Below are 57671 nucleotides of genomic sequence, written 5' to 3' on the forward strand. Positions count from 1 at the left end.
ACAAATACCTGCAGAAGATCCAGAAATTAATTTTTTTATTTGATTTTGATTTTTTCTACAAAATGAACAAAAAAACAAATTATCAAAATTATTTTTTTTTTTCTCTGTCATTCAGAGAACCTCTCTTACATTTGTTTAATCACTTAAATTACGAGAAAAATATATTTTATCTATTAAACCATAATTAATTGCTTCTTCAGAAGAAAGAAAATAATCTCTTTCAGTATCTTTAGCAATTTTCTTAATACTTTTTCCGGTGTTTTTTGCCATTAATTTATGAATAAGTTTTTTTATTTTTAAAATTTCCTTAGAATGAATGATAAAATCTGTTGCTTGTCCTTGAAATCCTCCTAATGGCTGATGTATCATAATTCTAGAATTTGGTAAAGAAAATCTTTTTCCTTTTTTTCCTGAACTTAAAATTAAAGCTGCCATAGAACAAGCTTGTCCAATACATATTGTACTAACATCAGGATTAATAAATTGCATAGTATCATAAATAGACATACCTGAAGTAATTAATCCTCCTGGAGAATTAATATAAAGATATATTTCTTTATCAGGATTAGTTGATTCTAAAAAAAGCATTTGTGCTATTATTGAATTTGCCATATGATCTTCAATTTTTCCTACTAAAAAAATAATTCTTTCTTTTAGTAATCTAGAATAAATATCATAAGAACGTTCTCCAAGCGATGTTTTTTCTATAACTAATGGAATCAATGTCATTTTTATATTCTCTTTACTTATATTATAAAATTCAAATATAAATTTGATATAAAATAAATTTTTTATATTTTTTTAATTTTTTATCAAAAATATTTCTCTTTATTTAATCAAATAAATTTTATTTTTTTTAGTACCTATTTAAATAACGATAAATCTGTATAGATTTTATTATTAGATTTTTAATTTCACAATAACATTATACTGATTAAACATCAAAAAATGTAGTTTATATTTTTTTGTAAAATATTGAATCATCAATACATTTATGAAATTTTAAAATAATTTAAAATAAAAATAATTAATTAAAAAATTAAGTCATTTATTTTTTATTTTTGCTTTATTCCATTCATCAGGAGAATATGTATACAATTCTAAAGAATGTAATCCTAAAGACCATTCACTATCTAATAAATTATAAATTTTTTTATGTCTTAATAAAATTTTTTTATTATTAAATTTTTTTGTTACTACAATGATCTTAAAATGCGTTTCCTCTCCATGAAAAGAATAATGAGCATCACTCGTGTCAATAATTTTCATATAAATTGGTTTCAAAACTTCATTTAATTTTTTTTTAATTAAAAAAAATCTGCTTATTTTTTTTTTATTCATAAAATGACATAATAAGTAAATTAAAAATTAACTCACATAATTTTAGTAAAAAAATTCTTCAATCTATTAATTTTAAAATTTTTATTAAAAAACTAACCTTAAAGAAGAAAAATCTATTTTTATATAAAATATATTATTTTTATTTTTTATGTTATTATTAACGATAACTCAATATAAATATATAAATTTACAATTATTAATAATAATTTATTATTATAATAAAACAAATGCGTACAAAAAAATACTTTCTTTTTACTTTAAGAAAAAGTCTTTATAATAATTCTATTACTAGTCATCAATTAATGATTCGTTCTGGAATGATAAGACAAGTATCTTCAGGTATTTATAATTGGTTACCTAATGGAATTAGAGTATTAAAAAAAATTAAAAAAATTATCAGAAAAAATATGAGTTCAATAGGAGCTATAGAATTATTTATGCCTATAGTACAACCTAAAAGATTATGGAAAGAAAGTAACAGATGGTCAGAATATGGATCTGAATTATTACGTTTTGTTTCGCGTGATAAAAAAGATTTTGTTTTAGGACCAACACATGAAGAAATTATTACCAACTTAATTCGAAATGAAATTATTTCCTATAAATCATTTCCTATTAATTTTTATCAAATACAAACAAAATTTAGAGATGAAATTCGTACTCGTTTTGGAGTAATTCGTTCTAAAGAATTTATTATGAAAGATGCTTATTCTTTTCATACAAATAAAAAATCATTAAAAAAAACATACGAAATAATGCACGATACATATTGTCGTATTTTTTCTCAAATAGGATTAAAATATAAAATAATAAAAGCAGAAAATGGTACTATAGGAGGTAAAATTTCACATGAATTTCAAGCATTATCTAAAAATGGAGAAACAAAAATAGTTTTTTCAAATAATCATTACTGTAATAATATTGAAAATACAGAATGCTTTATTTTTAAAAAAAGAAAAGAACCGAAAAAAAATCTTTCTTTAATTGAAATTACTCAAAAATTTAGAAATATAAATGAAATAATCAAATATTATAATTGGCCTATAAATAAAGTAGTTAAAATTATTTTAGTTCACGCTTCAAAAAAGAGTAAATATCAGTATATTGCATTAGCAATTAGAGCAGATCATAAATTAAATAAAAACAAAGCAGAAAAAAATGATCTAGTTTTAAAACCACTTCAAATTGCTTCATATAAAGAAATTAAAAACTTTATGAAAATATCTCCAATATTTATTGGATTAATCAATCTAAAAATACCTATTATTATAGATAGAAGTGTTTCTATAATGAATGATTTTATATCTGGTTCTAATTTAAATAATAAATATTATACTGGAATTAATTGGAAAAGAGATTTGATTATTCCTGAAATTCAAGATTTAAGAAACGCTAATTCAGGAGATTTATTGTTTGATGGAAAAACGTCTTTAACAGTACAAAAAAGTATTGAAGTAGGACATATTTTTCAATTAGGAACAAAATATTCAAAAAGTATGAATGCTAAAATTCAATGTAATGATGGAATTTTTAAATATATAAATATGGGATGTTATGGTATTGGAATTACACGTTTAATTGCTGCATTTATTGAACAAAATCATGATAAAAAAGGTATTATTTGGAATGAAAACATATCACCATTTCACATTGCTATCTTGCCTATTAATTTATATAACTCAAATTTAGTACAAAAAAAGTCAGAAAAAATATATAAAGAACTGAAAAAAAAAAAAATAGAAGTTCTTCTAGATGACAGAAAAGAACATATTGGTATAATGTTTTCTGATATAGAATTAATTGGAATTCCTCACATTATTATTATATCTGAAAAAAATTTGAAAAATAATAAAATTGAGTATCAAAATAGAAAAAATCAAACTAAAAATATAGTAAATATAAATAAATTTATTGATTTTTTTGTAAAAAAAATCAATAACTAAATAACTTTAAATATTTTTTAAATAAAAAATTATATTTTACTACTAATTTATTATCAACTTTAATAATCATAAAAATAGGTATTTTCAAAAAATTAGCTAACTTCATAGCTTTATCTTCACCAATAACTAAAAAAGCAGTTGCAAACCCATCAGCTGTAGTACAATCGTCTTGAATTACAGTAACTGAAATTAAATTATGTGATATAGGAAATCCAGTTTTAGGATCAATAATATGTGAATATATATCTTTTTTTGTTTTAAAAAAATTTAAATATGTTCCAGATGTCGCTATAGCAATATTTTTTGTACTTTCTATCACAAAATATCTTTCCTTTTTTTTATCAGGCCAAAAAATTTGAACATTCCATGGGATATTTTTTTTTATAAAACCACTAATATATATTTCACCCCCAATATTAATAATATAATTTTTTATTTTCTGTGAAATAAAAAATTTTGATATTAAATCAACAGCATATCCTTTAGCAATTGCAGAAAAATCAAGACATAATTGAGATTTTTTTTTAATCAAACAATTTTTATATACAAAAAAATTATTCATATTAGACCAATTTTTATGTATTTTAATCATTTCTTTTGAAGGAATAAAATTATTACCTCTTTCATTTGAACTAAAACCCCATAAATTTACTATAGAACCAATTGATATATCTAATGCTCCATTGGTTAAATTATAAATTTTTTTAGATTTTTTAATAATTTCAATAACTGAATCTGAAACTAAAAAAGGAACATTTATTTTTTTAAATTGATTAAATTGACTTATTTCTGATTTCTGTAAATATGTGGACATTTGATCATTGATTTTTATTAATAATAAATCAATTTCATTATGTAACTGTTTTATATTTTTAATATGATATTCATCAATATATTGAATTACATAATATGTTCCCATTGTTTTTCCACGAATAATTTTCATTTTTTTTGAAAAAAATAAAAAAAATAAAAAAAATAAAAATATAAAACTGAGTATAATTTTTTTAACCATATATAAAATTTTGATAAATAAATTATTTTTTCTATAATTAAAAGAAAATATATAAATAACATAATTTGAAAATTAACTAACAAAAATAAAATTGTATTTATTTACTTGATAAAAATATTATAGTATAATAAATATTAATTTTAATTTATAAGGAAAGTATAATGTCTCAAATTTGTCAAATTACAAAAAAAAAAACAATATATGGACAGAGTCGATCCCATGCAATGAATGCTAAAAAAAGACGTTTTTTACTCAATCTACATATCCATAAATTTTGGAGTCCATTAAAAAAGAAATTTGTTAATATTCGTGTTTCTGCAAAGGGAATACGATTTATAGATAAAAAAGGAATTGATTATTTTATAATCAAAAAAATCATTAAATAAATCAAAAAAATAAAATGGCAAAAAAAAATAGAAAAATAATAAAAATGATATCAACTTCTGGATCGTCGCATTTTTATACAACTACAAAAAATAAAAGATCTAGTAGTATTAAATTAGAACTAAAAAAATATGACCCAATAATTAAAAAACATGTCTTATATAAAGAAAAAAAAATAAATTAATTATTTATTAATTAATGAATAAAATTTTAATAAAGAATAATTACCAATATCTTTCTACAGTAATATTACCAGGTTTTCGACGTAAATGTTTATCCATATCATATTTGTTTTTTAATATATTTAAAGTATCTTTTACCATTCCTGGATTGCCGCACAACATAATATGAGATGTTTTTTTATTTAATTTAAATCCAACACATTCTTCTAATTTTCTATTCTCTATTAACTGAGGTATTCTTCCATGTAAGGAATTATCTTTGTTTTCACGACTAATAACACTTTGAATTATTAGTTTCCCTTTATATTCTTTCCTTAATTTTTTCATTAAAAACCAATAACTTAAATCATGCTTATATCGTACAGCATGAACTAAAATAATTTTATCAAATTTTTCTAAATTCTTTTTAAATTGTAAAATAGATAAAAACGGTCCAATAGCGGTTCCAGTTGATAACATCCATAAATCTTTACAATTTGGAATTTCATCTATAGTAAAAAATCCTAAAGCATATTCTTTAATTAAAATAGAATCATGCAATTTTAATTTTTTTAGTTCTGATGTAAATAAACCATCGGGTATAGATACAATATAAAATTCTAACTCAGGATCATCTGGTGCATTAACATAAGAATAAGCACGTTGAATATATCTATCATTAATACGTAACGCTAATTTAGTGAATTGTCCAGCTTTAAACGGTTTAATAGGAGCTCTAATTATTAAACTAAATAAATTTTCTGTAAAATTATAAACTTTAACAATTTTTCCAACAATCCAATTCATTATTGATGATATCCTTTTGATCAAAAAAATATTTATTTTTTTTAGATATATTTATAGATATAAATATATCTATATCTATACTTTGTCAATATTTTTCAAAAAGTATTGATTTTATATGGATATAAATTATATATTGTTAATCACAATCTATTCTTTTTAAGAATTATTTAAATAATTATTTTTTAAAAAATAATAATGATTTTATTTATTTCAGATTTACATTTAAGTGAAAGCCGTCCAAAAATTGTTTTAAATTTTATATATTTTTTAAAAGAATATGCCTTAAAATCCAAAGCATTATATATATTAGGAGATTTTTTTGATTATTGGATAGGAGATGATGAATTTAATTCATTACAACAAAAAATAGCAAAGGAATTATTAAAATTAAAATTAAAAAAAATACCATGTTATTTAATACATGGTAATAGAGATTTTTTAATTAAAAAAAAATTTGCAAAAAAAAGTGGATTAATTCTATTACCTGAAGAAAAAATATTAAAAATATATCAATATAAAATCTTTTTACTACATGGCGATACTCTATGTACAGAAGATTTTAAATATCAAAAATATAGAAAATATACTCATAAATTTTGGGTACAAAATTTTTTTTTACTATTACCATTATATATAAGAAAAAAAATATTAAAAATAATAAAAAAAATAAATCAAAAAAAACAAAAAAAAACAAAAAAAAATATTGATCAAAAAAAAATATTAAAAATAATAAAAAAATATAACATTGATTATATTATACATGGACATACACATCAAAATGAAATTCATTTAATGAAAATTGATGAAAAATTTTCATATCGTATTGTACTCGGAAAATGGGAAAAAAATGCATTCATCATTAAACTTAATAATAAAAAAATTGAATTATCATATCTTAAATTTATTTAAATTTCTATAAAAAAACTATGCTAAAAATTTATAATACAAAAACAAAAAAAAAAGAAATATTTAAACCCATAATTCCAGGAAAAATCAATATGTATGTTTGTGGAATGACAATATATGATTTATGCCATTTAGGTCACGCCAGAACCTTTATAGTATTTGACATGATTGCAAGATATTTTCGTTATTTAGGATATCAGTTAAAATACATAAGAAATATTACTGATATAGACGACAAAATAATAAAAAAAGCAAATAAAAACAAAGAAACTTGTTATGCATTAAGTAAACGTATGCTCAAAGAAATGAATAAAGATTTTTCAAAACTTAACATCATTAAACCAAATTTAGAACCAAAAGTAACAGATCATATTAATGATATAATATCATTTATAAAAATATTAATTCAAAATAAAAATGCTTATATTTCAAAAAATGGAGACGTAATGTTTTCAATAAAAACTTATAAAAGATATGGAGAATTGTCAAAACAAAACATTAATAAATTAATATTTAATCAAAAAAAACTCAATATAAATGAAAAAGAAAATAAATTAGATTTTGTATTATGGAAAAAAACAAAAAATTATGAACCACATTGGCTATCTCCATGGGGAATAGGACGACCTGGTTGGCATATTGAATGCTCAGCAATAAATATTAAATATTTTGGTAATCACTTTGATATTCATGGAGGAGGAATTGATTTAAAATTTCCTCATCATGAAAATGAAATAGCTCAATCAGTATGTGCATATCATGGAAAATATGTCAATTATTGGATTCATACTGGAATGATATTAGTTAATAAAAAAAAAATGTCAAAATCAAAGAATAATTTTTTTACACTTCAATATTTATTTAAAAAATATGATCCAGAAACTATAAGATATTTTTTATTATCAGCAAATTATTCAAGTCAATTAAATTTTGAAGAAAATGATTTAAAAAAATCCTACAATTCATTAAAATATATATATAAAGTTTTAGAAGAAATAAAAATTAATCAGAAAAAGGATGATAAATCTAACTGTAATGAAATTGAAAATATCAAAATGATGTTTCTTGAAGCTATGAATGATAATTTTAATACTCCAAAAATATACTCCTTATTTTTTTATCTAATTAAAGAAATTAAAAAATTTAAAAACAGTAATATTTCAATTGCAAACGATTTAACTATACAATTTTATAAATTTGGAAATATTTTAGGATTGTTTCAAAAAACTATAAAATGTTCTTTGAACAATGATGTTTATAATGATAAAAATAAAATTAGAAAAATTGAAGAAATAATAGAAGAACGTAATTATGCAAGAAAAAAAAAATCATGGAATAAAGCTGATCTCTTAAGAAATAAATTGTCTAAAATGGGTATTATTTTAGAAGATAATAAAGATAAAACAAAATGGTACTTTAAGGATAAAAAATAATAAATTTAATTTCTTACTCAATTAATATTTATACTTAATAAAATTTATAAATAAATTGTGTCCATATTCACTTAAAATACTTTCTGGATGAAATTGAACGCCTTCAACGAAATAATTTCTATGACGAATACCCATGACTTCATATTTTTTTAGATTATTTTTTTTTAAAATTGTCCATGCAGTTAATTCAAAACAATCTGGTATAGTATTTTTATCAATAATAAGAGAATGATAACGCATCATTCTTAATGGAGATTTTAGTTTTTTAAAAATACCTTTTTGTTTATGATAAACTAAGGAAGTTTTACCATGCATAATATGATTTGCCTTAATAATAGTACTTCCAAAAACTTGTCCTATAGCTTGATGTCCTAAACATATACCTAAAATAGGAATTTTTTTAAAAAAATAAAGAATAACTTTTAAAGTTTTCTGAAACTCATTTGGATTTCCAGGACCAGGAGAAATTACTAAATGAGTAGGTTTAATACTTTTTATTAATTGAATAGATATATGATTATGTTTTTTTACTATAACATCCATTCCTATTTCCATAAAATATTGATAAATATTAAATGTAAAAGAATCTTGATTATCAATTAATAATATCATACATATATTCCAAATTTTAGTTTTTAAAATTAAAACCTATTAATTTAAATAATAAGTTTTAATTTTTTAATTTATTTTTCTTTTTTATTAGATAATTTGTACTAGTTGTGCCAATAGATGCTAAAATAATTAGTAATAAGGCAAAAAATTGTAAAAAAGTTAATTTTTCGTTAAGAAAAATAATACCTATAATAGTTGCAATTGCTGGTTCTATACTCATTAAAATACTAAAAACATTTGTTGATATTCTTGTTAAAGCAAACATTTCAAGTGTATATGGAAATGCAGTAGAAAGAATAGATACAATGAAAGAGATAGGAATAATTTTTGAATTAAATAAGATATCGATATCTGTAATATATACACCTATAGGAAAAAAAAATAGTGTAGATATAAATGATCCAATAGCTACTGTAGAAGATCCGTATTTTATACCTGAAACTTGACCAAATATAATATAAATTCCCCAAAAAACACCAGCTAATAATGCATATAGAATACCTACATTATCCAATATAGGTATCTTTTCGTTTATAGGAATTAATAGAAATATACCTACAATAGCCATAATAATCCAAATCAAATCTGTATTTCTTCGAGAATAAAATATTGATATTGTCAAAGGTCCCATAAATTCTAAAGCTACAGTAATACCTAATGGAATTTTCTCTAATGCAAGATAAAAAAAGGAATTCATTGAACCTAATGATATACCATATAAAATTAAATATTTAATTGAATCTATATATATCTTTGTTTTCCAAGGTTTAAAAAAAATAAATAAAACAATAGTAGACCAAAACAATCTTAATGCTGTCATACCAAAACTACCAATAATAGGGAATAAACTTTTTGCCAATGCAGCTCCACTTTGTATAGATATCATGGCTAACACTAATAAAAAAATTGGAAATAATATAGTTCTCTTTTTCATAAGTAGTAAAAGTACAAGCAAATTTTTATTATTTTTTAAAAATAAACAGAATATAATTGTTTTTAATAAAAATTATACAAAATTAATATTTTTTTTAAATTTAAATTCAATTATTTTGACATTTCTAATTCAATTAATCGAATTAATATATGAATAATTTTAATATGTATTTCTTGAATTCTATCTGAATAACCTGAATATGGTACTATAATTTCTATATTTGATTTATTTTTTATTTTACCACCATCTTTACCAACTAAAGAAATTATATACATACCAATAGAATGTGCTGATTCTATAGCTTTAAGAATATTTAAAGAGTTACCAGAAGTTGATATAGCAAATAACACATCTCCTTTTTTACCCACAGCTTCAATATATCTAGAAAATATTAAATTATATCCAAAATCATTACCAACACATGTAATATGACTAGTATCAGATATGACAATAGCAGGATATGCAAAACGTGATTCACGATAACGACCAGTTAATTCTTGTGCGAAATGCATAGCATCACAGTGTGAACCTCCATTACCGCATGATAATACCTTATTTCCATTTTTAAACGCTTTAGATAAAATTATTGCTGCTTTTTCAATAGATTTTATATTTTCTTGATTTTTTGTAAATAATTTTAATATAATATTTGCTTGTTCAAATTCATTTAGAATGATTTTTTTATACATATTTATTTCCCTTTAAAAATTAATATATATGAACTATATATTAATTAATATTACTATTTTTTATTTATATTTAAAAAATAAAATTAAGAATATATAAAAATTTTTATTAATTAATGATATCAGAAAAACTTGAAAAAATTATTTTAACCTTAAAAAGAGGAGGTATTATATCTTATCCTACAGAATCAGTATTTGCATTAGGATGTGATCCAGATAATATTCAAACATTATATAAATTATTATTATTAAAAAATAGATCTTGGAAAAAAGGTTTTATATTAATCGGAGGACATTATAAACAATTTAATAAATATATCGACAAAAAAAAAATAAATAAAAACAAAAAAAAAATTCTACTATCTCAATATACTCATCCTATTACATGGGTTGTTCCTGCTAAAAAAAATATATCAAAATTATTAATAGGAAAATTTAATTCTTTAGCAATTCGTATGATTAATTTTAATTTGATTAAAAAACTATGCTTATTATATGGAAAGCCTTTAATTTCTACTAGTGCAAATATTAATGGATTATCTCCTTGTAAAACAAAAGAAGATGTTAAAAAACAATTTAATAATCAAGTTCATATATTAAATGGTTCAATTATTGGAAATAAAAAACCATCTGAAATTAGAGATTTATTAACTGGAAAAATATATCGAAAAGGATAATTGAATGAAAAAATTTATACTATTTGGAAATCCAATTAAACAAAGTAAATCACCTATAATTCATGAAATATTTTCTAAACAAGAAGGTTTATCATATACTTATAAAAAAAAATTAGTTTTTTTAAATGAATTTAATTTACAATTTAATCTATTTTTTAATAATGGAGGAAATGGTGCCAATATAACGTCTCCATATAAAGAGTTAGCTTATAAAAAAGTAAATTTACTCAGTATGAATGCTTTAATTTCAAAATCTATTAATACTATCAAAAAAACGTCTAATAAAAAACTATTAGGATATAATACAGATGGCATAGGACTAGTTTTAGATTTAAAAAGACTAAATTTTATAAAAAAAGGAATGAATATATTAATTATAGGTGCTGGAGGGGCAGCATCTAATATAATATATTCATTATTACAAGAAAAATGTAAAATTTCAATCACAAATAGAACTTTTAATAAAGCAAAAAAAATAAAAGAAAAATTTTTTTTTGATACTAATATTAAACCTATAAAAATGGAAAAATTAAGAAATAAAAAATATGATTTAATTATTAATGCAACTTCTTGCAGCCTTTTTGAAAAAGTACCAAAAATCACTAGAAATATTTTTAAAGAAAATGTATTTTTTTATGATATGTGCTACAATAAAAAACAAACTTGTTTTATCGAATGGGCTAAACTGCAAGGAATTAAAAAATATTCTAATGGATTAGGTATGTTAATATATCAAGCAGCATTTTCTTTTAAATTATGGAATAACTTTTTTCCAAATGTAAAAGAAGTTATTAAAAAAATGGATTTTATACAAAAAGTTAATTTCATATAAATCTGTGTATAATTTTATCAAAATGTATTCTCTGTAAATTGACAATAGTTTTTCTTACTTTTTTAGGATAAGATTTAACATTTTCTAATTCTTTGTAACTTTTAATAATAAAAGTATGTTTTCTAATATGGAATAATTCTTGATTTTTTTGTTTTTTTAATTTTTGATTTGGATCATAAATTAATAAGGCATTTTCTAAATCTAATTTCCATCCTCTTAAATTTAAATTACTTCCTGTTATTAATTGCCAATAATTATCTATCCATATACCTTTTAAATGGTAACTATTATTACCATGTTTCCAAATTCTAACTATTAAATGTTTATTTTCAATAAATTTTTGTAATTTATAAATAAATTTTCTTAAATTAATCTCATATAAATATGGTAAAATACTAATAAATGAAAATGGTTCTTTTGGAGAAGTATAAAAATCATTTGCAGTTTTATCTCCAATAATAATTTCTACATATTTATTGCAAGATAATAAATGATTAATTATAAAAATTAAAGATTTAGGAAAATTAAAATATGGAGTACAAATAATAATTTTTTTTTTAGTAGTATACATTAAATTGGTAATAAGATAATTTAATTTATTTTTTTTACCAAAACCAATAATAGGAGTTATTTTTAATTCTGATTTTTTTGTATCACTTTTAAATTGATAATTAGCATATTTTAAATTATTTCTAAATTTTTTAATTAATTTTTTCATTTTTGATAAATTTGTTCTATTTTTTTTATTTAATCTTTGATGATATGGAGAAAATATTAATATTTTATCTATAAAATTCTTCATACTAATTGATAAAGAATTATTTTGAATTACATGATAACGATCATATCTATAATATTTATGTTGATTTAAATATGAATTATTAATGCTTGCTCCGCTATAGATTACAACATTATCAAAAAGAAATCCTTTAAGATGTAAAACTCCAAATACTTCTATTTTACTTACTGGAATACCAAAAATAGGTATATCTATAAATGGGTAAATTAATGAAATTTTATAATACCAATCAGCATTATTATCTTTTTTAAGACTTCCTATACGATTTCTTTGTGCTCTATGCCAATCGAGAACAATTTTAATATCTAAATTTGGTCGTTTTTTTTTTGCAGCATACAAAGCATGTAATATTTTCTTTCCAGCATCATCATTTTCTAAATATAGAGTAGTAATATAAATATATTTTTTAGCACTCATAATTTTTTTTAATAAAAACTGTTTAAATTTAATTGGTTGATAAATTGTTTTAATCTTTACTAAAGATTGAGATAATTTATCAATTTTTTCAAAATATTTTTGACATTTTATCTTTTTAAGATTAAATGAAAACATATTATTTCTCTTTTAAAAAAAATTGATTTTTTTATAAAATATTTTTTTAAAAAATATTTTAATGATGAATTATATCTATTTAATAAATCAAAAAAAATTTTAAAAACGTTATTTAAAAAAAAGATAAATGAGAAATATCCCCAATAAATTTAATGGACCAAAAATGTTTAGAATAATATTTTTTTATGCAATCTAATTTTGAAATAGAACAATTTTCTAATTGAAAACCATTTATTTTTTTATATTTTCTTCCTAATAAATAATTAAAAAGTGCATTTAACGCAATTCCATGAGTAATTAATAATAATTTACTTCCTTTTGGAAAGGAATAACATTTTTCTAAAATAAAAAACATTCTTTTTGTTATTTCTTCTATGGATTCTCCTTGAGGTATTCTATAATTTGGAATACCATTTATTAAATTGTTTCTCCAACTTTTTTCAATATTATTTAAAGAATTAATCATTCTACCTTCTAATATTCCCATATTTAATTCTCTTAAATATTTTTCAAAAATAATTTTACAACTACAATTTTTTTTTATTATTTTAGCTGTTTTTTTTGTTCTTCCTAAATCACTTGACAAAATATAATTAATTCCTATCATTTTAATCTTTTTAGCTGTTAATTGAGATTGTTTAATACCGTTTATTGTTAATAAACTATCACTTTGTCCTTGTATTCTTCTTTCTACATTTGATTTGGTTTCACCATGACGAATTAAATAGATTTCTAACATAAATATTTATTTTTTATTAATTTTTTTTTTAAAACATTTTCAGTATTAATCAATCATGATTAATTTTTTTACTAATTTAACACAATTTAAAAAACGTTCTTCGTAAGAAGGAGAATTAATAATTACAAATTTAATTCTATTTTTAATTAATAATTCAATTAATAAATTTTGAAAATTTTTTCTATCTTTATTGTTACCTAATTTTCGTATACCATCATTAATCCATGGAGTATTGTTTTTTAATAAAATTACTAAATCAAATTTATATTTATCAATCAGTACTTGAACAAAAGGATGAAATTTACCTTCATAATATTTACAAAAAGCTTGGGTAGTAATAAAATCAGTATCTATAAATGTCACTTTATTAGCATATTTTACTGCAAAATCAATGTATTTAGCATGTCCAAGTGCTATTTTATCATAATCAGAGTATTGCAATGCCATTTCGCTACCTCCTAGATGAGAGAAAATATACTTTCTTCCATATTCCCACGCACTAGTTGTATTAAAAATATTTGCTAATTTATTAACTAATATAGATTTACCGCTGGATTCCCCACCTAATATAGTTACTTTTCGAACAAAAAAAGGCTTAACTTCCATTGGAATATATTCCCAATATCGGAAAGGATGTTGTCTAATTTTTTCTCCACTAATATTCATAAATGTTCTATTTGAATCTATAATTTTTACTTCAGAAGAAAAATATTTTTTATATTTTTTTTCATCACATTTATTACCTGAATAGATAATATCTGGATTAATTTTATTCTTAATTAAGAATATTTTAATTCTTGTACTCCATTTTTTCCAAGTGTAAAAAAATTTTTTATTTGTTTCATTAAAAGAAAAAATATGAATATTTTTTTGATATTTAAAGGTTTGTAACAACCAACGTAATCTATCACTCACAGTTGGTTGCTGTGACATAGAACTATTAGTAAATAATTTTTTATCTCTTTTTTTATCATAACAAAGTATAATATATAAATTTTTAACTTGACTATAAGCACGTTGTATAAGATAAATATGGCCTGTATGTAAAGGATAAAACTTGCCAAAAATAATACCAACTTTTTTTATTTTTTTATTGTATTGAACATCTGAAAAATTGTGTATTTTTCGAAATTTATCTTGATAAATAATATGTTTTTTTTTCATCATTAAAAGAATTAAATTCTATATTAGAATTTTAAAAAATAATTAAATCTTTAAATTAATAAAATTGACTCTAATCCTATTTTGATCATAGTATTAAAACTATTTTCTCTATCTAATGCATTAATACATTCACCAGTTTTTATATGATCTGATACAGTACAAATTGATAATGATTGAACATTTTTATATTGTGCTGAAATACTATATATTCCAGAAGTTTCCATTTCTATTGCTAATATTCCAAATTTTTCTATTTTTTCATAAAATTTTATATTTTCTCTATAAAATATGTCTGTTGTAAAAACATTACCTACATGAAAATTAATTTTATTTTTTTTAGCAACAATAATTGCATTCTTCATTAACTCATAATCAGCAATTGCAGAAAAATCATTATCTAAAAAATTTTGTCTATTAATTTTAGAATCTGTACATGCACCCATTGCAATAATAATATCTCTTAATTTAATTTTTTTATTAATTGCTCCACAAGATCCTAATCTCAAAATTATTTTGATCCCAAAAAAATCAATTAATTCTTTAATATAAATCAAACAAGAAGGGATACCTATTCCATGGCCCATAACAGAAACTTTACGATTTTTATATATTCCTGTAAAACCTAACATCCCTCTAATATTATTAACTTGATAACTATTTTTTAAAAAATTTTTTGCAATATAAAGTGCTCTTAATGGATCTCCAGACATAATCATAATATCTGAAAAATCATTTTTTTTAGCATTAATATGTGGGGTAAACATAAAAAAAATTCCTTGTATTATAATATTTATGTCAAATATTTTAAAACATTGTTGTTCCATATTTCATCGGAGATAAACCAAAATATTTTGCAATCGTTTGTCCGATATCTGCAAAAGTTTTACGATGTCCTAGATAACATGGAGTAATTTTAGGACTATAAATCAATATTGGAATATTTTCTCTTGTATGATCAGTTCCGTACCATGTTGGATCACATCCATGATCTGCTGTAATAATCAATAAATCATTTTTTTTAATTAAGTGGAGTATTTCTGGAATTCTTTTATCAAATAATTCTAATTCTAATGCATATCCAGCTACATCTCTTCTATGTCCATATGAAGAATCAAAATCAACAAAATTAGTTAATATAATAGTATTATTTTTTGCATTTTTTATTTCTTGAATAGTTGCATTAAATAATTTTTCTCTGCCAATAGCATGTACTTTTTTTGTAATTCCAACATTTGCATAAATATTTGCAATTTTTCCAATAGATATTACATTTCCAGACTTTTCTTCAACTAACTTTTTTAACACTGTTGGTTCTGGTGGTTCTACTGAATAATCATAACGATTTCCAGTCCTAATAAAAAAACCAGATTTCTCTCCTATAAATGGTCTTGCAATCACTCTAGCAATATTATAACGTTCATCATTTAAAATTTTTCTAGTAATCTTACAAAGATTGTAAAGTTTTTCTAATCCAAATTTTTCTTCATGACATGCGATCTGAAATACAGAATCTCCTGAAGTATAGAAAATAGGTTTTCCAGTTTCTATATGTTTTTCTCCTAATTTGTCAATAATTGATGTTCCCGAAGCATGACAGTTACCTAAATATCCAGAAATTTTTCCCTCTTTAATTACTTGACTTAATAAATTTTCTGGAAAACTAAAGATCTTGTTTTTAAAATATCCCCATTCAAATAATACTGGAACGCCTGCTATTTCCCAATGTCCAGAAGCAGTATCTTTTCCAGAAGATAATTCACTTGCATAACCATAAGCACCAATAATATCAATTTCTTTTTCTAATCCAAACGGAAAAATTCCAGAAGATTCTTTTGCTGCTTCACCTAAACCTAATTTTGACAAATTTGGTAATTTTAAATTACCATAACGTCCATTTTTATTTGCTTTTCCATAAAAACATGATTTTGCAATATTTCCTAATGTATTAGCACCAGTATCTCCAAATTTATTTGCATCTTTAGTAGCACCAATTCCAAAAGAATCTAAAATTATTAAAAATACACGTTTCAAAATTAACTCCTAATTAATTGATTTATATCTTGATTACTTATCAGAAAATCAAATAATAATATATATATATAAATTATATAATATATATATAAAAAAAAAATAAAGATCCAATTTATTGAAATTAAAATTCATCTCTAAATAAATTAAATCTTTATTTTAAATAATAAAATGATTCCTGAATTGATAAAAAAAATCCAGCAATATTAGCACTCATCAAATTAGATAATGATCCCGCTAATATAGCTTTCCAAGATAATTTTGCAACATCTTGACGTCTATTCGGAGCGATTCCACCCAAACTACCTATTAGTATTGCTACGGATGCAAAATTTGCAAATCCACATAAAGAAAAAGAAATAATAGCTTTAGAATGAGATGATAGTATTTCTTTTCCAGTGATAATAAATTCAGAATTAGATTTTAAAAATTCTGAAAATTTCATATATGCTACAAATTCATTAATAACTAATTTTTGACCGATGAATGAACCTGCAATTGTTGCTTCATTCCAAGGTATTCCAATTAAAAAAGCAATTGGTGAAAATAAACATCCTAAAATCCATTCTAGTGATAAATTTGGAATAAATAATAAATTTCCAATAGTTCTTAATAAATCATTTGCTAGTGCAATCAAAGCTATAAAAGCCAATAGTGTCGCACCAACATTTAAAGACAATTTAATCCCAGAAATTGCACCTGATGCTGCAGCATCAATAATATTGATATATTTTTTTTTTTTATCATCAACTTCAGATTTATATATCTGATTATTTATTTTTTTATCTTCTGGAATTAATAATTTAGCAAATAATAACCCTCCTGGAGCAGACATAAAAGAAGCAGTAATTAAATATTCTACAGGAATACCCATTTGAACATATCCAAGTAATACAGATCCTGATACTGAAGATAATCCACCACACATAACAGCAAATAATTCCGAACGAGTCATTGTCGATATATAAGGCTTAACAACCAATGGGGATTCAGTATGACCTAAAAAAATATTAGCAGTTGCTGATAAAGATTCTGTTCGGGAAGTACATAATAATTTATGAATTAATCCTCCAAATATTTTGATAAATATTTGCATGATTCCAAGATAATATAAAACAGAAATTAAAGCAGAAAAAAAAACAATTACAGGAAGAACACGAAATGCAAAAATAAATCCACTTCCTCCAAAAACTTCAATCATTTTATTAGATACCAGTCCTCCAAATATGAAATCCATTCCAACTTTTCCATAACTAATAATATTTGTAATTAAATTTGAAAAAGACTCTAATAATATACGACCAGAAGGCAGGTAAAGTGCAAACGCTCCTATACTTAATTGCATTAAAAAAGCGCCGAATACAGTTCTAAAATTTATTAACTTTCTATTATTTGAAAAAATAACAGCAATAGTAATTAACCCTAACATACCAAATAAACTAAAAATTTGTTTCATTTAAAATTCCTGTTAACGTTAATTTTATTAAATTTTTAAAATTTATTTAATGCATTAATTGTATAATTAATATTATTATTTACTAACATTATATTATATGTACATGTTATTCATATTCTTGAAGCCATTTTAAGAATATTGATTCTAATATTCTTTCATTTGAACTATTAGGATTATCTTTAAAATTTTTTAATTTACATATCCAATTATGTAAATCAGTAAAACGTATATATTTAGGATTTAAATGAGGATATTTTTCATGTAGTGCTTCGGCTATCTCCTGAGTATCGTTCCAGGTAATTTCTTTTTTATTTTTCATATTTTATTGCTCACGAATATGATTAATAGTATATTTTGGAATCTCTATTATTAAATCTTCATCTTGAATAATCGCTTGGCAACTAAGACGACTGTGTTCTTCTACACCCCAAGCTTTATCTAACATATCTTCTTCCATTTCCGAACTTTTTTCTAAAGAAGAAAATCCTTTTCTAATAATACAATGACAAGTAGTACAAACACAAGACTTTTCGCAAACATGTTCAATACGAACATTATTTCTTAATCCAGCATTAAGAATTGATTCTCCTTTTTTTGCTTCAAATGTAACTCCATTTGGACATAATTCTTTATGTGGTAAAAAAATAATTTTAGGCATTTTTTTCTCTATTTATATTTTTAAAAAATAAAAAGTTTAATTAATTTTATCTATTTCTTTTTTAATTTTTATTAAAAATTTAAGTTTATAAAAAAAATTAGAAGCCTTTGAAAAATTTTTTTTTGATAATGATTCTTCTATTTTTTTAAAGTAATATTCAATTTTATATTTTATAAATTGAATAAATATGTTAATTTCTTCTTTTGATGTTTTGTTTTTTTTAAAATATTCTAACTTTTCATAATATGAAAATTGTTTTTTTAAAAATCTCTTGTCCTGAATAATATTTATTTCTTTATTATAAGAATGATTTATATCCAATATGTGTTCAATACGTTCTACAGGATTTTTCAATGTTCGATAAGCGATATTAATCATTGAAGATATATCAGATGTCTCTTTTTTTTCTAAATTTGTTTTATTAAAATGACGATCTGGATGATATTTTTTTTGTAACTCTTTATATCGATTTTTTAAAATTTTTTCATCAATTTTATAATTTACTATAAAACCAAACAACTTAAAATAATTCATATTTTGTGAAAAATGGAAAAAAATTTTAATAAAAATATTAAAAATATATTATATATTAAAACTTAAACCGCATCCACATTTTTCCTTAATATTAGGATTATTAAACTTTAATGATTTATTAAGTCCATTTTTTACAAAATCTAACTCTAAACCATTAAGATATTTTATATTTTTAGAATCAACAATAATTTTTATTCCTTTGTCTTCAAAAACTAAATCAGTATCTTTAATTTTATCAAGATATTTAACAACATAACTCATTCCAGAACAACCTGATTTTTTCACATCTAATCTTAACTCTGCACTTTTTCCAGATTTTTTTAAGAAACTAATAAGATATGCAGCAGCTTTTTGAGTTAAAAATATGGACATAAATTTATTACCCGTAATCAAGATAGATTTATTTTTAATAAAAAGATGATGTACATTTAAAATATATAAAAAATATTATTTTTTTATACTTTGTTTTGTTTTATAGTCCTTAATTGCTGCCTTTATAGCATCCTCTGCTAAAATAGAACAGTGAATTTTTACTGGAGGCAATGCTAACTCTTTTGCAATCGTTTTATTTTTAATTTTTTCTACTTCTTTTAATGATTTTCCTTTTATTAATTCAGTAACTAAAGAGCTAGAAGCAATTGCAGAACCACATCCATATGTTTTAAATTTTACATCTTCAATTATTTCGTTATTATTTACTTTAATTTGTAATTTCATAACATCACCGCAAGATGGAGCACCAACCATACCAGATCCAATATTTTTATCATCATCTTCAAATGATCCTACATTTCTTGGATTTTCATAATGATCTATTACTTTTTTACTATAAGCCATTTTTATCACCTATAATTTTATTGTTTTTGTTTTCTTTCACATTACTCTTAATGTGAATTCCAATTAACTTCTTTAATGTTTATACCTTTTTTATACATCTCCCATAATGGAGATAAATCACGCAATCTTTTTATAGATGTATATATTAAATTAATAGCATAATCAATATCATTTTTTTTGGTATATTTACCAAATGAAAATCGAATAGAACTATGAGCTAATTCATCATCAACACCTAATGCTTTTAGAACATAAGAAGGTTCTAAGCTAGCTGAAGTACAAGCTGAACCAGAAGAAACCGCTAAATCCTTTAAAGACATAATCAATGATTCTCCTTCAATATAATTGAAACTTACATTTAATATATAAGGAGTACTAAATTTTATATCACCATTTAAATAAATTTCTTCAATATTTTTAATTGAATCCCAAAAATAATTTTTTATTTTTGATATTTTAGAATATTCTTCTTCCATTTCCATTTGAGCAATACGACACGCTTCTCCCATACCAACAATTTGATGTAAAGGTAATGTTCCAGAACGCATTCCTCTTTCATGTCCTCCACCGTGTTGTTGAGGTTCTAACCTAATTCTTGGAGATCTTTTAATATATAAAGCTCCTATACCCATAGGTCCATAAAACTTATGTGCAGAAAAAGACATTAAATTAATATTTAATTCTTTTAAATTTATAGGAATTTTTCCAACTGATTGAGTAGCATCAACATGGAATAATATATTTTTTTCTTTACATATTTTACCTATATTGTGGATATTTTGAATAATTCCAATTTCATTGTTAACATGCATTATAGAAACTAAAATTGTCGAATTAGAAATAGAATTACTAATTTCTTCTATATCAATTAAACCATTTTTTTTTGGTGTAAGGTATGTTACTAAAAAACCTTCTCTTTCTAACTGACGACAACTATCTAAAACTGATTTATGTTCTGTTTTACTAGTAATAATATGAGTACCTTTTTTTTTATAAAAATGAGCAACACCTTTTATAGCTAAGTTATTTGACTCTGTAGCACCAGAAGTAAATATAATTTCTCGAGAATCAGCATTAATAAGAGAAGCAATTTGATTTCTTGAATTTTCAACAGCTTCTTCAGCTAACCATCCAAAACGATGAGAACGAGATGATGGATTTCCAAAAATGCCATTAATAGTCATATAATTTGACATCTTATGATGTACACGAGGATCAACTGGTGTAGTTGAAGAATAATCCAAATAAATGGGCAATTTCATTATTTTAATCCTTCTTTTTAGGAGAATTAGTAGATAAAAGTAAAGAAAAGCAAAAGAAAAATCTAAACTAATCAAAGCGCTTACAAATCAAACTAAATAGAAATTAACTAATTTTAAGCTAGATTTTTATTTTTTATGCTTAGTTGTTTAATAATAAACCCAACGAACCAGTTTTCATTTTATCACAAATTTTTTGTTAATGCTACTATTTTTTGTTTTTTCTTTTTTTTTAGAAAATTATAGTAATATAGATATGTGAAATGTTAATATATAATAACATTTATTTTTATTTTTATTTGAATTTATCGTATAATTTGTTGTTGTTTTTATTTTTTTATTTTAAAAAAAAAAATTGAATAGTTATAAAAAAATGAAATCTTGTTTTTGTTTAAATTCGAAATCTAAAAATAGAAAAATAGAAAAAAAAGATTATAAAGGTACTACTATTTTAAATTTTGGTAGTATTTTACCTATTTTTTTTAACGAAATTTTTTTGAGTTTTTTGATTTATTTTTTTCCTTTATTTTTTTTATTTTACATATCTAAAGTTATTAATGATTATTTTCCTAATCAAGAAATACTTTTTTTTATTTCCATTTTTTTCTGTTATTTTTTATTTTTTCTCATAGTATTTTTTTTATATTTTTATTTTAAAACAATTTTAGTTAAAAAAAATATTAATAATAAATAACATTTAATGTTTTAACATATTTTTTTAGAGATTATTGATATATCGTGAAGATAAAGGATATAAGAAATTTTTCTGTTATTGCTCATATTGATCATGGAAAATCTACTTTTTCTGATCGTATAATAGAAACATGTAACGGTAATTTTGAAGCTAATCAAGATTATCAATCTCAGATATTAGATTCTATGGTATTAGAAAGAGAAAGAGGGATTACAATTAAAGCACAAAATGTTACTCTTCAATATAAATCTAAAACTGGAAAACGGTATTACTTTAATTTAATTGATACACCTGGACATGTTGATTTTTCTTATGAAGTTTCTCGATCTTTATCAGCATGTGAGGGCGTTTTATTGCTTGTTGATTCTAGTCAAGGTGTAGAAGCACAAACTATTGCTCATTGTAATATGGCTTTAGATATGAAACTGCCTATAATCCCTATTTTAAATAAAGTAGATTTACCTTTATCAGATCCTAATCGTGTTATTAAAGAAATTAATGAATTAATACCAGAAAAATATTTAAATAAAATTATGTTATGTTCTTCAAAAACTGGTTTTGGAATAATAAATATTATTGAATATTTAATTAAAAAAATTCCATCTCCTCATGATTTTTCTTTTCATCCATTAAAAGCATTAATTATTGATTCTTGGTTTGATCAGTATTTTGGTATAGTTTCTTTAATTAGAATTAAAGAAGGAATCATTAAAATAGGAGATCAAATTAAGATAATGAGTTCTAATCGGTCTTACAAAGTAGAACAATTAGGTATTTTTACTCCTAAAAAAATTATAAAAACTAAATTAACATGTGGTGAAATAGGATGGTTAATATGTTCAATGAAGGATATCAAATGTGCATTAGTAGGAGATACTATTACTACAGTAAATAATCCTGCAATACAATCTTTACCTGGATTTAAAAGAATAATACCTAAAGTATATGCTGGATTTTTTTCTTCTAAAACTGAAAATTATACTTTTTTTCGTGATGCATTAATGAAATTAAGTTTAAATGATTCTTCTTTTTTTTATGAACCAGAACAGTCAAATATATTAGGATTTGGTTTTCGTTGTGGTTTTCTAGGATTATTGCATATGGAAATTGTTCAAGAACGTTTAAAAAGAGAATATAATTTAGAGTTAATTATTACTACTCCTACTGTCATGTATCAAGTAAGATTGAAGAATAATTCTATTTTATACTTAGATAATCCTTCTAAATTACCTGAAATGAACAAAATTAAAGAATTTAGAGAACCTATTGCTAAATGTATGATAGTAATTCCAAATGAAAAGTATTTAGGAAAAATTATCACTTTATGTTCTAATAAGAGAGGTAAACAAAGTAATATTTTATATTATGGTTCACAAATCGAATTAATTTATGAAATTCCGATGATAGAAATCATGATAGATTTTTTTAATTGTTTGAAATCTGTTTCAAAAGGATATGCGTCATTAGATTATAATTTGATTGGATATAAGAAATCAGATATTATATGTCTAGATATTTTAATAAATTCTAAAAAAATTGATCCTCTATCTTTAATAATTCATCGTTCTAATTCGTTGTATCATGCAAAAAGTTTAGTCAGTAAAATAAAATCTTTAATTCCATCTCATCAATTTGAAATTGTAATTCAAGCAGCTATTGGAAAAAAAATTATAGCACGTTCTACAATTAAGCAATTTCGAAAAAATGTAATTGCTAAATGTTATGGTGGTGATGTAAGTAGAAAAAAAAAATTATTAGAAAAACAAAGATATGGAAAAAAAAAGATGAAAAAAATTGGAAATGTATCCTTACCTATAGAAATTTTTCGTTCTATTTTTTTTATCGACAAAAAGTAATATAATATTTAGAAAAGGATATTGTATATGTTAAATGTTTTTCATTTTTTTTTATTTTGTACAGTTTTGATTACAGGCATGTTTTGGTTTTATTATAAAATAAGTAATCGAAAAAAAAGGTTTAAAAAAAAAAATTATATAAATAAAATATCAAAGGTATTAAGTGATTTTTCATCTTTATTTCCTATATTGGTAATTATTTTAATTGTACGTTCATTTTTTTTTGAACCGTTTTATATACCATCAAATTCTATGATGCCTACTTTACTTTCTGGAGATTTTATATTGGCAAATAAGTATGTTTATGGATTAAAAAATCCAATTACAAATAATACAATTTTAAAAATTGGAAAGCCTAAAAGAGGTGATATTGCTATATTTAAGTATCCAATGAATCCAGAATTAAATTTTATTAAGCGTATTATTGGGTTACCTGGAGATAAAATTATTTATGATTTTAAAAAAAAAGAAATCATTATTTTTCAAAATTATCTTAAGAATTATCATTCAAAAAAAGTGCAAGATATTTACTCTGAATCAGATAATATAAATTCTAACAAGGTTCAAATTCAAGAAAAGGATTCTAATGGTGATATATATTTTTTAGAAGAAAAAACAGAAAGGTTAAATCATTTAAAATATAAAGTTTTAGTTTCTCCTGATGTTAAATCAAAATTAGATTATTTTAATTCTGAATTAGTAAAAGATTATTGGATTGTTCCTGAAGATAATTATTTCGTAATGGGTGACAATCGTGATTATAGTTTTGATAGTCGTTTATGGGGATTTGTACCAGAAAAAAATTTTATTGGAAAAGCTGTAATTATTTGGTTTAGCATAGATAAAAAAGAAGATAAATGGCCTACTGGAATTAATTTTAACCGAATTGGTTCTATTTATCAATAATATCTTTATTAAGTGTAATCAATAAAGAATTATTATTTATTTAATATTTATAAAATTATTTGAGGTTTCATGCATTCTTATTTAATTGATTGGAAAAAAAAAAAAGAAATACAACAGTTACAAGTAAATCTTGGTTATAAATTTAAAAAAATATTATTATTAAATCAAGCATTAACACACAGAAGTGCTAGTAATTTTCATAATGAAAGATTAGAATTTTTAGGAGATTCTATTTTAAGTTTTGTAATCACTAATAACCTTTATAAAAGATTTCCTCGGGCTAATGAGGGAGAGATGAGTCGAATGCGTGCAACGTTAGTCAATGGCAATAGATTGGCAGAACTTGCAAGAGAATTTAATTTAGGAGAGTGTTTAAGGCTTGGTGCAGGAGAATTAAAAAATGGTGGTTTTCGTAGAGATTCAATATTAGCTGATACGATGGAAGCATTGATAGGGAGTATTTTTTTAGATAGTAATCTTCAAGAAACTGAAAATATTATTATTAAATGGTATAATTTAAGTTTAATTAATATTCATCCAAATTATAATCAAAAGGATCCAAAAACAAGATTACAGGAATATTTACAAGGACATCATCTTCCATTACCAAACTATTTAATAGCTAATATTAGTAATGAGGGTCAAAATCAAGCATTTACTATTCATTGTAAAGTAACAGGAATTAAAAATCCTATTAAAGGTGTTGGATCTAGTCGTAGAAAGGCAGAGCAAGTAGCTGCTGAGAAGGTATTGAAAATTTTAGAGCAATTATGAAAGAAAAAGAAACTTATTGTGGTTTTGTTAGTATTATAGGGAAAACAAATGTAGGAAAATCTACATTATTAAATAGATTAATTGGGAAAAAAATTTCTATTACTTCATCAAAATCGCAAACTACATTGTGTAATATAGTTGGAATTTTAACTAAAAAAAATAAACAAATTATATATATAGATACGCCAGGAATGAAAAATAAAAATTTTATTTTTAAAAAATATCATTTTTTTGAAAACAAATATTTTTATAAAAATTCTTTAATTATTTTTGTTATAGAAGAGATGATATGGGATCATAATGATGAACGTTTGCTAAAATCGTTAAGATTTTCTTCTTGTCCAATTTTATTAGTAGTTAACAAAATTGACAAAGTTTCAGATAAAAAATATTTTTTACCTTATTTATCTTTTCTTAGAAAAAAAATGAATTTTTTAAATATTATTTTGGTAAGTGCAAAAAAAAATCAATTTATTGGTGAGATTAATAAATTAATATTTAACTTAATTCCTAGAGAAAAGCTTTTTTTTTCAAAAGAAAAAATTACAAATTCTTCAAAAAAATTTATAATTTCTGAAATTATTAGAGAAAAAACTATACGTTATCTAGGAGATGAATTACCTTATTTAATTAATATCAAAATAAAAAATTCTATCTTTAATAAAGAACATTTTAGAATAAGTGCGTTTATTTATGTTAATAAAAAAAGTCAAAAAAAAATAATTATAGGAAATCAAGGAAAAAAAATAAAAAAAATTAGTATGTGTTCTCGTATAGATATACAAAAATATTTTTTAATAAAATCGTCTCTTTATCTTTGGGTGAAGATTAATAAAAAAATTAAATTTAAGAAATTCTAGAATTTCTTAAATTTAATTTTATATCTTAAAATTAATTATACATATTGTGAAATAATTTTTTTATTTATATTTAATAAATATTTAAAGGAAAGTATAATGAATAAAGCACTATTAAGTGTTAATATTGATCATATTGCAACAATAAGAAATTTTAGAAATACTTTTTATCCAGATCCTGTACATGCTGCTTTTTTAGCTCAACAAGGTGGTGCCGATGGTATTACGATTCATTTACGTGAAGACTATAGACATATAAGAAAAAGAGATGTAAAAATTTTAAAAGAAACTTTACAAATACCGATGAACTTAGAAATAGCTGCAAATAATAAAATGATTAATTTTGCATGTAAAATAAAACCAGATTCTTGTTGTTTAGTTCCAGAAAAAAGAATGGAATTAACAACTGAAAGTGGATTGGATATAAAAAAAAATAAAGAGAAATTAACAAACGTTATTAAACAATTACAAGATAATAATATTAATGTTTTTTTATTTATTGAACCTAATATAGATGATATAGAAGAAGCATATTTTATGTGTGTTGAGGGTATTGAAATTCATACTGGTTTATATTCTAATTTATTTAGAACAGATCAAGAAAAGACAGAATTAGATAATATAAAAAAAGCAATATATTATTGCAACAAGAAAAAATTAATAGTTAATGCAGGTCATGGTTTAAATTATGAAAATATAAAAAAAATAATTGAAATATCTGGTATACATACTTTTAATATAGGACATTCTATAATTTCAGATGCATTTTTTTTTGGATTAAAAAAATCAGTAAAAAAAATGAAAAATATTATCAATAATAATTAAATTTAAATTGCAGTATTATGTCTATAATTGGAATAGGATTAGATCTTGTAAAAATTTCAAGAATTAAAGAAATTTATACATCTTCAAGAAAAATAGCAAAAAAGATACTTTCATTTAATGAATATCAAAGATATCAAATGAATAATTTTCCTATTGAATTTATTGCTAAGCATTTTTCAGTAAAAGAAGCTGCTTCTAAAGCATTAGGTACTGGAATAAAAGAAGGAATATATTTTAATCAATTTGAACTTTTTCATGATTTTTTTGGTAAACCAAAATTAAATTTATTAGGAAAAGCTAGATCAATTTCTAAACAATTAAAAATTAAAAAAATACATGTTTCTATTTCAGATGAAAAAAAATATGTTTGTTCAATTGTAATTTTTGAAAATTAAAATACTTAATAAAAGTATCAATATTTTTTCTTATATTTGGAAGATATTTTTTTTTGTTTTTTTAATAAACTCTTGACATTTTCTATATTACTTAAATCTTTCACAATAGTATTTTTAATAGGACATACAGATTGACAATTTGGTTTTTTATAATATCCAACACATTCAGTACAAAGATTTTTGTTAATCTTATAAGTAAATTGTCCTTTATATATTGCCTTATTTGGACATTCTTTAGTGCAAAGATCACAATTTATACAACGTTTTGTAATGAATAATGACATTTTTTATAAGAATTTAGAATAAAATATAATATTAATTATATTAAATATATGTAATATATAGAAGTATAAAAATATTATTTTTTTAAAATTTGTTTAAAACAGTAATTTTATTAGGAAAAAATATGTTAAGTATTTACGCAGATATTCGGAAAGAACATGGAAAAAGTGCAAGCAGAAAATTAAGAAAAAATAATCAGATTCCAGCAATAATTTATGGAAAATTGAATGTTCCAGTTTTAATAAAATTAAATTATCATGATGTTTTAAATAAAAAAATAGATAAAAATTTTTTTAATACATTAAATATCATTGTTGATAATAATAATATTTTAGTAAAAATTAAAAGAATACAAAAACATCCATATAAATTTAAAATTATTCATATTGATTTTTTATATGTTAATTAAAAACATTGGATATTAATATTTTTTTATTGTAAAAAATAAATTTACATTTTAAATTTCAAAATAAAATTAAAAAGATAAAAAACAAAAATTATTCATATAATTTTTATTTATTTTGCAATAAAAAATTTGCATTTATTATGTTTTTAAAATTAAAATATAATTTTAATTATATAAATAATTGAAATAAATTATGATAGACAAAAAAAACATATTTTTAATAGGTCCCATGGGTGCTGGTAAAAGTACGATTGGAAAATATTTGTCTCAAAAATTAAATATGGATTTTTTTGATTCAGATGAAGAAATTGAAAAAAGAAGTGGAGCAGATTTAAGTTGGATATTTGATTTGGAAGGAGAAGAAGGTTTTAGAAAAAGAGAAAATAAAATTATTAAAGAATTAACAGAAAAAGAAAAAATTATTTTAGCTACTGGTGGGGGTTCAATTCAATCTAAAGAAATTCGTAATAGACTTTCTTCAAGAGGAATTGTGGTATATTTACATACTAGTATTAAAAAACAAATATTACGTACTAAACATAATAAAAAAAGACCTCTATTAAATCAAAATATTCATGCTGATGAAATTATTAAAAAATTAGCTGTTGAAAGAAATCCTCTTTATCAAGAAATAGCAGATATCACTTTGTATACTGATAATCAAAGTGTCAAAATAATTACCAATCAAATTATAAAATTATTATCAGATATTTAATTTTTTTAAAATTCTATGCATATAGTTAATGTTAATTTATTGAATAGAACGTATCCAATTATTATTGGAAAAGATTTATTAAATTCAGAAAAAATTTTTTCTATAATTTCTCAATTAGAATCTGTTATGATTATTACTAATTCTGTCATAGGATCCATATATTTAGATTCTGTTTATTCTTCTATTTTTAAAGTTGGAATTAGAAGAATCGATAATATTGTTATATCAGATGGAGAAAAATATAAAAATTTAAATACTTTTAGTGAAATTATTTCTATTCTTTTAAAAAAAAAGTATTCTCGAAATACTGTTTTAATTGCTTTAGGTGGAGGTGTTATAGGAGATATCACTGGTTTTGTTGCTTCTTGTTATAAAAGAGGTGTTCCATATATACAAATCCCTACAACTTTATTATCGCAAATAGATTCTTCTATTGGTGGAAAAACTGGAGTTAATCATCTTTTTCAAAAAAATATGGTTGGAAGTATTTATCAACCTATATTAGTGATTAATGATTTTAATACTCTTAATACATTGCCAAAAAAACAATATTTATCTGGTTTAGCAGAAGTTATAAAATATGCAATTAGTTTAGATTATAATTTTTTTTGTTGGTTAGAAAAAAATATTAAAAAAATTTTAATTTTAAAAAAAAAAGAATTAACTAATTGTATTAAGAAATGTTGCATTTTAAAAAGTAATATCATTACTTTAGATGAAAATGAAATGAAAAATCAACGTATATTGTTAAATTTAGGACATACTTTTGGTCATGTAATTGAATCAGCATTAAAAAATGAAGATATACTTCATGGAGAAGCAGTTTCTATAGGTATAGTAATAGCTTCAAGAATTTCATTATTGTTAAAAAAAATAAATTTAATTGAATTTCAAAGAATAGTAAAATTATTAAATTCTTCAAAATTACCAACTAAGATCCCGAAAATATTATCTAATATTAATTTTATTTCGTATCTTAAACAGGATAAAAAAATGTATTATAATCAGTACAATATGGTACTACTAAAATCTATTGGTTCTGCAGAATTATATTTAAATCTCGATAAAAAAATAATTCTTAAAGCAATTCATTTATCTTTTTAATTTTTTATTATTGATTATTTATATTAGAAGTTATATAACTATTTTAGTTATTATTTTTTATTAGAAAGAGATAATTTAATGAATCGATATTTAATTTCAGCGTCAATTTTATCAGCTAATTTTGCTTTACTAGGTGAAGATGTTGATAGAGTTATTAATGCAGGTTCTGATATGATACATTTTGATTGTATGGATGGTCAATATGTTCCTAATTTAACTTTTGGACCAATAATTTGTAAATCGTTAAGAAATTATGGAATTAAACATCCTATTGAAATTCATTTAATGACTCGATCTATTAATAAATTAATACCTAAGTTTGTAGAATCTGGAGCTACTCATATTACTATTCATCCTGAATTAGTAAAAAATCTTGATTATACGTTAAAACTAATTAAAAGTTATGGTTGTAAAAGAGGTGTTGCATTGAATCCTGCAACTTCTTTACATTATTTGGATTACGTCTTAGATGAATTAGATCACATTTTAATTATGTCTGTTAATCCTGGTTTTGCTGGACAATCTTTTATAAAAAAGACATTGTTGAAAATTAAACAAATAAAAAAAATTATTGTTGATAGTGGTTTTTCTATTAATCTAGAAGTTGATGGAGGAATTAATATAAATAATGTTAAAAATATTGCAAAATCAGGTGCTAATATTTTTATTATAGGCTCTGCAATATTTAAACAATCTGATTATCATTTTGTAATATCTTCTATTCGTCAAAATCTATTTAATATAGATGAATAATTTTATATTATTTATATAATTGTTGTATATAACAGATATAAAAAAGATTTATTAAAATTTTTTATTAAGAAAAATGAAAAAAGATAAAAAAATTGAATTTAATAAAAGAAAAAAAATTTTATTTAGTGGTACTCAGCCATCTGGATTATTAACAATTGGAAATTATATTGGAGCAATAAAACAATGGGTTTTAATGCAAAATAAAAATAATTATAATTGTATCTTTTGTATAGTAGATCATCATACTGTCACTAAAAAACAAGATCCTGATAATATGAAGAAAAATATAATAGATACTTTAGCATTGTATTTAGCTTGTGGCATTAACCCTAAAAAATCTATTGTATTTATACAATCACATGTTCAAGAACATGTAGAATTGAATTGGATATTAAGTTGTTATACATATTTTGGCGAATTAAAACGAATGACTCAATTTAAAAAAAATTTAAATAACAGAAAAATATCTCAAAACGTTGGATTATTTAATTATCCAATTTTAATGGCTTCAGATATTTTATTATATCAATCTAATGTTGTTCCAGTTGGATTAGATCAAAAACAACATATAGAATTGACAATAAATATAGCTAAAAGATTTAATAAAATATATGGCGATATATTTGTAATACCTCAACCTTGCTTTTCTAAGAAAGGCAAAAAAATATTATCTTTACAACAGTTAGATAAAAAAATGTCAAAATCTGATAGAAATAAAAACAATATAATTACATTATTAGAAGATCCAAAACAAGTAGTTAAAAAAATCACACGTGCTACTACTGATTCTGAAAATCCTCCAAAAGTTTTTTTTGATTTAAAAAATAAAATTGGTATATCTAATTTAATGAATATTTTTTCAGGAATTACAGGAAATTCTTATGAATTAATAGAAAAAGAATTTAAAGGAAAATTGTATCAAGAATTTAAATTGTCTCTTTCTGAAGTTGTTTCGTCTTTTTTAAAAGACATACAAAACAAATTTTTAGAATTTAAAAGTAATAAAAAATTTTTAATGGACATTGTTTTAGATGGAGCAGATCAAGCAAAAAAAATAGCAAAACATAATATTAGAAAAATTAAAGAATCGATAGGATATATTTAATCTCATATTTGATTTAAAAATCATCTTTCATGATGAAAGATGATTTTTAAATCTTATTTCTGCTTTTTCCCAGTTTAAAATATTCCAAAAAGCATTAACGTATTCAATACGACGATTTTGATATTTTAAATAATAAGCATGTTCCCAAAGATCTAGTCCAAAAATTGGGTATCCAGAAATTCCAGATATTTTTTTACCCATTAAAGGATTATCTTGATTAGATGTACAAGAAATAATTAATTTTTTATTATCATCTAATATAAGCCATATCCATCCAGAACCAAATAAACTTGTTGCTTTTTTTTCAAAAGTTTGTTTAAAATTATTGATATCTTTAAAAAAATAATGAATTTTTTTAACTAATTTAAAATTAGAATTATAGTTGGTTTTTTTTTTCAAACTTCTCCAAAAAAACGAGTGATTAAAATGTCCTCCAGCATTATTTTTTAATGAAACTTGATATTTTTCCGGAATGTTTTCTAAATTTTTTATTAAATCTTTTATGCTTAAATGAGAGAATTGAGGTATTTTTTTTAAAATTTCATTAGTATTATTAATATACGTTTGATGATGTTTTTGATGATGTATTTTCATTGTATTGGTATCTATGTATGGTTCTAACTCATCATAATCATATGGTAATTCAGGTAATATATATTTCATTTTTAAATCCTTAATTTTAATTTTTTCATTTTTTCAAATTTAGTTAACCTATAAGCCGGGTTCTGTATTAAGTAATCATTTATCTAGATTAATATTCACATATTAATTCAAGCAGTCTACCCAAACCCAATTAATGTGAAGATGCATATTATGAGTTTCTATTTGACCTTGCTCCAAGTGGAGTTTACAATGCCAATACTGTTACCAGTATTGCGGTGAGCTCTTAACAACACCATTTCACCCTTACCTTTTTTATATGTTTTAAAAGGCGGTTTTTTTTCTGTTGCACTATTCGTAGATTTTCATCTCCCAGATGTTATCTGGCACTTTTCTTCATGGAGTCCGGACTTTCCTCTAATTTTAATTGAAAATTAGCGATTACTCAGTTAACTAAATTTTTTATTATAATATGTATTATAAATTTTATCAATAGAAATAATATTTGGAAACGAAAGTATATTTTAAAATATTAATGTAATTGTTTATTTAAAAAATAATATTAATGTTGAAAACAATAAGAAATTTTTATTGGTTTCATATTTTTAAAAAAGTAATAAATAATAGGTTTTGCATTTGGTATATAGAAATGAAAAAAATCTGTTTCATTCATATTATCAATATATTTAATTAAAGTTCTTAAAGAATTCCCATGAGCAACAATAATGATATTTTTTCCTTGTTTTAGTTGAGGTTTTATTGTTTTTTCCCAGTATATAATTACACGTTTCATAGTTTCATATAAACTCTCACCTAGAGGTAAAATGGATTTTTTTAAATGAGCATATTTTTGGTTATTTCCGGGATATTTTGGATCATTCTCATTTATTTTTGGTGGAATTGTATGAAAATCTTTTCTCCATAAATTTACTTGTTTTTTTCCATATTGTTTTATTAATTCTGTTTTTTTTAATCCTTCTAATGCTCCGTAATGTCGTTCATTTAAAAACCAACTTTTTTCAATTGGTATATGATTATGATTTATTTCGTTTAGTATTTTTATTAATGTATCTGATGCTCTATTTAAAGTTGAAGTATATGCTAAATCAAAGTGAAATTTATTTTTTTTAAAAAATTTCCCTACTTTTTTTGCTTCTACATATCCTTTTTCTGATAATCCAATATCAGTCCATCCTGTAAAACGATTTTGTTCATTCCATTGACTTTTACCATGTCTCAAAAGAACTAATTTAGCTATTATCATATAAAAAAATTACCATAAAAAATTATGTATTTAAGTAAAATTTAAAATAAAAAATAAAATATTTTTTTTAAAAAAAAGAGAATTTAATTCTCATACATTTAATTATGTCTTTTAAATATTTATTTTTTTATGTAAATCTAACATTATACAAACTAATTTATCAATATTTAAATATATATCATAGATATTATTAGATAACATATAGGCTGGAGTGGTTATAATGTTATTTTTTAAATCAATTACAATATCGTTGGATTGACATTTTACAACTTTACAACCTAATTTTACCAAATCATTACTTATTTTTTTATCATTACCAATAGTCAATTTAATTTTCTTTTTATAAATCATTGGTAATAAAACTGGAGCTATACAAATATATCCTACAGGTTTCCCTATAAATTTTCGACAAATTTTTAATACATTTTTTTCTATAAAAAAATTAGATTTATCAAAATAATAATTAGATAAATTTTTTACAACACCATAACCACCAGGAACAATTAATCCATCAAATTCATTTGAATTGCATTGATCTAGTGGTAATATTTTACTTCGTACAATTCTAGCAGATTCTATTAGTACATTTCTTATTTCTTCATTTTTTTTTTGATTAATATGATTTATTACATCTTTTTGTTGGATATTTGGTGCAAAACATTGATAATCTATTTTTCTTTTTTCTAAAGATAAAATAGTTAAAACTACTTCGTTAACTTCAGATCCATCTAAAAAACCACATCCTGAAAGGATTATTGCTATTTTCATTTTTTTATTTCCTTTTTTGTTTAATAATATTAATTATTAATTTTTAATTTGAGAAAGATGAATTATTTTTCTATTTTTTTCCCCATTCCGTCAATATATGCCATACCAAATGCTGATAATACAAAAGATAAATGAATAATAACACATAACATAATTTTATTATCTGGTACTATTTCAGCTTCCATAAATATTCTTAATAAATGTACTGAAGAAATCGCAACAATAGATAATGCAACTTTATTTTTAATAGAATTGACATCCATTTTCCCCATCCAGGTTAATTTTTGGTCTTGATCATTAACAGTCATTTTTAAAATGAAATTTTCATAACCAGAAAACATTACCATTACTAACAATCCACCAATTAAAGCAATATCTATTAATGATAAAACTGTTAAAATTAAACCGGATTCAGACATTGCAAACAATTTTGGTATTATATGAATAATTTGTTGAAAAAATTTTAGGGTTAATAAGACAAAACCGAATGATAAACCAATATATACTGGAAATAATAACCATCTTGATGCATAAATCATTTTTTCAATGTATTTTTCCATATTTAAACCTCATTAATTTATATTTAATTTGTAGTATCTATTTAAGATTATTTAAGTAGGATTTTTTTATAAAAATATATTTTTAAATATCATTAAGTGTAATTTTAATATTATTTAAAAATATATTTTTTGATATTGAAATTTGATTTCAATATCAAAAAACTTAATTATATTAATAGTATGAAAATGAAGATAGAATAATGATTAACATTATTAGATGATTTTAAATATATTTAAAATAATTTGATTTTTTTGTTATCAATTAAACGTATTTTTCCAATTCGAACGCTTAGCAATATTATTGCATATTTAGTTTTTTCATTTAATTCATTTAAATTTTGTGCATTTCTTATAAAAATAGTATCTAACTTGATTTTATTTTTTATAAGTTCTTTTTTTGTACTTTCTATAATTTTTTGAATTGTATTTATTTTATTTTCAATTTTTTTTGCACAATTATTTAATATTTTATTAATTTTGTTTGCTATCTTTTTTTCTTTTTCATCTAATAATTTGTTTCTAGAACTTAATGCAAGTCCATTAATATCACGCACTATTGGAACAGAAATAATTTTTATAGGATAGTTAAGATCTAATGTCATTTTACGAATTAGTAGCAATTGTTGATAATCTTTTTCCCCAAAACATGCTAAATTAGGTTGAATGATATTAAAAAGTTTTGCTATAATTGTAGCAACACCATAAAAATGGTTAGGTCTACTTTTTCCTTCTAAAATATTTGATAATGATTGAACATTAATGAATGTATGTTCATTAATTCCATTGGGATAAATATCTTTAAAATGAGGTACATAAACAATATTAACATTATTTTTTTTTAGTATTTCGTAATCTTGATTCAATGTTCTAGGATAGGTAATAAAATCTTTTTCTTCATTAAATTGCATTGGATTTACAAATATACTTACTATAATGATATTTGCATGATTCATTCCTGCTTTAATTAAAGATAAATGTCCATCATGGATATTACCCATTGTTGGTATTAATGCAATTTTTTTATTTTTTTTTGCTACTATTTCTTGGATAGTTTCTTTTAAAATATTTTTATCTTCAATAATTAACATAACTTATTTTTTCCTTATTTAATCAAATATATGTTCTTTTGAAGGAAAAAGTTCATTTTCTACACTTTTTACGTATTTATTAATTGCATTTTTTATATCATAAGATTCATTCATAAATTTTTTAGAAAAAGAAGGAATATTATTTACAGTAATGCCTAAAATATCGTGCATAACTAATATTTGACCATCTGTCATTTTACCTGATCCAATTCCTATAACTGGTATTGATAAAGTTTGAGTGATTTTTTGAGCTAATTTCCACGGAATACATTCTAAAACAATCAGTTGTATTCCAGACTTTTCTAATGAAATAGAATTAGAAATTATTTTTTCTGAATCTTTTTGATTACGACCAGCTATTTTATAACCACCGATCATATTAATAGATTGTGGTGTTAATCCTAAATGACCACATACAGGAATTGAACGTTTTACCAGATTATTTACAATATTACAAATCCATTTTTCACCACCTTCAATTTTAACCATGTTTGCACCAGATTGGATTAATAAAGCAGCATTTTTATATGCATCATTAAGAGAACTATAAGACATAAATGGCATATCAGACATTATAAAAGAATCCGGAGCACCCTTTCTTACACATTGTGTATGATATATCATATCTTGAATGGTGACTTGTAATGTTGTGGAATAACCTTGTATAGTCATTCCAAGTGAATCTCCAACTAAGATAACATTAATTCCACTTTTTGAAAATAAGTTTGCGAATGTAAAGTCATATGCAGTAATACAAGCAAATTTTTTTTTATTTTTTTTCCATTCTAATAATGTGTTAATAGTAGTTTTGTTCACTAAACCTCCATGATTAAAAAATTACCAATGAATATAAGACATTGTTTTAAAAAATAAATAGATTATTTCATCTATCTTTTAATCTATTATTATACAATAAACGTTCAAATAATGTTAGATTTTTATTATTTTATCATTTTTTTTAAGGAAAATTGAATCATAGGAAAATTTATATACTATGACTTTATAGTTTAATTGATAATGTTATTAAACTGTATTAATTCCATTTATAAACAAAAAATTTTTAATTTATTTATAGGATATCTATCCTACTAACGGATTAAAATTTTGTTTTTCTAAAAAATTATTGGTTTTTTTTTTTTTTTTATGTATTATAGAAAAATATATAAACAAAAACAGAAATATTACAATGTTGATATTTATAACGACTTTGTTATTTAGTGCTTTAATGTTAGCAGTTTCATCTATTAAAATTGTTCCTCAAGGATATCAATGGACAGTAGAAAAATTTGGACGTTATACAAAAACGTTAATGCCTGGATTAAATATTTTATTTCCTTTTGTAGAACGTATTGGAAAAAAAATAAATATGATGGAACAAGTTTTAGATATTCCATCTCAGGAAGTAATTTCAAAAGATAATGCTAATGTTTCAATTGATGCAATATGTTTTATTCAAGTTATAGATGCTGTAAAAGCAGCATATGAAGTAAGTAACTTGCAACTTGCAATTATCAATTTGACAATGACAAATTTTAGGACTGTTTTAGGTTCAATGGAATTAGATGAAATGTTATCACAAAGGGACTATATTAATACTAAATTATTATCTATAGTAGATGAAGCTACAAATCCATGGGGAGTTAAAATTACTCGAATTGAAATTAGAGATGTTCGACCACCAAGTGAATTAATTGAGGCTATGAATGCACAAATGAAAGCAGAAAGAACAAAAAGAGCTGATATATTAGAAGCAGAGGGCATTCGACAAGCGGCTATATTACGTGCTGAAGGAAAGAAACAGTCTCAGATATTAAAAGCAGAAGGTGATAGACAGTCATCTTTTTTAGAAGCTGAAGCTAGAGAAAGATCAGCAAAAGCTGAAGCAAAAGCAACTGAATTAGTTTCAAATGCAATTAAAACTGGAAATATACAAGCTGTGAATTATTTTATAGCTCAAAAGTATACAGATGCATTGACGAGCATTGGAACATCTAGTAATACTAAAATTGTTATGTTTCCGTTAGAGACTGCAAATTTGGTAGGATCAATTGCAGGAATTGTAGAAATGATAAATACTAATTTGAATCAAAATGATGTAAATAAAAAAAATAAAGTTAAAAAAGTATAGATTTATAAAATAAAAATGTTTCAATATTTTTGCTTTCATATATATTATTGGCTAGTATTATCTTTTATATTATTAATTTTAGAATCAATTTTTTTTTGTGGATTTTTTTTATGGATTAGTATTTCATGTATTTTTATTAGCTTGATATCATATTTGTTTTCATTAAATTTATTAATACAAGTTATTTGTTTTTTTATATCAATACTATTTATGATAGTAGTTGGATTTTATATAAAAAAAAATAATAACTTAAATAAATTTCATTACAATGGTATCAATGAAATACAAAAAAAATTAATTGGGAAAAAAGTTATTTTAATAAATGATACATATAATGGATATGGTCAAGTAAAAATATTTGATTCTGTTTGGAGAATTTATTCAAAAACAGAATTAAAAGCTAAAACTAAGGTTATTATTTTAAGCATTAACGGAAATACACTACATGTATTTCCGTTACAAAAAAGTTAATTTTATTTTTATATACATTAATTTTAAATTTGCTTTAAATTAGTTCTATTTAGTTTTTATATCCATTTTTTTAGATATCGATTGATATGATAAATATTAGTATATTAGGTTGTGGTGCATTAGGAAGTGTTTTTTTGAAATTACTTATTGATAATGGAAAAAATATTAGTGTACATGGTATCACAAAAAATTCTAATAATAAAAGATTAGAAGTTAATATAGTTGATATAAATCAAATAGAAAAAAAATATTTTATAACTACTAATTTAATCAGTAGTATTAGAAATACGCATATTTTGATTATTACTTTAAAAGCATGGAAAATATATCCAGAGTTATTAAAAATTTCTAAAATAGTGAATCAAAATTGTATTATTATTATGATTTTCAATGGAATGGTTAATGAAAAATGTTTTTTAAAAATTAAACAACCGTTAATCAGGGGTGTAACTAATCATGCCGCTTATAAAGAAAATAATATTATATATCATGTACATAATGGAGAAATTATAATTGGTGGAATTAATAACTTAGGAAAAAAATCTTATTTTGTTTTAGATATGTTATCTAATTTTTTAGGAAAAGTTAGATGGCATTCCAATATAATCATCCCTACTTTAGAAAAACTTTGTATTAATTCTGTAATTAATCCTTTATCAGTTAAATATCAATGTAAAAATAAAGAATTAAACAAATATAAGAAAGAAATTTTTTATTTATGTTTAGAATTAGATTTAGTTATAAAAAAAACTTTTTTTCATAATTTTGGTGTTGAATATTTATATAAAAAAATTTTAAATATTATAAAACTTACTGGGAATAATAAATCTTCCATGCTACAAGATATAGAATGTAATAAAAAAACAGAAATTCAAGAAATTACTGGATATTTATTAAATATATCAAAAAAAAATAATATTCATATTCCAAGGCACGAAGAATTATATGTATTAGTATCAAAAGAATTATCTTTTTAGTAAATAGTAAATAAAAAAATACTTTTTTTTATGTTTTTAAGTATTTTTATTTATATTTTTAATATATTTTAAAAACATAAAGGCATGTAATGAGAGTTTTATTTTTGACAACATGGTTATTTTTAATAGGTATTATTTTAAATGGATGCACTGGTACAACTATGATTGGTTCTGCTTTTGTTGTAACGAAAAGTGCTGTAGATTCAAGAAGTTTAGGAACACAAATAGACGACTTAATCTTATCTAGTAAGATAAACACGATTATTTATAGAAGTAAATTTGTAAAATTCAATCAAAAAATTCGTATTATTCCAATCGTTTATTCTGGTAAAGTTTTGTTAATAGGACAAGTAAATAATTCAAAATTATTAAAAAAAATTGAGTATACTATTTTATCTAAAATTAAAGAAATTAGTACTATTTATAATGAGGTAAGAATTCTTGATGTTATTAAATTGCAAGATATTTTAGTGGATACATGGATTACGACACAGTTAAAGTTAAAAATTTTAAGAAATATCAATTCAGTTAAAGTTATTACTGAAAATAAAGAAGTTTTTTTATTTGGTTTTTTAAAAAAAAAAGAAGCAAATAAAATAGCATCTATAGCAAGTAAAATTAAAAATGTAAAAAAAGTAATTACAGTTTTTACTTATCAAGATTGATCTATTAGAGATAATAGATTATTAATTTTGTTTTAACAAAAAACAAATTACTTATTTAAAAATAAAAAAATATTATTCCTACCCTTGAACTCATTTAAATTTACCCCATATATTTTGATAGAGTCCTAGTATTGAATAAATTATTATATAGTATATAATACTAGTACTATCCTTAATTTAATTTGTTATGGATTTATTTATTAGGAGAACATTAATGAAAGATGAAATCTGCCTTCGTCCGTTACATGATCGAGTTATTGTTAAACGTGAAGAAGTTGAAGCTAAATCTACTGGTGGAATAGTTTTAACTGGATCGGCTGCAGGAAAATCAACTCGAGGGAAAGTAGTTGCTATAGGTAATGGTCGAACATTAGAAAATGGTGAAATAAAATCATTAGATGTTAAAGTTGGAGATATAGTTATTTTTAATGATGGATATAGTGTCAAGACAGAAAGAATTAATAATGAAGAATTATTAATTATGTCGGAAAGTGATATTTTAGCAGTTGTTACAAAATAATTTCTTAATTAAATGTTCTGAATAATAAAAGAATTGATAAGGAAAGAAAAATGGCAGCTAAAGATGTAAAATTTGGTAGTGATGCACGTGCGAAAATGCTTCGTGGTGTTAATATCCTTGCAGATGCAGTAAAAGTAACATTAGGACCAAAAGGTAGAAATGTAGTAATTGATAAATCTTTTGGTGCTCCTTCTATTACTAAAGATGGTGTTTCTGTAGCTAGAGAAATTGAATTAGAAGATAAATTTGAAAATATGGGTGCGCAAATGGTAAAAGAAGTCGCATCTAAAGCAAATGATGCAGCTGGAGATGGTACTACAACTGCAACTGTTCTTGCTCAGTCTATTGTTAGTGAAGGACTAAAAGCTGTTGCAGCAGGAATGAATCCTATGGATTTAAAACGAGGTATTGATAAAGCTGTGTCAGCTGCAGTAGGAGAGTTAAAAAAGTTATCTAAACCATGTACTGATAACAAAGCTATTGAACAGGTAGGTACAATTTCTGCTAATTCTGATGAAACTGTTGGTAAGTTGATTGCTGAAGCAATGCAGAAAGTAGGGAAAGAAGGAGTAATTACTGTTGAAGAAGGATCTGGATTAGAAGATGAATTAGATGTAGTTGAGGGAATGCAATTTGATAGAGGTTATTTATCTCCTTATTTTATAAATAAGCCAGATTCTGGAATAATAGAATTGGAAAATCCATATATATTATTAGTAGATAAAAAAGTATCTAATATTCGTGAATTATTGCCAATATTGGAAAATGTTGCTAAAGCTGGAAAACAGTTATTAATTATTGCTGAGGATGTTGAAGGTGAAGCATTGGCAACATTAGTAGTAAATAATTTAAGAGGAATTGTTAAAGTAGCAGCTGTAAAAGCTCCTGGATTTGGAGATAGAAGAAAAGCAATGTTACAAGATATTGCTATTTTAACTAACGCTACAGTTATTTCTGAAGAAATAGGTATGGAGTTAGAAAAAGCTACTTTAGATAATTTAGGTCAAGCAAAAAGAATTGTTATTAATAAAGATGTTACAACGATTATTGATGGTGTTGGTAAAAAAGATGCAATTTCTAATCGTGTTGAACAAATTAAAAAACAAATTAAAGAAGCAACTTCAGATTACGATCGTGAAAAATTACAAGAACGTGTAGCGAAATTATCTGGAGGTGTTGCAGTTATTAAAGTTGGTGCTGCTACTGAAGTAGCAATGAAAGAAAAACGTGCTAGAGTTGATGATGCGTTACATGCTACAAGAGCTGCAGTAGAAGAAGGTGTAGTGGCTGGTGGTGGAACAGCATTAGTGAGAGTAGCAACAGCATTAACAAATTTAAAAGGTGAAAATGAAGATCAAACTGTAGGTATTCGTATTGCATTACGTGCAATGGAAGCACCGATGAGACAAATTGTTGAAAATGCTGGTGAAGAGCCTGCTATAATTGTTTATAATGTTAAAGAGGGAAGAAACAATTATGGTTATAATGCTTCTAATGAAGTTTATGGCGATATGATTGTTATGGGTATTTTAGATCCAACTAAAGTAACTCGTTCAGCATTACAATTTGCAGCATCAATTGCAGGTTTAATGATTACGACTGAAGCAATGGTGACAGATTTACCAAAAGAAGAAAAAAATGATTTATCATCACCAGGTGGTGGCATGGCTCCTGGTATGGGTGGAATGATGTAATAATTTTTAGTAATAAAACGTATATATATTTTACAAAAAAAATCCTGATTTGTTTTAAAATCAGGATTTTTTTTGTATAATCATATATATTTTTTTAAAACTTTTTTGGATTCTAAAATGATAGAATATACTTTGTCTATTATTAAACCTAATATTATAAAAAAAAATATGTTAGGATCAATATGCTTACGTTTAGAAACTGCTAGATTTAAAATTATTGCTGCTAAAATGATCAAATTAGATTATCAGGATGCTTCTGTGTTTTATTATGAACATAAAAATAAAGATTATTTTAAAAAATTAATTAATTTTATGATTTCTGGTCCAATTATGTTGCAAGTATTAAAATCTAAAAATGCTATTAAAAAATTTCGAGATTTAATAGGCAATACAAATCCAAAAAATGCATTAACTGGTACAATTAGATCAGATTATGGAGATAGTTTAACAGAAAATGCTATTCATGGATCTGATTCATTAACTTCTGCTAAAAGAGAAATTTCATTTTTTTTTAAAAAAAATGAATTATTTGATCAATAATTTTTTTAATTGTTATTTCAAAAATATATGAAAGTATTAAAAAAAAACAAAGATTTTTTAAATAAAATTAATCTTCTTGACATGAGTAGAGAAAAAATGGAATTTTTTTTTAATTCTATAGGAGAATCAAAATTTAGAGCTATTCAAGTTATGGAATGGATCTATCATCATTATTGTGATCAATTTGAGTTGATGAGTAATCTTAGTGTAAAATTAAGAAAAAAATTAAGTAAAATTGCTATCATTTATTCACCAAAAATTTTTTACAAAAAAATTTCTAATGATGGAACTATTAAATTTGTTTTAAGAATGGAAGATAACAATACAGTAGAAACTGTATATATTCCAGAAAAAAAAAGAGCTACTTTATGTATATCTACTCAAATAGGTTGCAATGTAGGATGTAAATTTTGTGCGACAGCACAACAGGGATTTAATAGAAATTTAAAAGTTTCTGAAATAATAGGGCAGATATGGATAATTAATAGAATTATTCATTTTATGAAGATAAAAAAAATAAGATATGTTACTAATATTGTATTTATGGGGATGGGTGAACCTTTATTAAATATAAAAAATGTAGTTGAATCTATAAAAATTATGATTGATGATTTTGGATTTAATTTTTCTAAAAAAAAAATAACTTTATCTACTTCTGGAATTGTTCCAATCATAGAAAAATTATATGAAATGATTGATATACCATTAGCGTTATCGTTGCATGCATCAAATGATCTTCTTAGAAATAAGATTATGCCAATTAATAAAATATATAATATTCAAAATATATTAAATAGTGTTAATGTATTTTTAAAGAAAAGTCATATCAATAAAAAAATTACTATTGAGTATGTTATGTTAAAAGATATTAATGATACTTCTGAAAATGCAAAAGAGTTAGCAAATTGTCTTAAACGAGTACCTAGTAAAATTAATTTGATTCCTTGGAATTTTTTTCCAGGATCAATGTATAAAAGTAGTTCGAAAGAGAATATTATTAATTTTTCAAATATTTTAAAAAAATATGGTTTTATTACATTGATAAGAAAAAATAGAGGTAATGATATTAATGCGGCTTGTGGACAATTAGTATGGAATATAAAAAAAATTTTTTAAAATTTTAAAATAGTAAGGAATTTTATTTTAGTTTAGAAAAAAATACGATATAATATATCTTATATGATTTTATTTTAATAATTTAATATGGATAAAAAAAAATTAAAAATAGAAGTTTTAAAAGATTTAACTGTAGGAAAGCGTTTAGAACAAGCAAGAAAATCTCTTTCTATGTCACAAGAAGATGTCTCTAAAAAATTATACTTAAACATTGATATTATACGCCAAATTGAAGAAGATTTGATAATAAAGAATATTGATACCATTTTTTTAAATGGTTATATTAGATCTTATGCAAAGTTAGTTAATATTCCAAAAAAAGAAATTAATTTTTTGATAAAAAGAAAAATAAACAATAACAATTTAGAAAAAAAACATGTTTTAAAAACAGACAATAATTCTAAAGAAAAAAATTGTAAAATTAAAATTCTTATTTTCATTTTAATTTCAGTCTTAGCATTTATCACTTATTATTATTATAATTAAAATTATATGTCTATAAAAAATAAAATTTGTTTTTTTTAATATGTATATATTTTTATCTAAAATAGATATATTAAAACAATAAAACAATAAATTATTTTGTTACAGAAAATATTAAAAAATCATTTATTTTTTTATGGATTTATATCTTAAAACAATCAACAATAATTTTAATTTTTTTAAAATAAATTTAATGTTTTTTAGGAAGTTTAATGCATAATCAAATTTTTAAAAAAAGAAGAAGATCTACTAGAATTTATGTAGGAAATGTTCCAATAGGAAATGGTGCTCCTATTGCAGTACAGTCTATGACTAAAACTCAAACTGAAAATATTGAAGAAACAATAAAACAAATTCAAATTTTAGAAAAAGAAGGAGTAGATATTATACGTATTTCTATACCTACTTTAAAAGCAGCTAAAAATATAAAAATTTTTAAAAAAAAAATAAATATACCTATTATCGCAGATATTCATTTTGATTATCGTATTGCTTTAGAAGCAGCAAAATGTGGTGCTGATTGTTTGCGTATTAACCCAGGAAATATTGGAAATCAAAAAAGAATTGCACAAGTTATTGATGCAGCAAAATATAATAATATTCCTATTAGAATAGGAGTAAATGCTGGATCTTTAGAAAAAGATATAAAGAATAAGTATTCAAATTTTTCTGCAATTGCAATAGTAGAATCTGCAATGCGTCATGTTGATATTTTAGAAAAATTAAATTTTGATCAGTTTAAAGTAAGTGTTAAATCTTCAGATGTTCATACAATGATACAGGCATATCAGTTAATTGCAAAAAAAATAGATCAGCCGTTACATTTAGGAGTTACTGAATCAGGTAGAGGTATGGTAGGAATTATAAAATCTGCAATTGGTATAGGTTGTTTATTATACGAAGGAATCGGAGATACATTGAGAGTATCTATATCAAGTGATCCTGTAGAAGAAGTTAAAATTGGTTTAAATATTTTAAAAGTTTTACGTATTAGAGAGAGAGGTATTAATTTTATTTCTTGTCCGACTTGTTCAAGAAAAGAGATTGATGTAATTAGTATAGTAAATACATTAGAAAATAGATTAAAAGATATTACTACACCAATGGATGTTTCTATTATTGGTTGTATTGTTAATGGTTTAGGAGAAGCGTCTCAATCAACAATTGGAATTACTGGAAATAGAAATAAAAGTAGTTTATACGAGGATGGTGTGCGACAAAAAGAATTATTAAATAATAATGAAATAATAGAGATATTAGAAAAAAAAATTAGGTTAAAAGCAAAAAAAATAGAAGAAAAAAAAATATAAATTTTTAGACTAATCATTTTAAAATAAATTTAAATAATACCAACAATGATATTATTTAAATTTTTAAAAAATTAGAGAAATATGTGAATAAAAAAATTCAGTCTATAAAAGGAATGCATGATTGTCTTCCAGATGATACTAGGATTTTTCAAAGAATAGAAAAAATTATCAAAGAAATATTATTTAGTTATGGTTTTAATGAAATACGTACACCGATAGTAGAACAAACTGATTTATTTATTAAAACTATTGGTACATTTTCTGATATAGTTCATAAAGAAATGTATACTTTTTTAGATAAAAATGGTTTTTCAGTTTCTTTACGTCCAGAAAATACTTTAGGATGTGTAAGAGCAGTTATTCAGCATAATTTATGTTATGAATTTATACAACGTCTTTGGTATTTAGGTCCAATGTTTCGATATGAAAGACCGCAAATGGGACGATATAGACAATTTTATCAGTTAGGCGTTGAAGTTTTTGGAATTTCAGATCCAGAAATAGATGCAGAATTAATTATTATGAGTGCACGTTTTTGGAAAAAACTAGGTATTTTAAATCATATTAATTTACAAATAAATTCAATTGGTTCTATAGAATCTAGAATTAATTATTCTAGAGATTTAATTATTTTTTTAAGGAAATATAAAAAATATTTTGATTCTTCTTTATGGGAAAAAATTAATTTAAATCCTTTAAGAATTTTAGATTCGAAAAAAGAACTTATACAAGAAATATTAAAAGAAGCACCAGTATTATTTGATTATCTTGATAAAAAATCTAAAAATCACTTCAATGTTTTATCTAATTTTTTAAATGAAGCTAATATTAAGTATATTATTAATTATAAATTAGTTCGTGGATTAGATTATTATAATAGCACTGTTTTTGAATGGATTACAAATAAATTAGGTTCTCAAAATGCAATATGTTCAGGGGGAAGATATGATTTTTTAATTGAAAAACTTGGAGGTATACAAAAACCAGCGATTGGATTTGCAATTGGAGTAGAAAGACTAATTTTATTGATGAAAAAGATAAATAATAATTTATTTATTCAGAAAGAATATATTGACTTATTCTTAATAAGGAATACTACTATTAGTAGTAGTAAAATGATATTTTTTTCTGAAAAAATTCGTGATTATTTTCCAAAATTAAAATTAATTGTTGATTATAATAGAAATGTTTTAGAAAAACAGTTAAAAATAGCAAAAAAATATAAAGCAAAAATTGTATTATTGTTATCTAATACATTAGATAATCAGAATATATTTTTATTTTTTTTAGAAAATGGAAAAAAAATAAAAACATGTGAAAAAGATGTATTTTTTATTTTAGAAAAAATTTTTAAAAGAGGAATGTAAAAAATGTATTTTAGTTATAAAAAAATTTTTATTTTTTTTTTGTTTTTATTAGTATTATTTTAGGGACATTATATTTTTTTTATAATTTTGATTTTTTTAATATTAAGAAAATCACACATATTCAAAATATTTATAAAAAAAAACCTATCAGTATTATAAATAATAATATTAATTCAGTTTTTAATGATTTACTTTTAGTAAAAAAATATGTTGATAACCATCAACTTAATAAAGCAGAAAAAATGTTAAAAAATATTTTAAAAAATGTTAAAGAAGAAAATATTAGAACATTTATTTCTATAAAATTAGCACGAATACAACTTCAAAATAATCAAATTAAAAAAGCTTTATCTACATTAAATCAAATTAAACTTCATGGATGGAACGGTTTAATTAATTTAATTAGAGGAGATATTTTTTTAAAAAACAATCAAATAAAAGAAAGTATTTTAATGTACTCTCAAGGAATTAAAGATAGTGAATTCGATGCAATTAAATATATTTTAAATATAAAACTGAATAGAGTTTCTAACTATCAAGGAATTAAAAATGAAAAATAAAAAAAATATTTTTATTTTTTTTTTATTTTTGTTTTATTAAGTTGTAGTTATCAAGACAATTTATTTTTTTTAATTAAAAAAAATAAAATTAAAGATCAAATTAATCCATCAGTAGTATGGTTTCAATCGATTGATAAAGAAAATAAAAATTATCATTCTAATTCACCTTCTATTATTTATTCAGATTCAGTTGTATATTTATGTAATTATTATGGTGTGATAAAAGCAATAGATTTAAAATCTTCAAATATTTTATGGTCTATTAATTTATCGAAAAATAATCACTTATTTTCCTTTCAAAAAAATATTTTTTTTTCTAGTGGATTAGCCATTAAAGATAATAAAATTTATGTAGGTAATGAAAAAGGAGAAATATTTTGTATAAACAAATTTAATGGAAATATTATCTGGAAGACAGATATTCAAGAAGAAATTATTTCTTTACCGGTTGTATCTCAAGGATTAGTACTTATTCATACTAGTAATGAAATTTTATTTGCATTAAATGATATTACAGGATTAGTGAAATGGAATGTTAATTTTAAAAAAACAAGATTATCAATTAGGGGTAGATCAACACCTATAGTAATATATAAAAATATTGTTATTGTAGGTAGTGATTATGGATACGTTAGTGCTTTTTTTTTATCTAACGGTGAATTAATTTGGGAAAATCAAATTTCTGATATTACAGGAGACAATGATATTGATCAATTACATTCAATTAGATCACAGCCAATTATTGATGAAGATTTAGGTATCTTGTTTGTTATAGCATATAATGGAAATTTAGCAGCAATAGATATTTATTCTAATAAAATTATATGGAAAAAAAAGATTGGCTCTGTTAATAATATGGTTCTAATAAACCATATTATTTATCTCGTAGATCAAGATGATCGTATTTTTGCATTATCTAAATATAATGGAACAATAGTATGGAAACAAAATCATTTATTAAATCATCAATTAACGTCTCCTTTAATATATAAAAATTATTTAATTTTAGGCGATAAAAATGGATTGATATATTGGATTAATATTTATAATGGAAACATAATGAAAAAGAAAAAAATTAGCAATTCAAGTTTTCAAAATTCTATGATTCTTGCGGAAGAATATTTTTTAGCATTATCTAAAAATGGAATATTATTTTTATTAAAAAACTGATTCTTTATTTATTTTGAGATCAATCATGTCAATTAAAATTGCATTAATTGGGGCAACTAATGTAGGAAAATCTACATTTTTTAATTTATTAACTAACCGTGAAGATTTTGCATTAATTTCTAATTATCCAAATTTTACAAGAGATAGAAAATATGGATTTGGTATTTTAAATAAAAAAAAATATGTTGTAATTGATACTGGACCAATAGATTTTATCCAAAATGGATTAAATAATAAAATTAATGCTCAATCTTTTTTGGCTATTCAAGAATCTGATTTAATTTTTTTTATAGTAGATGCTCAATTAGATTTAACCAATACAGATAAAATGATTGCAAATTATTTAAAAAAAATTCCAAATAAAAAAATATATCTTTTTATTAGTAAAATTAATAATTTAAACGTTGATTTAATATTTAAAAATTTTGGAAGACTTGGATTTAAAAATATTTATTTATTATATCAATCTAAATTAAGAATGAGAAAAATATTTAAAAAAATATTAATTAATGAATTTAAAGAAACGTTTTTTGAAAGAAAAAATTTTTTAATTAAGAAAAAAAATATCTTAGAATCCAATTTATTAACTAAAATAATTATCGTTGGTAAACAAAATGTTGGTAAATCAACGTTTACTAATTTTATTTATGGAGGTGAAAGAGTTATTGTATATGACCTTCCAGGTACTACAAGAGATTTAATTTCTATTTATAAAAATAGAAAAAATTTTTCTTATGTTTTTACAGATACACCTGGTATTAGGAAAATAAAAAAAAATACTGATCAAATAGAAAAAAAAAATATTTTCAATATACTAAAAAAAATTAAAAAATATAATATAATTTTATTAATGATTGATTCTGAACAAGGTATCACTAATCAGGATTTATCTTTATTGCAATTTATTATAAAACAAGGTAATTTAGTTATTATTGTTTTTAATAAATGGGATAAAATAAAAAAAAAATATAGAAAAGATTATAAAAGGAAAGTGGAATTTAAATTAAAATTTATATTTTATATCAAAGTATATTATATATCATCAGTATTTGGAAATGGTATAAAAAAATTATTAAGTTTTATTTATAATTTTCAAAAATTTTCAAATATTAAAATAAATTCTTCAAATTTAACAAAAATATTTTTTTCTATACAAAAAAAACATTCTTTTTTCTACAAAAAAAGAAGAATTAAAATAAAATATGCACACATAGGTAAGATGTATCCTTTAACTATTATTATCCATGGTAACAAAGTAGAAAAAATATCTGATGTTTATAAACGTTATTTGACCAATTCTTTAATAAAAGTATTAAATATAAATATTCCTGTTTTTTTAGAATTTAAAAATAGTCAAAATCCGTTTTTAATTGATTTTAAAAAAAAGTGAAAAAATATTTATTTAGTATGGTTCGATCATAAATTATACTTTTATTTAAAAAGTAAATTGTTAATTTTTTTTTTTAAAATATGTCTGATAAAATAAAGTATATAGATACAATAGCAGCAAGATTTAGAAATTATTATCCAGTTGTTATTGATGTAGAAACGGGTGGATTTAATTCTACTAACGATGCAATATTAGAGATTGCTGCTATTACTTTAAAAATGGATAAAGAAGGTTGGTTAAAATTAGATGAAACAATGCATTATCATATTGTTCCATTTAAAGGTGCAAATATAGAAAAATCTTCTTTAGCATTTACTGGAATTAAATTAAAGAAATCTTTAAAAAATGCTGTAGATGAATATACAGCTTTAAATTTAATTTTTAATAAAATTAGAGAAGGAATTAAAAATAATCATTGTAGTAAGGCAATTATCGTAGCTCATAATGCTTTTTTTGATTTAAGTTTTATTTTAGCTGCAGTAGAAAGAACTAAAATTAAAAAAAATCCATTTCATCCGTTTGTAACTTTTGATACTGCTGCTTTAAGTGGATTAGTTTTTGGACAAACTATTTTATCTAAAGCTTGTTATGCTGCAAAAATTACATTTAATCAAAAATATGCACATCGTGCTCTTTATGATACAGATAGAACTGCAGTTCTTTTTTGTAAAATAGTAAATAAATGGAAAAAATTAGGCGGATGGCCAATAGTTATGAATTAATCTTAAAATATAAAGAACTAATTTTTTTATATTTTATTATTTATTTTATTTAATATTTTCTGTAATTCATTTTTTTGATACATATCAATCATGATATCACATCCTCCAATAAGTTCTCCATTAATCCATAATTGAGGAAATGTAGGCCAATTAGCATATTTTGGTAATTCACGTCTTATATCTGTTTCTTGTAAAATGTCTATATATGCAAAACGTTTGTTACATGCAGTTAATATTTCTACAGCTTTGGCAGAAAATCCACAATTTGGAAATTGAGGGTTTCCTTTCATATATAAAAGAATAGGATTATCTTTTATTTGTTTTTTGATTTTTTTGATAATTTTTTCATTATTATTTTTTTCGTTTTTTAAATTTTTTTTAATAATATTCATGTTATGATTTTTCCCTTTTTTTTATTTTTTTAAACTAATTTAAATAATTTATATTATATTATAATATATTTTTATAAAAAAAACTTTTTTTAAAAATATTTTTTAAATCTTTGGTCTTTTTTATGAAATTACAAAAACAATTAATTATAGATATTTATTGGATGAAAAAAGCTATAAAATTAGCAAAATTTGCTATCAAGCAAAACGAAATTCCAGTAGGTGCTGTTTTGGTATATAAGAATAAATCTATAGCAAAAACTTATAATCAATCTATTAAAGATCATGATCCTACTGCACATGCTGAAATCATAGCATTAAGAAATGGAGGAAAACATTTTAAAAACTATCGTCTTTTAAATACTACATTATATGTCACATTAGAGCCATGTATTATGTGTCAAGCTGCAATTATAAATGCAAGAATATATCGCTTAGTATATGGAACATATGATTCTAAAAAAAAAATATTAATATTAATCATAAAATTAATATATCTGGTGGAATTTTGCAAAATGAATGTAAAAAAATATTAAATTTTTTTTTTAATCAAAGAAGAAATATAAAGAAATAATTTTTTTTTAAAAAAAATGAAGATACTTTGTGGTAAATCTGCATTATCAAAAAATGAAGTTGATAGATTAATATATTTTTATAAACTTAAAAAAATATTTATTAAGGATATTAAAACAGAATATATTTATTTTTTAAAATTAAATACTAAAATATTAAGTTCTAAAAATATTAATAAACTTGATAAATTACTTAATCATCCTTCTATTTTAATTCCAAAATATTGGAATTATGATTTTTTTTTAGTAACTCCAAAAATAGGAGTAACATCTTTTTGGTCAAAAAAAGTAAAAAATATTATTTTCAATTGTAAAATTAAAGGTGTAGTTAATATTGATCGAGGAATTGCATATTATATTCAATATTATCAATCATTAACAGATTCAGAATATAATTACTTGTATTCTACTTTATATAATCCAATGATTGAAATAGTTTGGAAATCTTTTGAAGAATCAAAAAAAATTTTTAATAAAATTAAACCAAATTCTATTTTTTTAATTGATATTTTAAAAAAAGGAAAAAATGAAATAAAAAAAATTAATAAAAAATATCGACTTATGTTATCAAAATATGAAATAAATTATTTATTCAATTTTTTTAGATTTTTTAAAAAAAATCCTACAGATATAGAAATTTATTCATATGCACAAATAAATTCAGAACACTGTAAACATAACATATTTAATGCATTTTGGACTATTGATAATATCAAAAAAAATCAGACATTATTAAATATGATAAAAAACACTTATTTCTACTCTTCTGAAAATATTATATCAGCTTATAAAGATAATAGTGCAATTATAAAAGGAAATAAAGTTCATTATTTTTATCCTGATTATAAAAATAATGAGTATGAGTATTACTTAGAAAATAAATCTATTTTAGCAAAAGTTGAAACTCATAATTACCCTACAGCAATTTCTCCATTTTCAGGTGCAGCAAGTGGTTCTGGAGGAGAAATTAGAGATGAAGTAGCAACAGGTAGAGGAGGAAAATCTAAAGTTGGAATTGTTGGATTTTCAGTAAGCAATTTGTATATTCCAGGTTTTAAACAAATTTGGGAAAAAAAAAAGTATAATACTAAATATATATCTAATGCATTGAATATTATTGTATATGGTTCTTTAGGTACTTCCTATTTTAATAATGAATTTGGTAGACCAACTATATTAGGTTATTTTCGTACTTATGAAAAAATGATTGAAATAAATAAACAAAATAAATTAATTGGATATCATAAACCAATTATGATATGTGGTGGTTTAGGTGAAATTAAATTAAAATACGCTTATAAAAAAATTCCTCCAATTAATTCAAAAATTATAATTTTAGGTAATTATGGTTTAAATATTGGACTTGGCGGCGCATCTTCTTCATCATCTAGTTTAAGAGATAATATTGAATTCAATTATTCTGGAATGCAAAAAACAGATCCAGAAATACAAAGACGTTGTCAAGAAGTAATTAATACATGTTGTAATCTTGGAAATGAAAATCCTATCTATTTTATTCATGATATTGGTGCTGGAGGAATATCAAATGCAGTAATAGAAATGTTAATTTTTTTAAAGTTAGGTGGAATTTTTCAAGTGCGTAATATTTTAAATAGTGATTTTAGTATGTCTCCTTTACAGATATGGTGTAACGAAACTCAAGAAAGATATTTAATTGTAATACCTTCGAAATTGCTTTATAGATTTCAATCTATTTGTTTACGTGAAAATGTACCATATAGTGTTATTGGGAAAATTATTAAAAAACCATTTTTAATTTTAAAAGATAAATATTTTGGTAATACTCCTATTTTTTTACCAATAAAATTTTTTTTGAATAAGAAAAATCAAATAGAACATAAAATTAAATCTGTTTGTTATAATGTAACATATACAAAAAATAATGTTAAAAATGTTGATTTTAAAAAAATTGTTAAAAACTTATTATATTTACCATGTATAGCAGAAAAAACTTATTTGATTACTATTAACGATAGAAGTGTAACAGGAGTAGTTGTTCAAGATCAAATGGTTGGTCCATGGCAAATCCCGGTTGCAGATTGTGCAGTAATTTTATCTGATTATAAAAGTTATAGAGGTGAAGTTATTTCATTAGGAGAAAGATCTCCAATATCTGTTATAGATTGTTTGGCATCAACAAGAATTTCTTTAGGAGAAACAATTACAAATATTTCTGGTGCATATATTAAAGATATGAAATATATCAAATTGTTTGTTAATTGGATGGTTTCGTCAGAGAAAAATAGAGAAGATTTAGAATTATATAATTCTGTACAAATGTTAAGCAAAAAAATTTGTAATTTTTTTGGATTAACTATTATAGGTGGTAAAGATTCAACACATATGAAAACTTCGTGGTATCATGATGATAAATTTATAAGTATGACTGCTCCCTTAACTGTTATTATGACAGCTTTTAGTTACATTCAAGATGTGCGCCGTTATATCACACCACAATTAAATATTCAAGAAGAAAATATTTTATTTTTAATAGATTTAGGTGAAGGAAATAATGCTTTGGGAGGTTCTTCGTTATCTCAAATATTGGATGAGTATTACATAGATACTCCAGATTTAAGAAATTTAGAATTATTAAAAAATTTTTTTTATATGATACAAAATTTAATTAAAGATAATCTTGTACTTGCATATCATGATCGTTCTGATGGAGGATTATTAATTACATTATTAGAAATGGCTTTTTCAGGAAATTGTGGACTATATTTAGATATGAGTTTATATGATCATAATCTTATATCTGGGTTGTTTAATGAAGAATTAGGTGCTGTTATTCAAATTAAAAAAAGTAATGAAATAATAGTACGTACATATTTTGAAAAATATGGATTAAAAAAAAATATTCATTTGATTGGTATAGCTCAAAAAGATGATTTAATTTTAATTAAAAGTAATCAAAGAGTGATATTTCAAGAAAAGAGAAGTATACTAAGATCATGGTGGTCTAAAACAACTTGGAATATTCAACGTTTTCGTGATAATCCAAATTGTGCTGATCAAGAATATATTTTTAAAAAAAATCCAAAAAATCCTGGATTAAGTTCAGTTGTTACATTTAATTTTCATGAATACAATTATTCACATTTTAATATTAAAAAGACTTATCCAAAAGTGGCTATATTGAGAGATCAGGGAACTCATTCTTATATAGAAACAGCATTAGCATTTAAAAAAGTTGGATTTTCTTGTATTGACGTACATATGCAAGATTTATTAAATAATAAAAAAAAATTATCTGATTTTCAAGTATTAGTAGCTTGTGGAGGTTTTTCATATGGAGATGTATTAGGTTCTGGACAAGGATGGTCAAAAGTTATTTTATTTAATTCTAAAATACGTGATGAATTTTTTTCATTTTTTAATAATCCTAATACTTTATCATTGGGAATATGTAATGGCTGTCAGATGTTTTCTAATTTATATTCTTTAATTCCTGGAGCAAAATTTTGGCCAAATTTTACTAAAAATAGTTCAAATGTTTTTGAATCTAGATTTGTATTAGTTAAAATTTTGAAAAGTCCTTCTCTTTTTTTTGAAGATATGACTGATTCAATTCTTCCAATTGTGGTAGCACATGGAGAAGGTAGAATAATTTTTAGGAATAATCAAGATTTACAATCTTTAAAGAAAAATAAATTAATATCATTACAATTTGTTGATTATAACGGTAATTTTACTGAAAAATATCCAGAAAATCCGAATGGTTCTATTGATGGAATCACTGCATTTACAAATTTAGATGGTAGAATCACTGTTATGATGCCACATCCAGAAAGAGTTTTTCGTTCTATTAATAACTATTCATGGAATATGCGTTATGATGGTGAATATAGTCCGTGGATTCATATATTTTATAATGCTAGAAAACAATTTAATTAAAAATTTTAAATGATGCAATTTATGAAATCAAAATTAGATATTATTTTAGCTCAATTAAATTTAGTAGTAGGTGATATATACGGAAATTCTAAAAAAATTCTAAAAATAATTGACCAACAAAATACGAAGCAGTGTGATTTAATAATATTTCCTGAATTATCATTAACAGGATATTGTCCAGAAGATTTATTATTTAATTCAGATTTTTATGATCAATGTATGAATGCATTAAATAATATTAGATTAGCAACTAAAAATGTTGCTGTTGTCCTAGGGCATCCATGGAAGAAAAAAAAAAAAATTTATAATGCACTTTCATTTTTTTGGAAAAAAAAAAGATTAGCAATTTATTATAAACAAAAATTGCCAAATTATGGACTTTTTGATGAAAAAAGATATTTTTGTTCTGGAAATAAAACATGTGTTACATTTTTTAAAAACTATAAAATAGGTTTTTTAATTTGTGAAGATGTTTGGCATACTAATTTAGTAGATAATGTTAAAAAACATGGAGCAAATATTATTATTGTTATTAATGCTTCCCCATATAATTATAAAAAATATAATTTAAGATTAAAGTTATTAAAATCACATTGTAGAAGAATTAATTTACCTATTATATATTTGAATTTAGTTGGTGGACAAGATGAATTAATTTTTGATGGAAATTCAATAATATTAAATTCAAAGGGAGATATAACACATAAATTATCAGTTTTTAAGGAAGAAATATTGAAATGTACTTTTCAAAATTATGAACCAATATTTAAATTTAAAAAGATAAAATCAATATTTTTAATTTCAGAAATTTATAAAGGATTAGTATTTGCAACAAGTGAATATGTTAGAAAAAATGGTTTTTCTAGAGTTGTTCTTGGTATTTCTGGAGGTATAGATTCTGCATTAACAGCAGCTATTGCAGTAGATGCTTTAAACAAAGAAAATGTTCATGCAGTTATGATGCCTTTTAAAT

General features: G+C 22.4%; 63 protein-coding genes, 1 other RNA gene and 1 pseudogene (2 of these 65 only partly in view). 36 read left to right on the plus strand and 29 right to left on the minus strand.

The window, feature by feature from the left end:
• The 3 genes from clpX to RA161_02610 form a co-directional block, all read right to left on the minus strand.
• Positions 1-111, minus strand: the 5' end (the start) of a protein-coding gene (clpX, locus tag RA161_02600) for an ATP-dependent Clp protease ATP-binding subunit ClpX (protein WMY97393.1). The gene continues 1167 nt to the left of window position 1, outside the view; 111 of the gene's 1278 nt are visible here — the first part of the coding sequence; it begins with the start codon at positions 109-111; its stop codon lies off the left edge, out of view.
• Positions 112-135: 24 nt separating this feature from the next.
• Positions 136-729 carry an ATP-dependent Clp endopeptidase proteolytic subunit ClpP gene (gene clpP / locus RA161_02605; GenBank protein WMY97394.1) on the minus strand — a complete coding sequence of 198 codons (594 nt, stop codon included), beginning with the start codon at positions 727-729 and terminating at the stop codon, positions 136-138.
• Positions 730-1044: 315 nt separating this feature from the next.
• Entirely contained in the window at positions 1045-1341 is a 297-nt protein-coding gene (locus RA161_02610) for a BolA family protein (protein ID WMY97395.1), read from the minus strand.
• 227 nt (positions 1342-1568) lie between these two features.
• Between RA161_02610 and RA161_02615 the strand changes: the two genes are divergently transcribed.
• Positions 1569-3284 carry a proline--tRNA ligase gene (locus RA161_02615; protein ID WMY97396.1) on the plus strand — a complete coding sequence of 572 codons (1716 nt, stop codon included), beginning with the start codon at positions 1569-1571 and terminating at the stop codon, positions 3282-3284.
• Here the strand turns inward: RA161_02615 and RA161_02620 are convergent.
• Positions 3274-4227, minus strand: a complete 954-nt coding sequence (locus tag RA161_02620; GenBank protein ID WMY97397.1) for an FAD:protein FMN transferase — start codon at positions 4225-4227, stop codon at positions 3274-3276. The genes RA161_02615 and RA161_02620 overlap by 11 nt on opposite strands.
• 230 nt (positions 4228-4457) lie before the next feature.
• Here RA161_02620 and rpmB point away from each other — a divergent pair, with 230 nt between their 5' ends.
• Complete coding sequence (gene rpmB / locus RA161_02625) at positions 4458-4682, plus strand: 50S ribosomal protein L28 (protein WMY97398.1); 225 nt, start codon at positions 4458-4460, stop codon at positions 4680-4682.
• A 14-nt stretch (positions 4683-4696) separates the two neighbouring features.
• A complete protein-coding gene (gene rpmG / locus RA161_02630) occupies positions 4697-4864 on the plus strand; it encodes a 50S ribosomal protein L33 (GenBank protein ID WMY97399.1) in 168 nt (55 codons plus the stop codon).
• 40 nt (positions 4865-4904) lie between these two features.
• Here the strand turns inward: rpmG and RA161_02635 are convergent, their stop codons facing one another.
• On the minus strand, positions 4905-5651 hold the full coding sequence (locus tag RA161_02635; protein ID WMY97730.1) for an FAD-binding oxidoreductase: 747 nt from the start codon (positions 5649-5651) through the stop codon (positions 4905-4907).
• Positions 5652-5843: 192 nt separating this feature from the next.
• On the opposite strand from RA161_02635, the gene lpxH reads away from it, so the two are divergent.
• Together lpxH and cysS are read left to right on the plus strand one after the other, a co-directional pair.
• The gene (gene lpxH, locus RA161_02640) at positions 5844-6557 is read left to right on the plus strand and encodes a UDP-2,3-diacylglucosamine diphosphatase (protein WMY97400.1); all 714 of its coding nucleotides are present in this window, start codon (positions 5844-5846) and stop codon (positions 6555-6557) included.
• 17 nt (positions 6558-6574) lie between these two features.
• Positions 6575-7987, plus strand: coding sequence for a cysteine--tRNA ligase (cysS, locus tag RA161_02645; protein WMY97401.1), 1413 nt, complete (start codon positions 6575-6577; stop codon positions 7985-7987).
• A gap of 21 nt (positions 7988-8008) precedes the next feature.
• On the opposite strand, the gene RA161_02650 is transcribed toward cysS, so the two are convergent.
• The 3 genes from RA161_02650 to lpcA form a co-directional block, all read right to left on the minus strand.
• Positions 8009-8599 (minus strand): aminodeoxychorismate/anthranilate synthase component II, encoded by a 591-nt coding sequence (locus RA161_02650; GenBank protein WMY97402.1) that lies wholly within the window; start codon positions 8597-8599, stop codon positions 8009-8011.
• Positions 8600-8657: 58 nt separating this feature from the next.
• The gene (locus RA161_02655; protein WMY97403.1) at positions 8658-9533 is read right to left on the minus strand and encodes an EamA family transporter; all 876 of its coding nucleotides are present in this window, start codon (positions 9531-9533) and stop codon (positions 8658-8660) included.
• Positions 9534-9643: 110 nt separating this feature from the next.
• Positions 9644-10222, minus strand: a complete 579-nt coding sequence (gene lpcA / locus RA161_02660) for a D-sedoheptulose 7-phosphate isomerase (GenBank protein ID WMY97404.1) — start codon at positions 10220-10222, stop codon at positions 9644-9646.
• Between the two features lie 113 nt (positions 10223-10335).
• On the opposite strand from lpcA, the gene RA161_02665 reads away from it, so the two are divergent.
• Together RA161_02665 and aroE are read left to right on the plus strand one after the other, a co-directional pair.
• On the plus strand, positions 10336-10896 hold the full coding sequence (locus tag RA161_02665; protein ID WMY97405.1) for a Sua5/YciO/YrdC/YwlC family protein: 561 nt from the start codon (positions 10336-10338) through the stop codon (positions 10894-10896).
• A 4-nt stretch (positions 10897-10900) separates the two neighbouring features.
• Positions 10901-11728, plus strand: a complete 828-nt coding sequence (gene aroE / locus RA161_02670; GenBank protein ID WMY97406.1) for a shikimate dehydrogenase — start codon at positions 10901-10903, stop codon at positions 11726-11728.
• Here aroE and pssA read toward each other — a convergent pair.
• From pssA to RA161_02730, 12 genes are all read right to left on the minus strand, one after another.
• Positions 11721-13079, minus strand: a complete 1359-nt coding sequence (pssA, locus tag RA161_02675; protein WMY97407.1) for a CDP-diacylglycerol--serine O-phosphatidyltransferase — start codon at positions 13077-13079, stop codon at positions 11721-11723. The genes aroE and pssA overlap by 8 nt on opposite strands.
• Before the next feature lie 112 nt (positions 13080-13191).
• A complete protein-coding gene (locus RA161_02680; protein ID WMY97408.1) occupies positions 13192-13818 on the minus strand; it encodes a histidine phosphatase family protein in 627 nt (208 codons plus the stop codon).
• A gap of 45 nt (positions 13819-13863) precedes the next feature.
• On the minus strand, positions 13864-14982 hold the full coding sequence (nadR, locus tag RA161_02685) for a multifunctional transcriptional regulator/nicotinamide-nucleotide adenylyltransferase/ribosylnicotinamide kinase NadR (GenBank protein ID WMY97409.1): 1119 nt from the start codon (positions 14980-14982) through the stop codon (positions 13864-13866).
• A gap of 50 nt (positions 14983-15032) precedes the next feature.
• Entirely contained in the window at positions 15033-15746 is a 714-nt protein-coding gene (gene deoD, locus RA161_02690) for a purine-nucleoside phosphorylase (GenBank protein ID WMY97410.1), read from the minus strand.
• A 40-nt stretch (positions 15747-15786) separates the two neighbouring features.
• Positions 15787-17013, minus strand: a complete 1227-nt coding sequence (locus RA161_02695) for a phosphopentomutase (protein ID WMY97411.1) — start codon at positions 17011-17013, stop codon at positions 15787-15789.
• Positions 17014-17164: 151 nt separating this feature from the next.
• A complete protein-coding gene (locus RA161_02700; GenBank protein WMY97412.1) occupies positions 17165-18466 on the minus strand; it encodes a NupC/NupG family nucleoside CNT transporter in 1302 nt (433 codons plus the stop codon).
• Between the two features lie 106 nt (positions 18467-18572).
• Entirely contained in the window at positions 18573-18785 is a 213-nt protein-coding gene (gene iscX / locus RA161_02705) for a Fe-S cluster assembly protein IscX (GenBank protein ID WMY97413.1), read from the minus strand.
• Between the two features lie 3 nt (positions 18786-18788).
• Positions 18789-19124: an ISC system 2Fe-2S type ferredoxin gene (gene fdx / locus RA161_02710; GenBank protein WMY97414.1), complete on the minus strand. Its 336-nt coding sequence runs from the start codon at positions 19122-19124 to the stop codon at positions 18789-18791.
• 36 nt (positions 19125-19160) lie between these two features.
• Positions 19161-19658 (minus strand): Fe-S protein assembly co-chaperone HscB, encoded by a 498-nt coding sequence (hscB, locus tag RA161_02715; protein WMY97415.1) that lies wholly within the window; start codon positions 19656-19658, stop codon positions 19161-19163.
• Between the two features lie 48 nt (positions 19659-19706).
• Complete coding sequence (locus tag RA161_02720) at positions 19707-20030, minus strand: iron-sulfur cluster assembly accessory protein (protein WMY97416.1); 324 nt, start codon at positions 20028-20030, stop codon at positions 19707-19709.
• A 75-nt stretch (positions 20031-20105) separates the two neighbouring features.
• Positions 20106-20495: a Fe-S cluster assembly scaffold IscU gene (gene iscU / locus RA161_02725; GenBank protein WMY97417.1), complete on the minus strand. Its 390-nt coding sequence runs from the start codon at positions 20493-20495 to the stop codon at positions 20106-20108.
• Positions 20496-20542: 47 nt separating this feature from the next.
• The gene (locus tag RA161_02730) at positions 20543-21757 is read right to left on the minus strand and encodes an IscS subfamily cysteine desulfurase (protein ID WMY97418.1); all 1215 of its coding nucleotides are present in this window, start codon (positions 21755-21757) and stop codon (positions 20543-20545) included.
• Positions 21758-22498: 741 nt separating this feature from the next.
• On the opposite strand from RA161_02730, the gene lepA reads away from it, so the two are divergent.
• From lepA to acpS, 6 genes are all read left to right on the plus strand, one after another.
• Positions 22499-24304, plus strand: a complete 1806-nt coding sequence (gene lepA, locus RA161_02735) for a translation elongation factor 4 (protein ID WMY97731.1) — start codon at positions 22499-22501, stop codon at positions 24302-24304.
• Between the two features lie 27 nt (positions 24305-24331).
• The gene (gene lepB / locus RA161_02740; GenBank protein ID WMY97419.1) at positions 24332-25210 is read left to right on the plus strand and encodes a signal peptidase I; all 879 of its coding nucleotides are present in this window, start codon (positions 24332-24334) and stop codon (positions 25208-25210) included.
• 69 nt (positions 25211-25279) lie between these two features.
• Positions 25280-25984: a ribonuclease III gene (rnc, locus tag RA161_02745; GenBank protein ID WMY97420.1), complete on the plus strand. Its 705-nt coding sequence runs from the start codon at positions 25280-25282 to the stop codon at positions 25982-25984.
• Entirely contained in the window at positions 25981-26844 is an 864-nt protein-coding gene (gene era, locus RA161_02750; GenBank protein WMY97421.1) for a GTPase Era, read from the plus strand. Before rnc ends, era begins: the two co-directional genes overlap by 4 nt.
• A gap of 96 nt (positions 26845-26940) precedes the next feature.
• Positions 26941-27666, plus strand: coding sequence for a pyridoxine 5'-phosphate synthase (locus RA161_02755; GenBank protein ID WMY97422.1), 726 nt, complete (start codon positions 26941-26943; stop codon positions 27664-27666).
• 17 nt (positions 27667-27683) lie between these two features.
• Positions 27684-28061 carry a holo-ACP synthase gene (gene acpS / locus RA161_02760; GenBank protein WMY97423.1) on the plus strand — a complete coding sequence of 126 codons (378 nt, stop codon included), beginning with the start codon at positions 27684-27686 and terminating at the stop codon, positions 28059-28061.
• Positions 28062-28078: 17 nt separating this feature from the next.
• Here acpS and RA161_02765 read toward each other — a convergent pair whose 3' ends face one another.
• Positions 28079-28345 carry a YfhL family 4Fe-4S dicluster ferredoxin gene (locus RA161_02765; GenBank protein ID WMY97424.1) on the minus strand — a complete coding sequence of 89 codons (267 nt, stop codon included), beginning with the start codon at positions 28343-28345 and terminating at the stop codon, positions 28079-28081.
• 122 nt (positions 28346-28467) lie between these two features.
• Here RA161_02765 and rplY point away from each other — a divergent pair, with 122 nt between their 5' ends.
• The 5 genes from rplY (at position 28468) to trpS (ending at position 32426) form a co-directional block, all read left to right on the plus strand.
• Positions 28468-28752: a 50S ribosomal protein L25 gene (gene rplY, locus RA161_02770; protein ID WMY97425.1), complete on the plus strand. Its 285-nt coding sequence runs from the start codon at positions 28468-28470 to the stop codon at positions 28750-28752.
• Between the two features lie 190 nt (positions 28753-28942).
• The gene (gene aroK / locus RA161_02775; protein ID WMY97426.1) at positions 28943-29464 is read left to right on the plus strand and encodes a shikimate kinase AroK; all 522 of its coding nucleotides are present in this window, start codon (positions 28943-28945) and stop codon (positions 29462-29464) included.
• Positions 29465-29479: 15 nt separating this feature from the next.
• Positions 29480-30568: a 3-dehydroquinate synthase gene (gene aroB / locus RA161_02780; protein ID WMY97427.1), complete on the plus strand. Its 1089-nt coding sequence runs from the start codon at positions 29480-29482 to the stop codon at positions 30566-30568.
• A gap of 78 nt (positions 30569-30646) precedes the next feature.
• Complete coding sequence (gene rpe / locus RA161_02785) at positions 30647-31321, plus strand: ribulose-phosphate 3-epimerase (protein WMY97428.1); 675 nt, start codon at positions 30647-30649, stop codon at positions 31319-31321.
• Positions 31322-31394: 73 nt separating this feature from the next.
• Entirely contained in the window at positions 31395-32426 is a 1032-nt protein-coding gene (trpS, locus tag RA161_02790) for a tryptophan--tRNA ligase (GenBank protein ID WMY97429.1), read from the plus strand.
• 27 nt (positions 32427-32453) lie between these two features.
• On the opposite strand, the gene RA161_02795 is transcribed toward trpS, so the two are convergent.
• The 7 genes from RA161_02795 to panB all read right to left on the minus strand — a co-directional run bounded on the left by RA161_02795 (position 32454) and on the right by panB (position 37522).
• On the minus strand, positions 32454-33089 hold the full coding sequence (locus tag RA161_02795) for a Fe-Mn family superoxide dismutase (GenBank protein ID WMY97430.1): 636 nt from the start codon (positions 33087-33089) through the stop codon (positions 32454-32456).
• A gap of 35 nt (positions 33090-33124) precedes the next feature.
• Positions 33125-33483: RNase P RNA component class A (gene rnpB, locus RA161_02800), an RNA gene on the minus strand.
• 105 nt (positions 33484-33588) lie between these two features.
• Complete coding sequence (gpmA, locus tag RA161_02805) at positions 33589-34290, minus strand: 2,3-diphosphoglycerate-dependent phosphoglycerate mutase (protein ID WMY97431.1); 702 nt, start codon at positions 34288-34290, stop codon at positions 33589-33591.
• Between the two features lie 111 nt (positions 34291-34401).
• A complete protein-coding gene (elbB, locus tag RA161_02810) occupies positions 34402-35058 on the minus strand; it encodes an isoprenoid biosynthesis glyoxalase ElbB (protein WMY97432.1) in 657 nt (218 codons plus the stop codon).
• Positions 35059-35120: 62 nt separating this feature from the next.
• Entirely contained in the window at positions 35121-35618 is a 498-nt protein-coding gene (locus tag RA161_02815) for a TIGR00645 family protein (GenBank protein ID WMY97433.1), read from the minus strand.
• A 233-nt stretch (positions 35619-35851) separates the two neighbouring features.
• Positions 35852-36706, minus strand: coding sequence for a pantoate--beta-alanine ligase (panC, locus tag RA161_02820; protein ID WMY97434.1), 855 nt, complete (start codon positions 36704-36706; stop codon positions 35852-35854).
• Positions 36707-36724: 18 nt separating this feature from the next.
• Positions 36725-37522, minus strand: a complete 798-nt coding sequence (gene panB, locus RA161_02825; GenBank protein ID WMY97435.1) for a 3-methyl-2-oxobutanoate hydroxymethyltransferase — start codon at positions 37520-37522, stop codon at positions 36725-36727.
• A 370-nt stretch (positions 37523-37892) separates the two neighbouring features.
• On the opposite strand from panB, the gene RA161_02830 reads away from it, so the two are divergent.
• From RA161_02830 to rnt, 15 genes are all read left to right on the plus strand, one after another.
• Entirely contained in the window at positions 37893-38834 is a 942-nt protein-coding gene (locus tag RA161_02830) for an SPFH domain-containing protein (GenBank protein ID WMY97436.1), read from the plus strand.
• Between the two features lie 210 nt (positions 38835-39044).
• On the plus strand, positions 39045-39305 hold the full coding sequence (locus tag RA161_02835) for an NfeD family protein (protein ID WMY97437.1): 261 nt from the start codon (positions 39045-39047) through the stop codon (positions 39303-39305).
• A gap of 86 nt (positions 39306-39391) precedes the next feature.
• Positions 39392-40282: a 2-dehydropantoate 2-reductase gene (locus RA161_02840; GenBank protein ID WMY97438.1), complete on the plus strand. Its 891-nt coding sequence runs from the start codon at positions 39392-39394 to the stop codon at positions 40280-40282.
• A gap of 89 nt (positions 40283-40371) precedes the next feature.
• Complete coding sequence (locus RA161_02845) at positions 40372-40947, plus strand: BON domain-containing protein (GenBank protein ID WMY97439.1); 576 nt, start codon at positions 40372-40374, stop codon at positions 40945-40947.
• Positions 40948-41173: 226 nt separating this feature from the next.
• Positions 41174-41467, plus strand: coding sequence for a co-chaperone GroES (locus tag RA161_02850; protein ID WMY97732.1), 294 nt, complete (start codon positions 41174-41176; stop codon positions 41465-41467).
• 50 nt (positions 41468-41517) lie between these two features.
• Positions 41518-43161: a chaperonin GroEL gene (gene groL, locus RA161_02855; protein ID WMY97440.1), complete on the plus strand. Its 1644-nt coding sequence runs from the start codon at positions 41518-41520 to the stop codon at positions 43159-43161.
• Positions 43162-43278: 117 nt separating this feature from the next.
• Positions 43279-43701, plus strand: a complete 423-nt coding sequence (gene ndk / locus RA161_02860; GenBank protein WMY97441.1) for a nucleoside-diphosphate kinase — start codon at positions 43279-43281, stop codon at positions 43699-43701.
• A gap of 27 nt (positions 43702-43728) precedes the next feature.
• Positions 43729-44817 (plus strand): 23S rRNA (adenine(2503)-C(2))-methyltransferase RlmN, encoded by a 1089-nt coding sequence (rlmN, locus tag RA161_02865; GenBank protein WMY97442.1) that lies wholly within the window; start codon positions 43729-43731, stop codon positions 44815-44817.
• 87 nt (positions 44818-44904) lie between these two features.
• A complete protein-coding gene (locus RA161_02870) occupies positions 44905-45303 on the plus strand; it encodes a helix-turn-helix domain-containing protein (protein WMY97443.1) in 399 nt (132 codons plus the stop codon).
• A 209-nt stretch (positions 45304-45512) separates the two neighbouring features.
• Complete coding sequence (ispG, locus tag RA161_02875) at positions 45513-46610, plus strand: flavodoxin-dependent (E)-4-hydroxy-3-methylbut-2-enyl-diphosphate synthase (protein ID WMY97444.1); 1098 nt, start codon at positions 45513-45515, stop codon at positions 46608-46610.
• An 83-nt stretch (positions 46611-46693) separates the two neighbouring features.
• A complete protein-coding gene (hisS, locus tag RA161_02880) occupies positions 46694-47977 on the plus strand; it encodes a histidine--tRNA ligase (protein ID WMY97445.1) in 1284 nt (427 codons plus the stop codon).
• 167 nt (positions 47978-48144) lie between these two features.
• Complete coding sequence (locus RA161_02885) at positions 48145-48537, plus strand: tetratricopeptide repeat protein (GenBank protein ID WMY97733.1); 393 nt, start codon at positions 48145-48147, stop codon at positions 48535-48537.
• A gap of 216 nt (positions 48538-48753) precedes the next feature.
• Positions 48754-49707 carry a PQQ-binding-like beta-propeller repeat protein gene (locus RA161_02890; protein WMY97446.1) on the plus strand — a complete coding sequence of 318 codons (954 nt, stop codon included), beginning with the start codon at positions 48754-48756 and terminating at the stop codon, positions 49705-49707.
• Positions 49708-49732: 25 nt separating this feature from the next.
• Positions 49733-51097, plus strand: a complete 1365-nt coding sequence (gene der / locus RA161_02895) for a ribosome biogenesis GTPase Der (protein WMY97447.1) — start codon at positions 49733-49735, stop codon at positions 51095-51097.
• Between the two features lie 80 nt (positions 51098-51177).
• The gene (gene rnt / locus RA161_02900; GenBank protein ID WMY97448.1) at positions 51178-51819 is read left to right on the plus strand and encodes a ribonuclease T; all 642 of its coding nucleotides are present in this window, start codon (positions 51178-51180) and stop codon (positions 51817-51819) included.
• 26 nt (positions 51820-51845) lie between these two features.
• Here the strand turns inward: rnt and grxD are convergent, their stop codons facing one another.
• Entirely contained in the window at positions 51846-52211 is a 366-nt protein-coding gene (gene grxD, locus RA161_02905) for a Grx4 family monothiol glutaredoxin (protein ID WMY97449.1), read from the minus strand.
• Between the two features lie 122 nt (positions 52212-52333).
• On the opposite strand from grxD, the pseudogene tadA reads away from it, so the two are divergent.
• From tadA to RA161_02920, 3 genes and pseudogenes are all read left to right on the plus strand, one after another.
• Positions 52334-52782, plus strand: a pseudogene (tadA, locus tag RA161_02910) (tRNA adenosine(34) deaminase TadA).
• A 16-nt stretch (positions 52783-52798) separates the two neighbouring features.
• Positions 52799-56698: a phosphoribosylformylglycinamidine synthase gene (purL, locus tag RA161_02915; GenBank protein ID WMY97450.1), complete on the plus strand. Its 3900-nt coding sequence runs from the start codon at positions 52799-52801 to the stop codon at positions 56696-56698.
• 21 nt (positions 56699-56719) lie between these two features.
• On the plus strand, positions 56720-57671 hold the 5' portion of the coding sequence (locus tag RA161_02920; GenBank protein WMY97734.1) for an NAD+ synthase. 668 nt of this gene lie beyond the right edge of the window; 952 of the gene's 1620 nt are visible here — the first part of the coding sequence; the start codon lies at positions 56720-56722; its stop codon lies beyond the right edge, outside the window.

Source organism: Arsenophonus sp., assembly GCA_031446085.1.
Lineage (GTDB): Bacteria > Pseudomonadota > Gammaproteobacteria > Enterobacterales > Enterobacteriaceae.

Coding starts and splice junctions, on each gene's coding strand:
- RA161_02840 (WMY97438.1), top strand. CDS start 39,392: ATGATAAATATTAGTATATTAGGTTGTGGTGCATTAGGAAGTGTTTTT.
- RA161_02765 (WMY97424.1), bottom strand. CDS start 28,345: ATGTCATTATTCATTACAAAACGTTGTATAAATTGTGATCTTTGCACT.
- fdx (WMY97414.1), bottom strand. CDS start 19,124: ATGCCTAAAATTATTTTTTTACCACATAAAGAATTATGTCCAAATGGA.
- RA161_02680 (WMY97408.1), bottom strand. CDS start 13,818: ATGTTAGAAATCTATTTAATTCGTCATGGTGAAACCAAATCAAATGTA.
- acpS (WMY97423.1), top strand. CDS start 27,684: ATGTCTATAATTGGAATAGGATTAGATCTTGTAAAAATTTCAAGAATT.
- elbB (WMY97432.1), bottom strand. CDS start 35,058: ATGAAAATAGCAATAATCCTTTCAGGATGTGGTTTTTTAGATGGATCT.
- RA161_02830 (WMY97436.1), top strand. CDS start 37,893: ATGTTGATATTTATAACGACTTTGTTATTTAGTGCTTTAATGTTAGCA.
- purL (WMY97450.1), top strand. CDS start 52,799: ATGAAGATACTTTGTGGTAAATCTGCATTATCAAAAAATGAAGTTGAT.
- grxD (WMY97449.1), bottom strand. CDS start 52,211: ATGAATATTATTAAAAAAAATTTAAAAAACGAAAAAAATAATAATGAA.
- gpmA (WMY97431.1), bottom strand. CDS start 34,290: ATGATAATAGCTAAATTAGTTCTTTTGAGACATGGTAAAAGTCAATGG.
- lepB (WMY97419.1), top strand. CDS start 24,332: ATGTTAAATGTTTTTCATTTTTTTTTATTTTGTACAGTTTTGATTACA.
- rlmN (WMY97442.1), top strand. CDS start 43,729: ATGAAAGTATTAAAAAAAAACAAAGATTTTTTAAATAAAATTAATCTT.
- RA161_02755 (WMY97422.1), top strand. CDS start 26,941: ATGAATAAAGCACTATTAAGTGTTAATATTGATCATATTGCAACAATA.
- ispG (WMY97444.1), top strand. CDS start 45,513: ATGCATAATCAAATTTTTAAAAAAAGAAGAAGATCTACTAGAATTTAT.
- groL (WMY97440.1), top strand. CDS start 41,518: ATGGCAGCTAAAGATGTAAAATTTGGTAGTGATGCACGTGCGAAAATG.
- rplY (WMY97425.1), top strand. CDS start 28,468: ATGTTAAGTATTTACGCAGATATTCGGAAAGAACATGGAAAAAGTGCA.
- cysS (WMY97401.1), top strand. CDS start 6,575: ATGCTAAAAATTTATAATACAAAAACAAAAAAAAAAGAAATATTTAAA.
- RA161_02815 (WMY97433.1), bottom strand. CDS start 35,618: ATGGAAAAATACATTGAAAAAATGATTTATGCATCAAGATGGTTATTA.
- iscX (WMY97413.1), bottom strand. CDS start 18,785: ATGAAAAATAAAAAAGAAATTACCTGGAACGATACTCAGGAGATAGCC.
- ndk (WMY97441.1), top strand. CDS start 43,279: ATGATAGAATATACTTTGTCTATTATTAAACCTAATATTATAAAAAAA.
- RA161_02665 (WMY97405.1), top strand. CDS start 10,336: ATGATATCAGAAAAACTTGAAAAAATTATTTTAACCTTAAAAAGAGGA.
- RA161_02615 (WMY97396.1), top strand. CDS start 1,569: ATGCGTACAAAAAAATACTTTCTTTTTACTTTAAGAAAAAGTCTTTAT.
- RA161_02655 (WMY97403.1), bottom strand. CDS start 9,533: ATGAAAAAGAGAACTATATTATTTCCAATTTTTTTATTAGTGTTAGCC.
- RA161_02845 (WMY97439.1), top strand. CDS start 40,372: ATGAGAGTTTTATTTTTGACAACATGGTTATTTTTAATAGGTATTATT.
- RA161_02700 (WMY97412.1), bottom strand. CDS start 18,466: ATGAAACAAATTTTTAGTTTATTTGGTATGTTAGGGTTAATTACTATT.
- lpxH (WMY97400.1), top strand. CDS start 5,844: ATGATTTTATTTATTTCAGATTTACATTTAAGTGAAAGCCGTCCAAAA.
- clpP (WMY97394.1), bottom strand. CDS start 729: ATGACATTGATTCCATTAGTTATAGAAAAAACATCGCTTGGAGAACGT.
- RA161_02795 (WMY97430.1), bottom strand. CDS start 33,089: ATGAAATATATATTACCTGAATTACCATATGATTATGATGAGTTAGAA.
- deoD (WMY97410.1), bottom strand. CDS start 15,746: ATGTTTACCCCACATATTAATGCTAAAAAAAATGATTTTTCAGATATT.
- aroB (WMY97427.1), top strand. CDS start 29,480: ATGCATATAGTTAATGTTAATTTATTGAATAGAACGTATCCAATTATT.
- RA161_02650 (WMY97402.1), bottom strand. CDS start 8,599: ATGATATTATTAATTGATAATCAAGATTCTTTTACATTTAATATTTAT.
- panC (WMY97434.1), bottom strand. CDS start 36,706: ATGTTAATTATTGAAGATAAAAATATTTTAAAAGAAACTATCCAAGAA.
- era (WMY97421.1), top strand. CDS start 25,981: ATGAAAGAAAAAGAAACTTATTGTGGTTTTGTTAGTATTATAGGGAAA.
- rpmB (WMY97398.1), top strand. CDS start 4,458: ATGTCTCAAATTTGTCAAATTACAAAAAAAAAAACAATATATGGACAG.
- RA161_02870 (WMY97443.1), top strand. CDS start 44,905: ATGGATAAAAAAAAATTAAAAATAGAAGTTTTAAAAGATTTAACTGTA.
- rnc (WMY97420.1), top strand. CDS start 25,280: ATGCATTCTTATTTAATTGATTGGAAAAAAAAAAAAGAAATACAACAG.
- RA161_02835 (WMY97437.1), top strand. CDS start 39,045: ATGATAGTAGTTGGATTTTATATAAAAAAAAATAATAACTTAAATAAA.
- RA161_02720 (WMY97416.1), bottom strand. CDS start 20,030: ATGTCCATATTTTTAACTCAAAAAGCTGCTGCATATCTTATTAGTTTC.
- RA161_02730 (WMY97418.1), bottom strand. CDS start 21,757: ATGAAATTGCCCATTTATTTGGATTATTCTTCAACTACACCAGTTGAT.
- lpcA (WMY97404.1), bottom strand. CDS start 10,222: ATGTATAAAAAAATCATTCTAAATGAATTTGAACAAGCAAATATTATA.
- RA161_02620 (WMY97397.1), bottom strand. CDS start 4,227: ATGAAAATTATTCGTGGAAAAACAATGGGAACATATTATGTAATTCAA.
- trpS (WMY97429.1), top strand. CDS start 31,395: ATGAAAAAAGATAAAAAAATTGAATTTAATAAAAGAAAAAAAATTTTA.
- RA161_02610 (WMY97395.1), bottom strand. CDS start 1,341: ATGAATAAAAAAAAAATAAGCAGATTTTTTTTAATTAAAAAAAAATTA.
- der (WMY97447.1), top strand. CDS start 49,733: ATGTCAATTAAAATTGCATTAATTGGGGCAACTAATGTAGGAAAATCT.
- iscU (WMY97417.1), bottom strand. CDS start 20,495: ATGGCTTATAGTAAAAAAGTAATAGATCATTATGAAAATCCAAGAAAT.
- hscB (WMY97415.1), bottom strand. CDS start 19,658: ATGAATTATTTTAAGTTGTTTGGTTTTATAGTAAATTATAAAATTGAT.
- aroE (WMY97406.1), top strand. CDS start 10,901: ATGAAAAAATTTATACTATTTGGAAATCCAATTAAACAAAGTAAATCA.
- aroK (WMY97426.1), top strand. CDS start 28,943: ATGATAGACAAAAAAAACATATTTTTAATAGGTCCCATGGGTGCTGGT.
- rpe (WMY97428.1), top strand. CDS start 30,647: ATGAATCGATATTTAATTTCAGCGTCAATTTTATCAGCTAATTTTGCT.
- rnt (WMY97448.1), top strand. CDS start 51,178: ATGTCTGATAAAATAAAGTATATAGATACAATAGCAGCAAGATTTAGA.
- nadR (WMY97409.1), bottom strand. CDS start 14,982: ATGAAAAAAAAACATATTATTTATCAAGATAAATTTCGAAAAATACAC.
- pssA (WMY97407.1), bottom strand. CDS start 13,079: ATGTTTTCATTTAATCTTAAAAAGATAAAATGTCAAAAATATTTTGAA.
- rpmG (WMY97399.1), top strand. CDS start 4,697: ATGGCAAAAAAAAATAGAAAAATAATAAAAATGATATCAACTTCTGGA.